This window comes from Helicobacter pylori (assembly GCF_006440215.1).
Lineage (GTDB): Bacteria > Campylobacterota > Campylobacteria > Campylobacterales > Helicobacteraceae > Helicobacter > Helicobacter pylori_CS.
The window spans coordinates 56,833-100,584 of the sequence record NZ_VEZH01000006.1 but is presented as its reverse complement, the minus strand read 5'-3'; the positions used below and the strand labels follow the sequence as shown (position 1 = coordinate 100,584).

Sequence of the window (43,752 nt, the reverse complement as noted above, 5' to 3'; positions counted from 1 at the left end):
CTGTTCTTTAACCAAATCTTTCTGTTCTTTAACCAAATCTTTCTGTTCTTTAACCAAATCTTTCTGTTCTTTAACCAAATCTTTCTGTTCTTTAACCAAATCTTTCTGTTCTTTAATGGTCTTTTGCTTTTCTTGTTCTACTTTTATTTGATTACTAGTCTCTATATTGCTTGTCTTTTGTTTTTCTTGTCCTAGTTCTATCCCACTCTTGTTCGCTCTATCCCTAGCGTTTTCTGCTTCCTTTTGAGTTTCAGCCACTTCTTTTTTGGATTGGTCATCAGCAAAACACACATTCATAAGCATGGTTGTTATCGTTGCTACACCTATTGCTGAATTAAACCATGAGTTAGGATGCGTTTTTAAATAATCATCCGCAGTCTTAACATTCCCGCATATCCAATCGCTTTTTTTAATTTGTTTTTTTATTGAATCTTTTATCGCTTCCCAAAAAGCAATCCCCATTACAGACACTCCCACATTCTTAAAAACTTTCTTTTCTTTTGCCGTTTTTACTAATTTCATCATCATTGTTGCAAGCATTACTAAAACTCTTATAACAGGCATTTAAATCCTTTCAAAAACAATTTCAGCCATCAAAATCTTATTATTGTAGTGTATATAGTCATATTCAATCGTTATTAAACGATTGGTTTGAAAAATTGTAAGGGTCAATCCAATCAGATTTTTCTAATCCATTTCAATAAAACTTGATACAAGTTTTCCTTGATACCCAAATTCACACCCTTTTAAATGGAGCAAGCTAATAAGCGATTTTTCTATGGCAAGAAACTGACTGATGTCTCCTAGAAGCTAAAAACGATTTTATGGTGTTTTCTTATGCCTACATCCTTTTACTATAACCATAACCCGCTTTTTCTGCTTTTTTCTCGGTATTAGCAACTACTTTGTATTTCTTTATTAATATCAGCAACGATGTTTTGAATGATTGAAAGGCTTTGAGAGGTTGAAAGGTGGGCTTGTGGATCTGATTTTAAATTCCTCATTTCAAGCATTTTAGCTTGAGCTTTAGAGCGTATTTTCAGGTTTTCGTTTTGCCATTCTTCTGTAACCTTAAAATCTCTAGGGTCTAGTTCTAAATAAGCGATAGAACTTGGTTTATAAAAATCCACTTGTTTAGCGATAGCTTTTTGCGAATAGGGCAGAGATTCTAATTCTTTTTGCAAATAAGCTATAAGCTCTTGCGTTTTTGATCCTCTTTGAGAGTGGGGTTGTTTAGAGTTTGGAAAGTGTTTTGGCTGGATAGGGGTTTGATTGGTTTTTGCAGGTTTAGGGGTTTTGCATTCAGCTTCTATTTCTATAGCAATACCGGTAGTAATACCGGTCTTAATTCTTGCTCTTTTAATAAATAATTGACCATGTTTTTCTTGGCAATTTTGTTCTGTTTCTTTAATGAAATCTTTCTGTTCTTTAATTAAATCTCTTTGTGTATTAATTGTCTTTTGTTTTTGCTGTTCTAACTCTATCTCACTCTTATTTGCTTTTTGTTTTTCTTGTTCTGTCTTTTGTCTTTCTTGTTCTGCTTTTATTTGACTATTAGCGAGTTCTATCCCACTCTTGTTTGTTTTCTGTCTTTCTTGTTCTAACTCTATCTCACTCTTATTTGTCTTTTGTCTTTCTTGTTCTGTCTTCTGTCTTTGCTGTTCTAACTCTATCCCACTCTTATTTGCCTCCTGTTTTTCTTGTTCTAACTCTATTTGTTTATCAATATCACCAACGCTACAAGCTGCTAATAATAAACTTGTCGCTATTGTTAATCCTGAATATTTCCACCAATTGATTTGATTTTCTTTTTCAGCTTGTTTGGATTTATCTTGGACTTTATCGTCTAATTCTTTTGCCCTCTTGCAAGCAGCATGGGTTAATACTACTAACGCCACATTGCTTTTCTTGGGGTGTTTTTTGAAAAGCTCTCTGACTTTCTTTACAATTTTTGTAAAAAACCCACCAATTGATCGGAGCGTATTTATAATGGCACTCGCTTGTTTAAAATGAGTCTCTTTATTTGCCTTTGTGTTAGCCATCTCTGTGTTTTTGCCAACTTTATTTGTTTTTCCTATTTTTACTGATTCCATTACCAACCTCTTTTCAAAAAACAATCCCACCCATCAAAATCTCTAAATTATATCATGGAAACTAATACGAAAAACCCACTCAAGTTAGATCAACCCCTTTATTATCAATGTGCAGTTAAGCCATGTTCTTTCAACTCTTTTTCTAACTTGGCTACAGCGTTCCAAGTGGGGATCACGCTATCGGGGTTTAAAGAAATGGAAGTGATGCCCTCTTTGACTAAAAACTCTGTTACTTCAGGGTAATCGCTTGGGGCTTGCCCGCAAATCCCGCAATATTTGTTGTGCCTTTTACAAGCTTCAATCGCTTTTTTAAACATTTTTAGCATCGCTTCATTCCTTTCATCAAAGACATGGCTGACCAATTCGCTGTCTCTATCCACGCCTAAAGTGAGCTGGGTTAAATCGTTTGATCCAATAGAAAAGCCATCAAACAAGCTTAAGAAATCATCAGCCAAAATGACATTCACCGGTAATTCGCACATGATATAAATTTCAAGCCCGTTTTTACCGGATTCTAAATTGTTTTTTCTTAAGATTTCTAGGACTTTTTTACTCTCTTCAATAGTTCGCAAAAAGGGGATCATCACTTTCATGTTCGTTAATCCCATTTCTTCCCTCACTAACGCTAAGGCTTCACACTCCCACGAAAACGCTTCATTATAGCTCTCTGAATAATACCGACTAGCCCCCCTATAGCCAAGCATGGGATTTTCTTCATTAGGCTCATAGCTAGAGCCGCCAAGCATGCGCATGTATTCATTGGATTTGAAATCGCTCGTTCTCACAATCACAGGTTTAGGGTAAAACGCCGCACTGATCATGCCAATGCCTTCAGCGATTTTTTTCACAAAAAAATCTTTAGGGTTAGCATAACCTGCCATGAGATTTTCAATTTCATTTTTTTCTTTCACGTTTTTTTTGTGGTGCAAATCCACTAAGGCTAAGGGGTGGGCTTTGATTTGATTTAAAATAATCATTTCCATTCTAGCTAACCCTACGCCGTGATTAGGAAGCTGAGAAAAGCTGAAAGCTTTTTCAGGGTTTCCAATATTGATATAAATTTTTGTTTGAGTTTCTTGCATGTTAGAAAGCTCCACCCTTTCAATTTCATGCTCATAAATGCCCGCATACACATAACCCTCTTCGCCCTCAGCGCAAGAAACCGTGATTTCCATGCCGGTATAAAGGCTATCAGTCGCCCCGCTCACCCCAACAATGGCTGGCACGCCAATTTCTCTAGCCACAATAGCGGCATGGCAAGTGCGCCCCCCACGATTAGTGATAACCGCGCTCGCTTTTTTCATGCAAGGCTCCCAATCTGGGTCGGTGTTATCCGTAACTAAAATTTCACCCTCTTTAAAAGAATTCATGTGCTCCAAATCATTGATGATACGCACTTTCCCTGAGCCAATTTTACTCCCAATCGCTCTGCCTTGTAAGATAATTTCTTTCTTTTCGTTAGGGTTTTTGAATTTGAATTTTTCAAAGACTTGACTTTCTTCTTTGGTTTTTTGGCTTTGAACGGTTTCTGGGCGCGCTTGAACGATAAAGATTTCCCCGCTCTCGCCATCTTTAGCCCATTCTATATCCATGGGGCGGTATTGTTTGGCTTCTTTAGAGTAATGTTTTTCAATTTCAATGGCGTATTTGGCTAAAATCAGCACATCCTCATCGCTCAATGAAAAGGATTGCCATTCTTTTTTGGTGGTTTTAATGTTTCTGGTGGGGTGTTCGCTACCCCTTGGGGCATAGACCATTTTTTGCGTTTTATTGCCGAGCTGGCGTTTGATAATGGGGCGTTTGTTTTGCTCTAAAGTGGGCTTAAACACATAAAATTCATCAGGGTTTATCGTGCCGCCCACCACATTTTCGCCTAACCCCCACGCTGAAGTGATAAACACCGCGTCTTTAAAACCGGTTTCGGTGTCAATAGAAAACATCACGCCCGCGCTGCCTTTATCCGCTCGCACCATTTTTTGCACCCCCACACTCAGCGCGACTTTTAAATGATCAAACCCACGACTCGCTCTATAGCTAATCGCTCTATCGGTAAAAAGCGACGCTAAACAGGATTTGATATAGTGGATCAATTCTGTTTTGCCCTTAATGTTTAAATAAGTGTCTTGCTGTCCGGCAAAAGAAGCGTCCGGCAAATCTTCTGCAGTAGCGGAACTCCTTACAGCCACATCGGCTTCTTTCATGTGGTATTGCTGGCTTAAGATTTCATAAGCTTGAAAAATCTCATCTCTTAAATCGCTAGGAAAAGGCGTGCCAAAAATAAGCTCTCTGATTTGTTTGGAGCGGATTTTTAACACATCAATTTCCGTGGCATCAACATTTTCTAAAAGCTCTATGATCTTTTGTTTAGCCCCCCCTTGCTCTAAAAGATACCAATACGCTTCGCTGGTGATCGCAAAGCCATCAGGCACTTTAATCCCAATTGGCACTAATTCTTGAAACATTTCACCAATGCTAGCGTTCTTGCCCCCAACCAGATTCACATTCTTATTGTTCAACTCTTTGAAAAACTTGATATATCGCACAAAACTCCCTTAAAATGATCATTAAGTCTCTTAAAACAAAAATATAATAATGATAGCATGATAGAGCTTTAGTTTTAGCCAGTTTGTATTCTAAGCTTTGTTAATAAGGGGTGTATTCTTTTTGGTTTATGATTTTATTGTATAATGGGCGGTTAGTTAGGTATTTTTGAATAGAAAGGGTGGTTTTGTATAGGCGGTTATTGTTGAATTTGTTTTGTATGGTATTTTTACAAGCGTGTTTAAAGCCTATGAGCGACCCTAAAGCTGAGAAAGTGGATTCGCAAGTGCAATGCGGGTTTGGCTCAAAGGATTGCTAAAAGCATTGAAAAAATATTGAAAAAGTATTCAAAGAAAGGAAACATAAGTTTTAAAGAATGAGTGCGGAACTGATTGCTGTTTATAAAGACGAGCAAATAATAGATTTAGAGAGCGCAAAAGTCTTAGGGCTGAGCGATGGGATTAAAGCGTTAAAAGGGACAGAGCCGATATATTTTGATGATTCGCCTTTGGCTTTGGAAGTGATCAGGCATTCATGCGCGCATTTGCTCGCACAAAGCTTGAAAGCCCTTTATCCGGACGCGAAATTTTTTGTAGGCCCTGTGGTAGAAGAGGGGTTTTATTACGATTTCAAGACCGCTTCAAAAATCAGCGAAGAGGATTTGCCTAAAATTGAAGCGAAAATGAAAGAATTTGCGAAGTCAAAGCTCGCTATCACTAAAGAGGTTTTAACCAGAGAGCAAGCCTTGGAGCGTTTTAAGGGCGATGAATTAAAACATGCGGTCATGAGTAAAATCAGTGGCGATAAATTTGGCGTGTATCAACAAGGCGAGTTTGAAGATTTGTGTAAGGGGCCGCACCTCCCAAACACCCGTTTTTTAAACCATTTCAAGCTCACTAAACTGGCTGGGGCTTATTTGGGCGGCGATGAAAACAATGAAATGCTCATTAGAATCTATGGCATTGCTTTTGCCACCAAAGAGGGCTTAAAAGACTATCTTTTCCAAATAGAAGAAGCGAAAAAACGAGATCACAGAAAGCTAGGCGTGGAGCTAGGGCTTTTCAGTTTTGATGATGAGATAGGGGCGGGCTTACCTTTATGGTTGCCTAAAGGGGCAAGACTCAGAAAGCGCATTGAAGATTTATTGAGTAAAGCGTTACTTTTAAGAGGCTATGAGCCGGTTAAAGGCCCTGAGATTTTAAAGAGCGATGTGTGGAAAATCAGCGGGCATTATGACAACTATAGAGAAAACATGTATTTCACCACGATCGATGAGCAAGAATACGGCATAAAGCCTATGAACTGCGTGGGGCATATTAAAGTCTATCAAAGCGCTTTGCACAGCTATAGGGATTTGCCTTTAAGGTTTTATGAATACGGTGTGGTGCATCGGCATGAAAAAAGCGGCGTGTTGCATGGGCTTTTAAGGGTTAGGGAATTTACCCAAGACGATGCACATATTTTTTGCTCTTTTGAACAGATCCAAAGCGAAGTGAGCGCGATTTTAGATTTTACGCATAAAATCATGCAAGCGTTTGGTTTTAGCTATGAAATGGAATTATCCACAAGGCCGGCTAAATCCATAGGCGGTGATAAAGTGTGGGAAAAGGCCACTGACGCTTTAAAAGAAGCCCTAAAAGAACACCGCATTGATTATAAGATTGATGAAGGGGGAGGGGCTTTCTATGGGCCTAAGATTGACATTAAAATCACTGACGCTTTAAAGCGTAAATGGCAGTGCGGCACGATTCAAGTGGATATGAATTTGCCTGAACGCTTCAAGCTCGCTTTCACTAATGAGCATAATCACGCTGAACAGCCGGTGATGATCCACAGAGCGATTTTAGGATCGTTTGAAAGGTTTATTGCGATTTTGAGCGAACATTTTGGGGGGAATTTCCCTTTCTTTGTCGCACCCACTCAAATCGCTCTCATTCCTATTAATAAAGAGCATCATGTTTTTGCTTTGAAATTAAAAGAGGAACTAAAAAAGCGCGATATTTTTGTAGAAGTGCTGGATAAAAACGACAGCTTGAATAAAAAGGTGTGCTTAGCCGAAAAGCAAAAAATCCCTATGATTTTAGTGTTAGGGAATGAAGAAGTGGAGAGCGAAATTTTATCCATTAGAGACAGAGAAAAACAAGCTCAATATAAAATACCCTTAAAGGAGTTTTTAAACATGGTTGAATCTAAGATGCAAGAGGTTAGTTTTTGAGTAGGAACGAAGTGTTGTTAAACGGAGACATTAATTTTAAAGAAGTGCGTTGCGTGGGCGATAATGGTGAAGTGTATGGGATTATTTCCTCCAAAGAAGCGCTCAATATCGCTCAAAATTTAGGTTTGGATTTGGTTTTGATTTCAGCGAGCGCGAAACCTCCCGTGTGTAAGGTGATGGATTATAATAAATTCCGCTACCAAAATGAAAAGAAAATCAAGGAAGCCAAGAAAAAGCAAAAGCAAATTGAAATCAAAGAGATCAAGCTTTCCACTCAAATCGCGCAAAACGATATTAACTACAAAGTCAAGCATGCGAGAGAATTTATTGAAGCCAATAAGCATGTCAAATTCAAAGTGGTTTTAAAGGGTAGGGAGAGTCAAAACTCAAAAGCCGGGCTTGATGTGCTTTTGAGAGTCCAAACCATGATGGAAGATTTAGCCAACCCTGAAAAAGAGCCAAAAACCGAGGGGCGTTTTGTTTCGTGGATGTTTGTGCCTAAGGCTAAAGAAGCCCCCAAAAACGAAAAGAAAACCAAAGAAAATAACCCGCCTTTTAATCGTATTAACCTTATGAAAGGAGAAAATCATGCCAAAAATGAAGACTAATCGCGGCGCGTCTAAGCGTTTCAAAGTTAAAAAAAACTTGATTAAGCGTGGCAGCGCTTTTAAAAGCCATATTTTGACTAAAAAAAGCCCTAAGCGTAAAGCCAATTTAAACGCACCAAAACATGTGCATCACACTAACGCGCATTCTGTCATGTCGTTGCTTTGCAGGGCTTAAGAATGCTGATTAGAAAGTGGAGTTAATCCCCTTATTTAAGGGAAAGTCGTTTTAAAAACGCACCTAAAAATATTTTAAAAAGAAAGGTAAAGAAATGAGAGTTAAAACAGGCGTTGTGCGCAGAAGACGCCATAAAAAAGTCTTAAAACTCGCTAGAGGGTTTTATAGTGGCAGAAGAAAGCATTTTAGAAAGGCTAAAGAACAGCTTGAAAGAAGCATGTATTACGCCTTTAGGGATCGCAAACAAAAGAAAAGAGAATTCAGGAGTTTGTGGGTGGTAAGGATCAATGCGGCTTGCAGAATGCACAACACAAGCTATTCGCGCTTCATGCATGCCTTGAAAGTGGCTAACATTGAATTAGACCGCAAGGTTTTAGCAGACATGGCGATGAATGACGTGCAAGCTTTTAAGAGCGTGTTAGAGAGCGTGAAAGAGCATCTTTAATCTCTATTGGCTGTTAGGTTTTAGTTTTAGCCTAAAAAAGGTGAGAGGATTTAGGACTTTTTACTAAAAAGTTCCTAAAATTGATTTTTGTTTCAATTTATTCTCATTCAATCGCTATATTTAATCAAAAAGAAAGCAATTTTATAGTAGAATGTAGCATTTAGAACTCAAGTAGAGAAAATGTAGAAGGAAGGAATACATGAAGAAATCTGTTATAGTAGGCGCTATCTCCCTAGCAATGACAAGCTTGTTGTCAGCAGAGACCCCTAAGCAAGAAAAAGCTATTAAGACTAGCCCTACCAAAAAAGGTGAAAGAAATGCTGCTTTTATAGGGATTGATTACCAGTTGGGTATGCTCAGCACTACCGCTCAAAATTGTTCCCATGGGAATTGTAATGGTAATCAAAGTGGGGCTTACGGCTCTAATACGCCTAACATGCCTACAGCGTCAAACCCAACAGGAGGCCTTACCCACGGTGCTCTAGGGACTCGTGGGTATAAAGGCTTAAGCAACCAGCAATACGCTATCAATGGTTTTGGGTTTGTTGTAGGGTATAAGCATTTTTTTAAGAAATCCCCGCAATTTGGAATGCGTTATTACGGGTTCTTTGATTTTGCAAGCTCTTATTATAAGTATTACACTTATAATGATTATGGCATGAGAGACGCTCGCAAGGGTTCTCAAAGTTTCATGTTTGGCTATGGGGCTGGCACAGATGTGTTGTTTAACCCGGCTATTTTCAATCGTGAGAATTTGCATTTTGGGTTTTTCTTGGGCGTTGCGATTGGTGGCACCTCTTGGGGTCCAACAAACTATTATTTTAAGGATTTAGCTGATGAATACAGAGGGAGTTTCCACCCATCAAATTTCCAGGTCTTAGTTAATGGTGGGATTCGCTTAGGCACTAAACACCAAGGTTTTGAAATTGGCTTGAAAATCCAAACTATCCGCAACAATTACTACACCGCTAGTGCGGATAATGTGCCTGAAGGGACTACTTATAGATTCACCTTCCACCGCCCCTATGCCTTTTATTGGCGTTACATTGTAAGCTTTTAAGGTGTTTTAGGGTTAATCTTATGGGGGCATAGAAAAGGGCTTTTGCTCTTTATGGTCTTTTATGATTTTCTTGTATCAAAGGCTTTAAAAAATCAATGTGGCTACTTGGCAAAAATTAAAGCACAATCCTTACAAGCAATTGAACTTACTAGCAACAGCACACAAACAAGTCTTTTGAAAAATCAAAAATGAATTAATTATTTTTGAAAATAATAATAGGGGATATAGGTTAGCTGTTTTAATGGAGCGCTGATCATAAGATCTAAAAATCAATTTGCTATTAAAACGCTATAAGTTATCTTTAATCAATCAAATGATAGAATTTGTCTTTTATTTTTGAATTGGGAGCATTTGATGAAAAAATTGGCGTTTTCTTTATTATTTACAGGGACTTTTTTGGGGCTTTTTTTGAATGCGAGTGATTTTAAGAGCATGGATGATAAGCAACTATTAGAGCAAGCAGGGAAAGTTGCTCCTAGCGAAGTTCCAGAGTTTCGCACAGAAATCAATAAGCGATTAGCAGTGATGAAAGAAGAAGAGCGTAAAAAATATAAAGCGGATTTTAAGAAAGCGATGGATAAAAATTTAGCTTCTTTAAGCCAAGAAGATCGCAACAAGCGTAAAAAAGAAATTCTTGAAGCGATTGCTAACAAAAAGAAAACAATGACCATGAAAGAATATCGTGAAGAGGGGCTGGATTTGCATGATTGTGCATGTGAAGGCCCTTTTCATGATCATGAGAAAAAAGGAAAAAAAGGGAAAAGACCAAGCCATCATGAGCATTAACGCTTAAGGTGCGCTAACTTTTTTTGATTTTTGTAAAACCACGCTGTAAATTTCTAGCTTTTGGCTGTGGGGATATAAGGCGTTTTTTGTTATAATTCTGTCATAGCGTTTGGGCGCTTAAAATAGAGGCTACCTGCTTGGTGGGTGGGCTTTGTTGATTCTAAAATCCTTTAGCTGTGAAGGGCATGTCAGTTTTTTAGAGTTAAAGTTTTTGGAGTGTTTGTATTTTTTGGATATTTATAGTATCATACCCAATAATAAAGACCCTTTGAAAGTCTGTATTTTAAGATGACTAAAACAGCTTGAATTCTAGGTGGTTTTTTATCAATAGAAGAAATTTTAAAAGAGAGCTTATGAAGAACGGTATCTATTTTTGTTGCGGTTATATAAATTAGGAGTTTTGGTGTGAAACGGATTTTATTTTTTTTGGTAGCTACGACTTTTTTGTTGAGAGCAGAAACGGATTCTGCCACTATTAACACTACAATTGATCCCAATGTTATGTTTTCTGAAAGCTCCACAGGGAATGTGAAAAAAGACCGTAAGAGGGTTTTAAAGAATATGGTTAATTTGGAAAAAGAGCGCGTGAAGAATTTTAACCAGTATTCTGAAACCAAGATGAGTAAGGGCGACTTATCCGCTTTTGGAGCTTTCTTTAAGGGGAGTTTGGAAAGTTGTGTGGATCAAAAGATTTGTTATTATGAGCATAGAAATGGCAAGGTTTCTTTTGTGGTGAATGACAGGGAGAAGTTTTATAAACATGTGCTTAAAGACTTAGGGACAGAGCTTTCACTCCCTTTGTTTAACTGGCTTTACAAAGGCTCGGATTTTGGGGCTTTGCATGAGCAGTTTGGGGATATGTATGATGGGTATATCAAATATTTGATCAGCATGGTTAGGATAAGCCAAAAAGAAAAGACTAAAAAACTGGATGCAGTCACTCTTAAGAGAATGGAAGATCAAGCTGAGAAAGACACTAAGGCAGCGTTTCAAAAGAGAGGCAGTGGGGAGATTCAAAACCATACTGATAGCCCTGAATTTATAAGCTCTTCTAAAAAAACACAGAACGCCTCTAATTCGGATCTAGAGCCTACGACTGACGCTAACACGCTCAAAGAAACAGCTTCAAAAGAGCCGGAGACTTCTTCAAAAAAAGAGAAAAAACCTAAGAAAAAACGCCGCCTTTCAAAGCAAGAAAAGCAGCAACAAGCCTTGCAACAAGAGTTTGAAAGGCAAATTAGCGACTCTAGTAAGTCTGAAAAATAGTAAAATATTTAGCTTACCTTTGAGTAGGGGGCTTTAAATAAGTTTCTTAAACACTCCTTTTTAGGCTTTATATTTGGGCTTTTAGCTCCCTATCACTCTATCCTAGTGTTTAAGGCTATCTTTTTAAAAACCACCGCTTTTTTTAAAATCTTTAGACTTTAAGCTTTTTGGTTTTTTGCGGTAAGCTTAAGGTTTTGTTACGCAAAAATCTTTGAAATATAGCGATTGATAGAGTTAAACATAACCTCAAAGACATTCCAACGCATTTTATAGAGCGTGTAAAAAGTTTTTAATGGAGTGTTGGTAATCAAATTGATGCCTTTGAGTGTTTTTCACAATCAAAATAAAAAAGCTTGCGTAAGCAAGTGAATAGTTTCTCATAACGCGCTCTTAGGGGGTCATGGGGAATTTTGGGGTTGTAGGGGTATTTCAAAATGCCTCCTATCCTTTTATGAGTTTTAAACAAACTTTTTACTATAAAATGAAATCCAGAACAATAAAATAACGCTTTAGAACTCTATTTTTAAAAATTTTTGAAGAATATTAAAGTTGGATAGGGCTTATTTGTGTTTGTTAAAAACAAAGCCTTTTTATTTTGAATTTAAAGCCCCTAAAGTTGAGGGCTATCCCTTAGCATTTTAAGGTTTTGGCTAACCCCCCTAACGAAGTCTCTTTGTATTTTTCATTCATGTCTTTTCCGGTCGCATACATCGTAGCAATCACTTCATCTAGGCTCACTTTAGGCTTGTATTCATCTTCTAAAGCCAGTTTAGAAGCGCTGATCGCTTTAATCGCTCCTAAAACATTGCGTTCAATGCAAGGGATTTGCACCAAGCCCCCCACCGGATCGCATGTCAATCCTAAATGGTGTTCCATAGCGATTTCACTAGCGATTAAAACCTGTTGCGTGGTCGCTTGGCACAAATGAGCTAACCCCCCCGCAGCCATAGAGCTTGCCACGCCAATTTCAGCCTGACACCCCGCTTCTGCGCCGCTCAAGGAAGCGTTTTTCTTGTAAAGATAGCCAATCGCCGCGCTAGTGAGTAAAAAATCATTGATGGCCTTTTGCGATAAATTTTCAAACAAATGGTTTTTAGCGTATAAAAGCACGCTTGGCACTACCGCGCACGCTCCATTAGTGGGGGCGGTTACCACCTTTCCTCCACTAGCGTTTTCTTCAGCAATGGCACGAGCGTAAAGCGAAATGTAATCAATCAACGCTAAGGGGTCTTTCCCGCTTGTGGGGTGTTTTTCTAAACGCGTTTTAATGCTTGGGGCTAATCGTGTTACTCTCAAAGAACCGGGCAGATACTTTTCTTTAGAATTAGCCCCATTATCATAACACTCAAGCATCGCATGATAGATTTTAGCCATCGTTGCATCAGGGCGGTTTTTCAGGGCGTCTTCTCTCAAACGCACGATTTCAGCGATGTTTTTTTGGTGTTTTTGGCATAATTCTAGCAATTCCTTAGCGCTTGAAAAATCATAGGCAATACTTCCATTCCCGCTCTCTTCAGACAAGTTGTCTAATTCTTTTTCAGTATAGATAAACCCTCCACCAACAGAATAGTAAGTCTCTTCTTTTAAAACCTCATTTTTAGCGTTAAAAGCTTTTAGAATGAGAGCGTTTTGGTGTCTGGCTAAAGGCTTATTGTCAAAAATCAAATCTTTAGAATAATCAAAATGAATGCGATGCTGGTTAGCGAGTTTTAAAACTTTGTTTTCAAGCGCTTCATGCAATAAGGCTTTTTTGGTTGTTACCTCCAATTCGTTAGCGTAAATGCCATGCAAGCCAATTAAAACCGCCTCATCGCTCAAATGCCCTTTACCGGTTAAAGCTAATGAGCCATGCAGGGTGATTTGAACGCGCACAACCTGCTCTAAAACGCCTTTTAACGACTCGCAAAATCTCGCTCCCGCTTCCATAGGCCCTATGGTGTGTGAAGAGCTAGGCCCCACGCCGATTTTAAAAATGGATAAAATAGAAAAACTAGCCATTAAAATAGCCCTAAAAACACGCTCAAAGCCGTCAAGCTCCCAAAGACAAACACAAAAATATCCACTTTGAAATTTCTAAAACGCTTCAAACTAGAAACGCTATAAAAAGCTATCATGGGCATCACAAACAGAATGAGCGCAATAATGGGGCCGCCTAAATTTTCAATAAAATCCAAGATATTAGGGTTAATATAAGCCACAAGCGTGATAGTCAGCCATAAAAAAATCGTTACGCTAACGCTCAAGGGTTTAGAAGCTTTTTTCAATTTTAAACTTTGAATAATAATGCCTTCTAAACCCTCCTTAGCCCCATAATAATGCCCAAAAAAAGATGAAAAAATCGCTAAAAAAGCCACCACAGGCCCCGCATAGTTGATTAAAGGGTTGTTTAAAGTGTTAGCAAAATAGCTTAAAATGGGGATATTTTGTTCCCTTGCTTTCGCAAAATCATCAGCATTCAAGCACATGACGCACGAAAACACAAAAAACATCACAAACCCTAAAAGCATCAGCGATGTCCCTAATTCAATTTGGTTGAGTTTATACTCTTTGAAAGCACCGTATTCTTTTTCCACATTTTGAGTGAAGGTTGAAATGATGGGGCTATGGTTGAATGAAAACACAAGCACCGGTAAGGTTAGCCAAATCGCTAACACAAATTCTTTAAAACTCGGCATTACAAAAAGATTAGCGCCTTGCCAATAAGGGATGAGATACAAAGAAAAAAGCAATAAAATCAAGCATAAAGGATACACTAAAGCGTTACAAATGCGCGTAACAATCGTAGCGTTAAAAACCATCACCAACATCATTAAAGAGACTAACACTACAGCCAATAAGCCCCGATGAAAAGGCGCTAAATGCAACTGGTGAGTGAAAAAATGATCAAACACATTAGTGATACCCACCCCATAAGCCAAACAAATAGGATAAATCGCCAAGAAATAAAGCAAAGTGATAAGAAAACCCCATTGAGCGCCAAAATGAGAGCGAACGACCATGGTGATGTCTTCTTTATCTTTAGATCCTATGAAATAAGCTAAAGCTCTATGCCCTAGATAAGTTAAAGGGAATATAATCGCGCTCATCACCACAATAGCCCATACCCCATGCCCACCGGCTCTAATAGGCAAAAATAAAATCCCAGCCCCCACCGCCGTGCCAAATAAGGACGCCATCCAACGCAAATCAAACGCGTTGAGTTTTTTAGGATCTCTTATAAGCGCTTTTTCTTGTGCCATGCTATTAAACCGCCCTTTTATCGTGTTAAAGAGCTTTCATTGTAGCATAAAGCTTTTTATGATTGGGGTTTTTTGAGATTAAGGGGTGGTTTTGGGCACGCATTTATTTTCTAAAATCCACGATTTAATCCGCACAAGCTATAATAACGCTTAAAAAAAGATTAATAAAGGATTGTAGAAATGTCAAACACAACTTGGTCGCCCGCTTCATGGCATTCTTTTAAGATAGAGCAACACCCCACTTATAAAGATAAGCAAGAATTAGAAAGGGTCAAAAAAGAATTGCGCTCTTACCCTCCCTTAGTGTTTGCTGGCGAAGCGAGGAACTTGCAAGAGCGTTTAGCCCAAGTCATTGACAATAAGGCGTTTTTGTTGCAAGGGGGCGATTGTGCAGAGTCGTTTTCTCAATTTAGTGCTAACAGGATTAAAGACATGTTTAAAGTGGTGATGCAAATGGCGATTGTCTTAACTTTTGCTGGCTCTATACCGATCGTGAAAGTGGGGCGCATTGCCGGGCAATTTGCCAAGCCTCGCTCTAATGCGACTGAAATGCTGGATGATGAAGAAGTGCTAAGCTATAGGGGGGATATTATCAATGGGATTTCCAAAAAAGAAAGAGAGCCAAATCCTGAAAGAATGCTTAAAGCCTACCATCAAAGCGTAGCGACTTTAAACCTTATCAGAGCCTTTGCCCAAGGCGGGTTAGCCAATTTAGAGCAAGTGCATCGTTTCAATTTGGATTTTGTTAAAAACAACGATTTTGGGCAAAAATACCAGCAAATCGCTGACCGGATCACGCAAGCTTTAGGGTTTATGCAAGCATGCGGGGTGGAGATAGAAAAAACGCCCATTCTTAGGGAGGTGGAATTTTACACGAGCCACGAAGCGTTACTGCTCCATTATGAAGAGCCTTTGGTGCGTAAGGATAGTTTGACTAACCAGTTTTATGATTGCTCCGCGCACATGCTGTGGATTGGCGAAAGGACAAGGGATCCTAAGGGCGCGCATGTGGAGTTTTTAAGGGGGGTTTGTAACCCTATTGGCGTGAAAATCGGGCCTAATGCGAGTGTGAGCGAAGTGTTAGAATTGTGCGATGTTTTAAACCCGCATAACATTAAAGGGCGTTTGAATTTGATCGTGCGCATGGGTTCTAAGACGATTAAAGAGCGTTTGCCTAAACTTTTACAAGGGGTGTTGAAAGAAAAACGCCATATTTTATGGAGCGTTGATCCCATGCATGGCAACACGGTTAAAACCAGCTTGGGGGTTAAAACAAGGGCTTTTGATAGCGTGTTAGATGAAGTGAAAAGCTTTTTTGAAATCCATAGGGCTGAAGGGAGTTTGGCTTCAGGGGTTCATTTGGAAATGACAGGTGAGAATGTTACAGAATGTATTGGTGGCTCGCAAGCGATCACCGAAGAGGGTTTGAGCTGCCATTACTATACGCAATGCGATCCAAGACTAAACGCCACCCAAGCCCTAGAACTCGCTTTCTTAATCGCTGACATGCTCAAAAAACAGCGCGCTTAGCTGAAAAGAGATTAATCTTTTTTTAACTCTTTTACTTTATAATTATCGTAAGCATTTTAATATTCAAAGGAGCTTGAAATGAGAATTTCTCTTTTAGCTGTAATTTTAGCGTTATTGTTTGTGGCTTGCCATGAAACTAAAAAACAAATCTTACAAAACGAAGCCGATAGCACCCCTTCAGAAAAAACCATCTGGCAACCTGAACAAAAATAAAAAATTGTAAAAATACTCAAAGGCATTTTTTAAAATAAACACAATCAAAAAGCTAGTGGGTGATAGTTTTTTGTAAAGCGATCTTAGGGCTATTAAGGGGGAATTGTTTCAAAAACACCCCCTATCCCTTATGAAGTTTATTACCAAACTAAAATAAAATTTAAAACAACAAGTTTTTAAAAGTGAGAGAATGGCTAAAAAGCCTAAAATTAAAAAATCTCAAATTAAAATGGGCGAAAGCTTGAGAGCTAAACTACAAACTCTCTAAAACCTTTTGAGCATGCCCTTTCGCTTTGACATTGTAGAAGCATTTTTCTAAAACGCCTTGCGTGTTGATAATGAAAGTGGAGCGGATAATCCCCAAATGCTCCTTCCCATAAAGCATGCGTTTGCCATAAGCTTTGTAAAGATTGGCGGCTTTTTTATATTCATCGCAGAGCAAAATCACATTCAAAGAGCATTGGCTGATAAATTTTTGATGCGATTGCGCGTTATCAGGGCTTATGCCTACGACAACAGCGTTTTTCTTTTCAAATTCACTAAACAGAGCGCTAAAGTCTTTGGCTTCTAGAGTGCATCCGGGGGTGTTGTCTTTAGGGTAGAAATACAGCACCACTTTTTTATGGAGCAAATCTTTTAAAGAAATTTCTACGCCATCGCTGTTTTTCAATCTGAAATCAGGGGCTAATTGCCCTACTTCTAATTTTTCCATTCTTATCCTTTAGTAGAGAATGATAGCGACTTTTTGAGGCCCATGCACCCCAAAAACGGTTTTTAATTCAATGTCGGCTGTCCGGCTAGGCCCGCCAATAAGGAGCATGTTCGTGGGTAATGCGCCGTTTTGGCTTTGGTTTTTTAAAGCTTGCACGCCCTCGCTTAAATTGCGCACAATGGATTCTTTTTTCAATAAAATGATGCAATTAAGGGTGATGAGCGAAAGCAATCGTGGGCTTGCATGCGAAGAAACCGCCCCGATCATGCCCAAGCTTGAAATCCCACAAACCCCATGCAATAAAGCCGTATCAATCTCAAACAACTCTTCACGCATCGCTTCAATTTCTTTGTCATAAGGTTGTAAAGTAAAATCCTTAAACGCTTCAAAATTCAAATTCAAATCCGTAGAGTGTAAGACTTTTTTGCTTTGAAAATTTTCTAAAGCCTTTAAAACCGCTTGCTCTAAAATTCCTTCAGCGCTTTCAATGACTTCAGCTTTATTCAACACTTGGAAATGCTTGTATTCTTCCACTAAGTCTTCAAACTCCACTTTAATGATATTCCTGTAAATAGGGTTTGCTCCCTGAATGGCATGCTTGGCTCTGGCTTCTTTAATGCACTTTAAAATAAGCTCTTTACTCATAAACCACCCCTTCTAAGTGTTGGACTTTTGCATGCAAGCTTGTGTCCATATTGGGTAAGGTTCTCACGCTCGCCCACTCTTTGACTAGAGGCAGTATGGGAGCTAAAAGCTTGCCTAAAGGCGAGAAAAATTGAGCCATTTTCAATTGGAAACGCCACTTAGCCCCATCGCTTGCCATTTTGGCAAACATTTTCATAGAGAATTTTTCCATCCCGCTGTGCTGGGTGCTTTTAGCCCCCTTAACCACGCCCCTGCCCTCGCCCACTTTATCCGATCGTAAATCTCTAATGAGTTCGGCTAAAGGGATTTCTACAGGGCAAACTTCAGTGCAACGCCCGCAAAGACTGCACAAGTTAGGGATATGCCCGTAATTATTCAGGCCAAAGAGTTGGGGGGATACCACCACGCCTATAGGACCAGGATAAGTAGAAAGATAGGCATGCCCACCGATTTTATCATACACAGGGCAGTGGTTCAAACAAGTCCCACAACGAATGCACGAAAGAGCGCGGTAATACTTTTCATCAGCCAAAATATTAGAGCGGTTGTTGTCTAATAAAATGATGTGGGCTTCTTTAGGACCGTCTAAATCGCTCTCTTTTCTGGGGCCTGTGATAATGTTTTGATAACAAGTGATAGGCACACCCACAGCGCTTGGAGCGAGCAGATTGTTTAAAATCGCTGCATCATCAAAGCTTTCTACTAATTTTTCAATCCCACAAATTGCGACATGCACATCGCATGCGGTGGTGCTCATGCGGCCATTGCCTTCATTTTCCACTAACCAGATCGCTCCCTCATTAGCGATAGCGAAATTCACCCCACTGATCCCCATTTTAAAGCTTTCAAATTCTTTGCGCATGTGTTTTCTGGCGATCGCATTAAGCTTTTCAGGCTCTTCTTCGTAAGCGGCGTTGAGTTTTTCTTCAAAAATCTTACCGATTTGCTTGCGGTTTTTATGGATAGCCGGCACAACAATATGCACAGGGTGTTCATTAATGAGCTGGATAATCAATTCGCCCAAATCCGTTTCTTGCGCTTGAATGCCCTTTTCTTTGAGGTAATGGTTCAAGCCAATTTCTTCGCTCGCCATGGATTTTTGCTTTAAAATGCGCTTGATATTCTTTTCTTTAGCGAGGTTGTAAATGATTTCATTAGCTTCATCGCCGTCTTTAGCGTAATGGATTTTAAAGCCGTTTTGAGTGGCGTTTTTTTCAAACAATTCCAAATATTCATCAAGCCTGGATAAAATTTTAAGCTTGACTTCTTTGCCTAATTCCCTTAAATTTTCCCACTCGCTGTAACGATTTTTAATCAAATTCTTACGATTAGCCCTTAAGGTATCCATTGCAGAACGCAAATTTTCCCTTAATTGCATATCGCCTAATTGGTCGGTGATGATTTCTTCGTATTCTTGGTCGCTATGGTATTTTTCCATGATCATTCCTTAAAATAATTCTTTAATGTTAAAGCCCAAGCCTTGAGGCTAAAAAGTCGTAAAAATGCATGGGTTTTGTGGGAGAGCCCATTTTTTGCATAGCGGTGCTGATATTCATCAAACACCCAGCATCCGCTGAAACAATCGCATCCACTTGACGGCTTTCTATGTCTTTAATTTTTTCTTTGACCATAACCGCTGAAATTTCAGGCTCTTTGACGGAAAAAGTCCCCCCAAACCCGCAGCATTCTTCTTCTTTTTCCAGTTCAATGAGTTCCACATTTTTAAGCTGTCTGATGAGATTTTTTGCCGAGTCAATCACTTTAGCCACCCTTAAGGCATGGCAATTAGAATGCCATGTGATTTTAAGGGGTTCGCCTTTATCTTCATATTTGACTTGCAATTTTTTATCCAAAAATTCGCTCAATTCATACACCCTAGAGCAAAAATCTTTAACCATGTTAAATTCCGCATGCCCTTCAAACAATTCCAAATAATCATGCCGCATCATCCCTGTGCATGAACCGCTAGGCAAGATAATAGGGTAGTCGTTATTGGAATAAAGTTTGATATTGTATAAAACGACTTTTTTCGTCTCTTCATAATACCCTGAGTTATAGCTTGGCTGGCCGCAACATGTCTGGTCTTTTTTAAAAACCACTTCCAAATTTTCCTTACGGAGTAATTTGATAGCGTTAAGCGATGCGTTGCTGTATATGGCTGCTCCTAGACAAGTAGCAAAGAAATTGACTTTCAAAGAAGGCTCCTTAAAATTCCAAATTAAGAGTTTCAAACACAAACAATATAATACTCAAAATTTGGTAAGATTTGGTAAGATTGTAACCACGAGTTGATAAACCCACTCGCTCAAACATTGTTACTAAAATAAACCACAAACCCATTAAATTTGACTTAATATTAAATGCTACTTAAAATTAGTTTTTTCTTTTAAGTAAGATAAAAAAATACTTTTAATTATTAAAGGAAAATTTATGGAATTTTATCAAGTCTATGACCCATTAGGCCATATTTGGCTGAGCGCTTTAGTCGCACTTTCGCCTATTGCACTCTTTTTTATTTCTCTTATTGTCTTTAAACTTAAAGGGTATAGCGCTGGGTTTTTAAGCTTAGTGCTTTCAATCATTATTGCGTTATTTGTGTATAAAATGCCTGCTCAAATGGTGAGCGCGAGTTTTTTCTATGGCTTTCTTTATGGCTTGTGGCCGATCGCATGGATTGTGATCGCTGCGATTTTTCTCTACAACCTTTCAGTGAAATCCGGGTATTTTGAGATTTTAAAAGAAAGCATTTTAACCCTAACGCCGGATCACCGGATTTTGGTGATTTTGATTGGCTTTTGTTTTGGCTCGTTTTTAGAAGGAGCGATCGGTTTTGGAGGCCCGGTAGCGATCACAGCAGCGATTTTAGTCGGCCTTGGGCTAAACCCCTTATACGCTGCTGGATTGTGCCTGATCGCTAACACCGCTCCTGTAGCTTTTGGCGCGGTGGGCATTCCTATTACGGCAATGGCTAGCGTGGTGGGTATCCCTGAATTAGAGATTTCTCAAATGGTGGGCAGGGTGTTACCCATTTTTTCCATTGGCATTCCTTTTTTCATCGTGTTTTTAATGGATGGTTTTAGAGGGATTAGAGAGACTTTTCCTGCAGTGGCTGTTACCGGATTTAGTTTCGCTATCGCGCAATTTTTAAGCTCTAATTATCTAGGGCCGCAACTCCCGGATATTATTTCAGCTTTAGTGTCATTGATCGCTACCACTTTATTTTTAAAATTCTGGCAGCCCAAGCGCATTTTCACCAGCAATGGCAAAGAGCCCGCAATCAGCACAGAAAAACACCATATTTGTAAGGTGGTTGTGGCGTGGATGCCTTTTGTGTTGCTCACTCTTACGATTATCATATGGACGCAACCCTGGTTTAAAGCGCTCTTTAAAGAAGGCGGGGCTTTGGCGTTTTCTAGCTTTGCGTTTGAATTTAATTCTATCAGTCAAAAGGTTTTTAAAACCGTTCCCATTGTTACTGAAGCGACCAATTTTCCTGTCGTGTTCAAATTCCCCTTGATCCTAACGACAGGCACTTCCATTTTTTTAGCCGCTCTTTTAAGCGTGTTTTTGTTGCGCGTGAAAATCAGCGATGCGATAGGGGTGTTTGGGGCTACTTTAAAAGAAATGCGTTTGCCGATTTTAACCATTGGCGTGGTTTTAGCGTTTGCGTATGTGGCTAATTATAGCGGCATGAGCGCCACGCTCGCTTTAGCGTTAGCGGATACCGGGCATGTTTTCACTTTCTTTTCGCCTGTTGTAGGCTGGCTTGGGGTGTTTTTAACCGGAAGCGATACAAGCTCTAATCTTTTATTTGGCTCTTTGCAAATGCTCATCGCTACACAGCTTGGCTTGCCTGAAGTGCTTTTCTTAGCAGCAAACACTTCAGGGGGTGTTGTGGGTAAAATGATAAGCCCTCAAAGTATCGCTATCGCTTGCGCGGCGGTGGGGTTAGTGGGGAAAGAGAGCGAATTGTTCAGATTTACAGTAAAATACTCCATCGCTTTGGCGATCATTATGGGGATTGTCTTCACTCTTATTGCTTATGTCTTCCCCTTTATTATTCCAATTACTCCTACTTAATGGAGGGGGTTTAGGGGAGTAAGAGAATATTTTTTAAAGGGATTTTTAGTGTCAGAATTTCATCAAATTTATGACCCTTTGGGTAATATTTGGTTGAGCGCTCTTGTGGCCTTATTGCCGATTTTGTTATTTTTCTTATCTTTAATGGTCTTTAAACTCAAAGGTTATACAGCGGCCTTTTTGAGCGTGGCTCTGTCAGCCATTATTGCGGTTTTAGTGTATAAAATGCCTGTTAGCATGGTAGGTTCAAGCTTTCTTTATGGCTTCCTCTACGGCTTATGGCCGATCGCTTGGATCATCATTGCGGCGATTTTTTTATACAAACTCAGCGTTAAATCCGGCTATTTTGAAATTTTAAAAGAAAGCGTCCAGTCCATCACTTTAGATCACAGGATTTTAGTGATTTTGATTGGCTTTTGTTTTGGCTCATTTTTAGAAGGGGCGATCGGCTTTGGAGGGCCTATTGCCATTACCGCAGCGATTTTAGTGGGCTTAGGGTTAAGCCCCTTATATTCTGCCGGATTGTGCCTAATCGCTAACACCGCTCCTGTGGCTTTTGGCGCGGTGGGTATCCCTATAAGCGCTATGGCGAGCGCGGTAGGGGTGCCAGCGATTTTAATTTCAGCCATGACGGGTAAAATCCTCTTTTTTGTGAGCCTGTTAGTGCCGTTTTTCATTGTGTTTTTAATGGATGGCTTTAAGGGGATTAAAGAGACTTTTCCGGCTGTTTTTATCGCGGCTTTTTCTTTCGCTGGCGCGCAATTTTTAAGCTCTAATTATTTGGGGCCAGAATTGCCTGGTATTATTTCAGCCCTTGTTTCACTCGTTGCAACGGCGCTCTTTTTGAAATTTTGGCAGCCTAAAGTCATTTTTAGAAGCGATGGCAAAGCGGCTTCATTCACTAAGAGTAACCATCATATCTGTAAGGTTTATGTCGCTTGGTCTCCTTTTGTGATTTTGGTTTTAGTGATTGTGCTATGGATACAGCCTTTTTTTAAGGCTTTATTTGAAAAAGACGGCTTGTTAGCTTTTTCTAATTTTTATTTTGAATTCAATAACATCAGTAACCACATCTTTAAAAGCCCGCCTTTTGTAGAATCTAATCAAAGCGTGAGTTTTCCGGTAGTGTTTAAATTTTTCTTAATCAACACGGTTGGCACTTCCATTTTTCTAGCCGCTCTCATTAGCATGCTCGTTTTAAGGGTGCGAGTGAGCGATGCAGTGAGCGTCTTTGGCGAGACTTTAAAAGAAATGCGCTATCCCATTCTTACCATTGGTTTAGTCTTAAGCTTTGCCTATGTGTCTAATTACAGCGGGATTTCTTCCACTCTAGCCTTAGCGCTCACCCATACGGGATTAGCTTTCACCTTTTTCTCGCCTTTGATCGGGTGGGTAGGCGTGTTTTTAACGGGAAGCGATACGAGTTCTAATCTTTTATTTGGCTCTTTACAGCAACTCACCGCCCAACGATTGCACCTCCCTGAGGTTTTAACCCTAACGGCTAATACCGTGGGTGGCACTTTGGGCAAGATGATAAGCCCTCAAAGCATCGCTATCGCTTGCGCGGCGGTGGGGTTAGCCGGGAAAGAGAGCGATTTATTCAAATTCACGGTCAAATACTCCCTTATTTTTGTAGCGATCATGGGAGTCGTGATTAGCGCGATTGCGTATTTGATCCCTGAAGTGGTGCCTATGGTAAAGTAGAGCCATTTTAGATTTGGCAAACTTTAACCCCCAAATAAATTTTTTTGTTTTAAAAAATTCAAAATTTTAAGCGTCATAGAGCTTATGGGTAAGGTTTCTAAGTCTTTAAGGCTATAAAAACGAACAGGGTTTTTTAAATCTTTTATCGCAGCTGAATAGAGGTTTAAATTGAGCTTGAATTTAGTGTGGCTGTGTTTGATAGCGCCTAAAAAGGGGAGCTTGTATTCTAAATTTTCTTTTAAATTAGGGAAATGGTGCATCCCAAAATAGAGTTTTTGCTCTATTTTTTCTAAAGCGATTTGGTTATTTTGGATCACAACGCCCAAGTAACGCTCTTCTTGAATGGTTTCTTGTTTTTTCTTAAGCGTGTGTTTTTCTGGGTTGTTTTTACCTAAACAATAAGGATTTAAAGGGCAAATTACGCATTTGGGTTTAGGGGAACAGATTAAAGCCCCTAGATCAATTAGGGCTTGGTTATGATTAAAGCTTTCATTAAGATTGAGAAAGTCATTCGCTTTAATTTGTAAGTCTTTAGCTTGGATATTAGGATCCAAACCAAAAAGCCTTAAAAGCACTCGTTTGATATTGGCATCCACGCATGCGCTCTTTTCTCTAAAGCCAAAACATAAAATCGCATTAGCCGTGTATGCGCCAATCCCTGGGAGTTTCAACAGGCTTTGATAGTCATTAGGTAGCTGTGAGTGGTGTTCTTTAACGCAAATTTCAGCGCTTTTTTTTAAATTTTTAGCCCTTGAATAATAACCAAGCCCTCGCCAGAGCAATAAAACCTCTTCTAATTGAGCGTTCGCTAAGTCTTTTAAAGTGGGGAAAGCTTCTAAAAAAGGGGAATAAAAACGCTCAACCACCGTGTTGATTTGGGTTTGTTGGCTCATCACTTCGCTGATATAGACTTCATAAGGAGCGTTAATGCCCTTTAGATTCCTGAAAGGTAAATCCTTTCGCCCGAATTCTTCATACCATTTTAAAAGGGCGTTGTGTAAAGTTTCCAGCTACAACCACCTGTAAGCGATGAATTTGATCCAAGGTATGCACACGCTTAAAAACACGATCAAATACACCATACCAAAAATAAACCCCCATTTCCAAAAATCCTTGCTTGGAATATACCCGCTCCCGTAATAAATGGTGGATGGGCCTGTGCCATAGGGGGTTAAAATCCCCATAATCCCTAAAGAAAACATTAAAAACAAGCTCAATTCTTGCAAATTGATCCCTTGAAGGTGTGAACCAATCCCCACAAAAAGCGCGAATAACGCGCTCACATGAGCGGTGATGCTAGCGAAAAAATAATGCGACAGATAAAAGAGGGCTACAATAAACAATACCGCTATTAACGGATTTAAGTGCGCATGCTCTAAAAAATTTTGAGCCGCATTGCCGATAAAATTTAAAAAGCCTATATTTTTAAGCCCACCAGCCATCGTGAGTAGCGATCCCAGCAATAAAAAAATGTTGAACGCGCTCTTGTTTTTAATGATGTCTTCATAGCTTACAATCTTACAAAACGCCATTAAAACCATGACAATCAAAGCCGTCGCGCTCGCATGCAAGCCTAAAGGTTTGCCAAAAATCCAACCCAATAAAGCCAATAGAGTGAGGCTGAGCATTAAAATTTCTCTTAAAGAAAACCTCCCCATGCCCTCTAATTCCTTTTTAGCCCACAAACTCACTTCTTTTGAGCCTTTTAAGGTGGGTTTGCAGGTTTTATACGCTAATAAAGGCGCAAGCAAGATCAAAACCACCCCACAAGGTAAGAACGCTAAAAACCACGAAAACCATGAGATTTCATCCACGCCCATTTTGGTAGCGATTTCCATTGCTAGGGGGTTAGGAGCGAGCGCGGTTAAAAACATGGACGAAGTGATGCAAGTTGAAGCCAAAGCGACCCACATCAAATACGCGCCGATTTTGTTGGGGTTGTCGCTTGGAGTAGAGCCCATCAAGGGCGGGATAGAAGAAACGATTGGATAGAGTATGCCCCCACTTCTAGCGGAGTTGCTAGGGATAAAAGGGGCTAGACACAATTCGCTCAAACCAATCGCATAGCCTAAACCTAAAGGGGTTTGCCCTAAAAACCTAATGAGTAAAAGAGCGATCCGTTTCCCTAACAAGCTTTTTTCATACCCTAAACCCAAAATAAAAGCGACAAACACAAGCCACACCGTTTTGTTCGCATACCCGCTCAAGCCCCACGAAATAGCCTTATTAGCGTTCGCTACGCCATCACTCGCTCCAATTCTTAACGCCACGCACAACACTAACGCGCTTAACGCTACCAAGCCTGGTGGCACCGGCTCTAAAACTAGCCCTATAATCATGCCTATGAAAATACAAAAATAAAGCCATGCGTTAGGGTTTAACCCATCCGGTGCACCTAAAAAATACAATAGCGTTGCGATAAAAAAAGGGGCAAGGATTGAGAAAATTGGTTTAATCATGTTTAGCCTTTAGCCAAAGATAGTAGTGGTTTGGCTTAAAAATGTCATTCAAATTGGATTGAGTTATTACAATGTTACAGGAAAAGATTAAAAATTAAGCTTTTTGAAAAAGATAAAATTTTATAATTGTGTTTATCTTTGTTGAATTTACTACAAATAGGAGTATTGCATGCAAGAAAATGTGCCTTTGAGTTATGATTATTCCATTAGCAAATTGTTTCTTTATGCGATGATTGCCTTTGGGATAATAGGCATGTTAATAGGGATTGTGTTAGCCTTTGAATTGTCCTTCCCTAACTTGAATTACATTGCAGGGGAGTATGGTATTTTTGGCCGCTTACGCCCTTTACACACGAATGCGGTGATCTATGGTTTCACTCTTGGGGGGGTTTGGGCGAGTTGGTATTACATCGGTCAAAGGGTGCTTAAAATCACTTACCACCAACACCCCTTTTTGAAAATGGTAGGGTTATTGCATTTTTGGCTTTGGATTCTTCTTTTAATTCTAGGGGTTATTAGCTTGTTTGCTGGTGTTACTCAATCTAAAGAATACGCTGAATTGATGTGGCCTTTAGATATTATTGTGGTTGTGGCATGGGTGCTATGGGGGGTTAATATGTTTGGGAGCATGAGCGTTAGGAGAGAGAATACCATTTATGTGTCTTTATGGTATTACATCGCTACTTATGTGGGTATAGCGGTGATGTATATCTTCAATAACCTTTCTGTTCCCACCTATTTTGTCGCTGATATGGGGAGCGTTTGGCATTCTATTTCTATGTATTCAGGCAGTAATGATGCGCTCATTCAATGGTGGTGGGGGCATAATGCGGTCGCTTTTGTCTTTACGAGTGGGGTGATTGGCACGATTTATTATTTCTTGCCTAAAGAGAGCGGCCAGCCTATCTTTTCTTACAAACTCACTTTGTTTTCTTTCTGGAGCTTGATGTTTGTTTATATTTGGGCAGGCGGGCACCATTTGATTTATTCCACCGTGCCTGATTGGGTGCAAACCCTTTCTAGCGTGTTTTCCGTGGTGTTGATCTTGCCTTCGTGGGGGACAGCCATTAACATGCTTTTAACGATGCGAGGCCAGTGGCACCAGCTCAAAGAAAGCCCTTTGATTAAATTCTTAGTTTTAGCTTCAACTTTCTACATGCTTTCCACTTTAGAAGGCTCTATTCAAGCTATCAAAAGCGTGAACGCCTTAGCCCACTTCACCGATTGGATTATAGGGCATGTGCATGACGGCGTGCTTGGGTGGGTAGGCTTCACTTTAATCGCGAGCATGTATCACATGACGCCTAGGCTTTTCAAAAGAGAGATTTATTCAGGCAGGCTTGTGGATTTCCAATTCTGGATCATGACTTTAGGGATTGTGCTTTACTTTTCGTCCATGTGGATTGCAGGGATCACGCAAGGGATGATGTGGAGGGATGTGGATCAGTATGGGAATCTCACTTACCAGTTCATTGACACGGTTAAGGTGCTAATCCCTTATTACAATATTAGAGGCGTTGGGGGTCTTATGTATTTTACCGGATTTATTATTTTTGCTTACAATATTTTTATGACCATCACAGCAGGCAAAAAATTAGAGCGTGAGCCCAATTACGCCACGCCTATGGCCAGATAGGGGAGGTTGGAAATGTTTAGTTTTTTAGAGAAAAACCCATTCTTTTTCACTCTTGCGTTTATTTTTGTGTTTGCGATTGCGGGCTTGGTGGAGATTTTGCCCAACTTCTTTAAATCCGCTCGCCCGATTGAAGGCTTACGGCCTTATACGGTTTTAGAGACAGCGGGGAGGCAAATTTATATCCAAGAAGGTTGCTATCATTGCCATTCCCAACTCATCCGCCCTTTCCAAGCTGAGGTGGATCGATACGGTGCATATAGTTTGAGCGGGGAATATGCGTATGATAGGCCATTTTTGTGGGGATCTAAAAGGATTGGCCCTGATTTGCACAGGGTGGGGGATTATCGCACAACCGATTGGCATGAAAAGCACATGTTTGATCCTAAAAGCGTTGTGCCGCACAGCATCATGCCCGCCTATAAGCATTTATTCATAAAAAAGAGCGACTTTGACACCGCTTATGCAGAAGCTTTGACGCAAAAAAAGGTTTTTGGCGTGCCTTATGACACCGAAAACGGCGTGAAATTAGGGAGCGTAGAAGAAGCGAAAAAAGCCTATTTAGAAGAAGCTAAAAAAATCACAGCCGACATGAAAGACAAGAGGGTGCTAGAAGCGATTGAGAGAGGTGAAGTGTTAGAAATTGTGGCTTTGATCGCTTATCTCAACAGCTTGGGCAATTCCAGGATCAACGCTAATAAAAACGCTAAATAAGGGGTGAATGATGGATTTAGAAAGTTTGAGAGGTTTTGCGTATGCGTTTTTTACTATTCTTTTCACGCTCTTTTTGTATGCCTATATTTTTAGCATGTATAGAAAGCAAAAAAAGGGCGTCGTGGATTATGAGCGGTATGGATACTTAGCGTTAAATGACGCTTTAGAAGATGAGTTGATTGAACCACGCCATAAAAAAGTTCATGATAATGGCATAAAGGAAAGTTGAAATGGATTTTTTAAACGACCATATAAATGTTTTTGGCTTGATTGCAGCGCTTGTGATTTTAGTTTTAACCATCTATGAATCCAGCTCGCTCATTAAAGAAATGCGCGACAGCAAATCTCAAGGTGAGCTTATAGGAAACGGGCATTTGATTGATGGGATAGGGGAGTTCGCCAATAATGTGCCTGTAGGCTGGATCGCAAGCTTTATGTGCACGATTGTGTGGGCTTTTTGGTATTTTTTCTTTGGGTATCCGCTGAATAGCTTTTCTCAAATCGGGCAATACAATGAAGAGGTTAAAGTGCACAACCAAAAATTTGAAGCCAAATGGAAGCATTTGGGTCAAAAGGAATTGGTGGATATGGGTCAAGGCATCTTTTTAGTCCATTGTTCGCAATGCCATGGCATCACCGCTGAGGGCTTGCATGGGAGCGCTCAAAATCTGGTGCGTTGGGGTAAAGAAGAGGGCATTATGGACACCATTAAGCATGGCTCTAAAGGCATGGATTATCTCGCTGGGGAAATGCCCGCTATGGAATTGGACGAAAAAGACGCTAAAGCGATTGCGAGCTATGTGATGGCAGAAATTTCTAGCGTTAAAAAAACCAAAAACCCTCAACTCATTGATAAAGGCAAGGAGCTGTTTGAAAGCATGGGTTGCACAGGCTGTCATGGCAATGATGGTAAGGGCTTGCAAGAAAATCAAGTGTTTGCGGCCGATTTGACCGCTTACGGCACAGAGAATTTTTTGAGAAATATCTTAACGCATGGCAAAAAGGGCAATATAGGGCATATGCCATCGTTCAATTATAAAAACTTTAGCGATTTGCAAGTTAAAGCGTTAGCCGAATTTATCCAATCGCTAAAACCCTTAGAGGATTAAAGGAAAAGAGATGAAATTTTTAAACGGATTAGCAGGGAATTTACTGATTGTGGTTATTTTGTTGTGTGTGGCCGTTTTTTTTACGCTCAAAGCGATCCATATCCAAAAAGAGCAAGCCACCAATTATTACCGTTATAAGGATATTAACGCTTTAGAGACAAAAAACACCCAAAACCGGGCCAATTATGAATTAGTCAATCAAGGGAGTAAAAAATGAAATTCACGACTTTAGAAAAAATCTTAGCCTTAATGGTAGTAGCGACCATTTTAATGACAATTGTTATTTCTTTTGTGCCTAACTTGTTTTTGTTTAGCACATGAGGATCTTATGGCTTGTAATAGCCTTTGTTTGTTGTTTGGGGGCTAATGATTATGTTTTTAATAATTCTAAAGGGCGTTTGGTAGAAAAAAGCGTTGTGTTTGTAGAGGGCGTTTCTAAAGAGCTTTATCTTAAAACAGGCGTGTGTTTTGTGATTGATATGACGGATTTTGAAAAAAATCCTATCGCTTTGGCGGCTAAAAAGGAACGCCAAAAGTATCAAGAGGGCTTTTTAAAACAGCTCAAACCCCCTTTTGTGGTATTCTTTTTTTACCATGACGCTCAAAAAATAGAATTAGTGGCTAACCCTAAAGATTTGCTAGACACTGATAAAATCTTTTTTGAAAAAATCGCTCCCTTACTCCCCACAAACGCTAAAGAATACACGCCCCAAAGGATTTCAGCCATGCTCATTAACGGCTATTCGGTCGCAGTAGATGCTTTAGCACAAAAATATCGTGTGAATATCACGAAAAATTTTAACGCTCCTGAGGGAGTAACTTTTGTAAAGGTGGTTATTTATATTTTGTTATTGACGCTTTTAGGCGCGTTTTTGGGGCTTTATTTTTTTAAAAAATCTTAAGAGAGAAAATTAATGAAAGAAAAAAACTTTTGGCCTTTAGGGATCATGAGCGTGCTCATTCTTGGGCTTGGGATTGTGGTGTTTTTGGTGGTGTTTGCCCTAAAAAATTCGCCTAAAAACGATTTAGTGTATTTTAAGGGTCATAACGAAGTGGATTTAAACTTTAACGCTATGCTTAAAACCTATGAAAACTTTAAATCCAATTATCGTTTTTTGGTGGGTTTAAAGCCTCTCACAGAAAGCTCTAAAACCCCCATTTTGCCCTATTTTTCTAAAGGCACGCATGGGGATAAAAAACTCCAAGAAAACCTTTTAAACAACGCTTTGATTTTGGAAAAATCCAACACGCTTTATGCGCAATTGCAACCGCTCAAACCCGCTTTAGATCCGCCAAATATTCAAGTGTATTTAGCGTTTTATCCCAGCAAATCACAGCCCAGATGGTTAGGAGTGCTTGATTGTAGAAGCGCATGCGAGCCTTTAAAATTTGATTTGTTAGAGAGCGACAAAATGGGGCGTTATAAGATCCTTTTTAAATTTGTTTTTAAAAATAAAGAAGAATTGATTTTGGAGCAACTGGCTTTTTTCAAGTAGCGCATTTAAAAAATGCCTTTAGCGTTTTTATTAACACTTGATGATAAAAAGCCTGAATTTTCTATCCAAACGGGTATAATAAGGCTATGGGTTTTTTAAAAGTTTTTAAACATGACGCCTTGGGGCAAGTAGGGAATGTTGTTGTGGGGAATTTTTTAATAACGCTCACTGTTTTAGCGGTTTGTTTTTTCTCTCAAAGCGCTGAAGAAACGACCATACTCACCCTAAGCTACACGCTCTTCTTTGTCTTGGGGGCGTTTTTACTAGTCGCAATCAGTGTGGGAGCGATCAAAAATCTCAACGCGCTTTTTTCTAAAAGAGGGGTTTTAAGCTTTTCTTTACCCGTTAGTTTAGAGTCTTTATTGCTCCCTAAAATCTTGCTCCCTATGGTGTTTTTTATCTTCAGTTTGTTCTGGTTTGTGGCGAGCGTGCGTTTGGGCTATTATCTTTTTAACGCGCAATCCAGCGTGCTGTTTATCTTGCACACCGCTTTAAAAACCTTTGTGTTAAAACCCACTAAAACCCTAGGTATCGCGCTGTTTTTAGGGCTTGTTTTAATGAAATTTTTATTTGTTTTGAGCGTTTTAAACGCTGCTAGGATCAAAAAAGCGCGTTTTTTACTAGGGGGGCTGTTATTCATTCTGGTGGGGGTTGTTTTGGAATTAGCGTTTAATTCGCTGCTGCCCTTAATGAGTTCTAATTTAAGCATCAATGAGGGGTTTTATTATTTCTTGCAACAACAAGAATTACAAGAAAATAAATACTACCTTTTATGGGGGGTGGATTTTTTAAAAATCCTTTTATTGTATGGAATGATCCGTTACTTGCTCACGCATAAATTAGAACTAGATTAAGAAAAGCGGTATTGCAAATATTCATCAGTGAGCAAGCAATCTTTAGTCTTTAACAAACTGGCATAAAACCCATGCTGATAGCCCAATTCAAAAAGCTTGTCTATGGCGAGAATTTGAATCTCACTTAAGTGCGTTGAAGTTTCATTCGCATACAAGCTTAAATAAGTTCGTAAGCGCTCTTTATTGACACGAATGAGCGAGCGCTCTAACAGCATTTCAGAGAGCAAATTTTGGTGTTTTAGTGCGACTTCAACCGCTTTAATCAAAGCCTTTTTAATCAAAATCGCGCGATACAAAGGGATAGAGCGCCTAATCGCCATGCCCCCTAAAGGCAAAGGTAAATCCACTTTAATGAGTTCTTTCCAAACATCCCACAATTCTTTTTCCACTTCTAATTCATCATGGAAATCCAAAATATTTTCATGGATCAATACGCCTGCATGCACTTTTTCTTCCAAAACCGCTTTTTCAATGTCTAAAAAATTCATGTAAGCGATGCGCGCGTGTTTGTAATAGATCTTAAACAAGAGGGCGTTTGTGGTGTGCTCCCCGCTTAATGCGACTCTAAAATCTTTTTTCAATTTCACGCCCTTTTTTTTCACTAATTTAGGCCCATAGCCATTCCCAAAGCTTGTCGCTGTAGGGAGTAGGGCGTAGTCGTTCGCAATTTTAGGGTATAGCCCAAAGCTTATCGCGCTCACATCATAAGTGTTTTTTAGGGCTTCTTGGTTTAGGGTTTCAATATCCAAAGCAATGTTATGGAATGTTTTGTTTTTAATGGGGCAATCTATCCAGCCAAACTTAATCGCATAATACATGAAAATATCATCAGCATCAGGGCTATGAGCGACACTAATCAAAGTAAAATCCTTTTGTGATAGGGTAAGTCCTTTTATTATAATAGATTTTAGGCTAGGATTTGATAGAATAAACAAATCAAATTCAATAAGGTGATTTAATGGCAATAGATGAAGACAAACAAAAAGCGATTTCTTTAGCGATCAAACAAATTGATAAGGTTTTTGGTAAGGGGGCGTTGGTGCGCCTTGGGGATAAGCAAGTAGAAAAGATTGACGCTATTTCTACAGGCTCGTTAGGATTGGATCTGGCTTTAGGGATTGGGGGCGTTCCAAAGGGCAGGATCATTGAAATTTATGGGCCAGAGTCAAGCGGGAAGACCACTTTAAGCTTGCACATTATCGCAGAATGCCAAAAAAATGGCGGCGTGTGCGCGTTCATTGACGCTGAGCATGCCCTAGATGTGCATTATGCTAAGAGGCTGGGCGTGGATACGGAAAATTTACTCGTTTCACAACCTGATACAGGTGAGCAAGCTTTAGAGATTTTAGAAACGATCACCAGAAGCGGAGGGATTGATTTAGTGGTGGTGGATTCGGTGGCGGCTCTTACGCCTAAAGCAGAGATTGATGGGGATATGGGCGATCAACATGTGGGCTTGCAAGCAAGGCTTATGAGCCATGCGTTAAGAAAAATCACCGGTGTTTTGCACAAGATGAATACCACTTTAATCTTTATCAATCAAATCAGGATGAAGATTGGCATGATGGGCTATGGGAGTCCAGAGACCACAACCGGAGGTAACGCTTTAAAATTCTATGCGAGCGTTAGGATTGATATTAGAAGAATCGCGGCTTTAAAACAAAACGAACAGCATATCGGTAACAGGGCTAAAGCTAAAGTGGTTAAAAATAAAGTCGCTCCGCCCTTTAGAGAAGCGGAATTTGACATCATGTTTGGGGAAGGGATTTCTAAAGAGGGCGAAATCATTGACTATGGCGTGAAATTAGACATTGTGGATAAGAGTGGGGCATGGCTTAGCTACCAGGATAAAAAGCTAGGGCAAGGCAGAGAAAACGCTAAAGCCTTGCTGAAAGAAGATAAAGCCCTAGCGAATGAAATCACTCTTAAGATTAAAGAGAGCATTGGCTCTAATGAAGAGATCATGCCCTTACCGGATGAGCCTTTAGAAGAAATGGAATAAAAAAGGATTTTGATGCTAACCATTAAAGACATTCATGCTTTAGAAGTGATGGATAGTAGGGGCAATCCTACCATTCAAGCCAGCGTGATTTTAAGCGATAACACTAAGGCGAGTGCGATTGTGCCTAGCGGGGCGAGCACCGGTAAAAGAGAAGCGTTAGAATTAAGGGATAATGACAAAACCCGTTTTTTGGGTAAAGGGGTTTTAAGGGCATGCGAAAATGTCAATAGCGTGATCAAACACCATTTAATAGGGCTTGAAGCGATCAATCAAGCCTTTGTAGATGAGAGGTTAAGGGCTTTAGACGGAACGCCTAATTACGCTAATTTAGGGGCGAACGCTGTTTTGGGCGTTTCTATGGCGTTAGCAAGGGCTAGCGCGAAGGCTTTAAATCTGCCATTATACCGCTATTTAGGGGGGGCTAACGCTCTGACTTTGCCTGTGCCGATGCTCAATATCATCAACGGCGGGACGCATGCGAATAATTCCATAGACTTTCAAGAATACATGATCATGCCTTTAGGGTTTGAAAGTTTTAAAGAAGCCTTAAGAGCGAGCGCGGAAGTCTATCACACGCTTAAAAAACTCCTAGATGAAAAGAATCAGCTCACAAGCGTGGGCGATGAGGGGGGTTTTGCGCCTAATTTTAACAACAATGTAGAACCCCTTGAAGTCATTTCTCAAGCCATTGAAAAAGCCGGCTATAAATTAGGCGAAGAAATCGCGCTCGCTTTAGATGTAGCGAGCAGCGAATTGGTGGATGAACATTTCAATTACCATTTAAAGGGTGAAAATAAGATTTTAGATTCGCATGAATTAGTGGCTTATTATAAAGAGTTGGTGGCAAAATACCCGATCGTGTCCATTGAAGATGGTTTGAGCGAAGACGATTGGGAGGGTTGGGCGTTTTTGAGCAAGGAATTAGGGCGTCAAATCCAGTTAGTGGGCGATGATTTGTTTGTAACGAACGCAAGCATCTTGCAAAAAGGCATTGAAAAAAACATTGCGAACGCCATTTTAATCAAACCCAATCAAATCGGCACCATTAGTGAGACTTTAGAGACCATAAGATTAGCCAAACACCATGCCTATCAATGCGTGATGAGCCATAGAAGCGGGGAGAGCGAGGACAGCTTTATCGCTGATTTTGCTGTCGCATTGAATACGGGAGAAATTAAAACCGGATCCACCGCAAGGAGTGAAAGGATCGCTAAATACAACCGCCTTTTAGAGATTGAGCATGAATTAAAAGGGGGGATTTATATCGGCAAAGAGTTGTTTAAGCATGGCTAGTGGCCTTTTTGAAAACGATGAAATCAAAGACAACAAGGTGCGAGATTTTTTCTATAGCCATAGCTCCCTTATTGTCTTTTTCCTTTTACTGCTTGGGTTTGGGTATTATTTAGGGAAGTTGCTTTTTGGGGGTTCTTCTTTAGAGGTTTATTTGGATTTAAGAGACAAGCATGAACGATTGCAGCAAGAAATCACCGAATTGCAAAGCAAGAACATGCGCTTGCAAAAGCGTTTGTTTGAGTTGAGGGAATTACGGCCTAGAGATTAGATTTAAGGAAAATGGTAGTGTTAAAAAAGATGATAGGTTTGGTGGTGGTTTTAAGCGTTTTATTGGCTAGAGACAACCCTTTTGAGTCTGAAATCAATTCCAAGAATTTGCAAGGGGGCTTTAATGGGATCTACGATAGTTATTTTAAAGAAATCCATGTGGATTTGCCCACGAGTGCTAGGATTTTAAAACAAATCACGCTCACTTACCAGGATATTGATGGCTCTATCCATTCTAAAGTCGTGGGCATTGATAAAAGCATTGATTGGCATTACCCCTTAAAGCTCTCCCAACACACCCTTGATCAAGCCGCCTTTGAAAAACGCTACCAGATCCAAGATTTTGATTTTTTAATGGCAAACAACACGATGATCTTGCGTTCCCCTTATAAAGTTTTGCGCTCTTTTGTGCTAGTCAATCCTTATAGAATCGTGTTAGACACGCAAAAAGGCCCTTTGGATATTTATCAAAACATGGATTTAAACCAGAAGTTTTTTTCTCACATTAAAGTCGGCACGCACAAAGATTATTACCGCATCACGCTCATTTTAGACGGGAAATACCGCTATCTTTTGGAAGAAAAAAACGGAGCGTATGAATTGAAATTGAAATAAAAGCATGCAGCATTTAGTCTTAATCGGTTTTATGGGGAGCGGTAAAAGCTCTTTAGCACAAGAATTGGGTCTGGCTTTGAAATTAGAAGTGTTGGATACGGATATGATCATTAGCGAGAGGGTAGGCTTGAGCGTGAGGGAGATTTTTGAAGAGCTTGGCGAAGACAATTTCAGGATGTTTGAAAAAAATTTGATTGATGAATTAAAAACGCTCAAAACCCCCCATGTTATTTCTACCGGTGGGGGCATTGTGATGCATGATAACCTTAAGGGTTTAGGCACAACTTTTTACCTCAAGATTGATTTTGAGACCTTGATTAAGCGTTTGAATCAAAAAGAAAGGGAAAAACGCCCCCTTTTAAATAATCTCACTCAAGCTAAAGAGCTTTTTGAAAAACGCCAAGCCCTCTATGAAAAAAACGCCTCCTTTATCATTGATGCAAGGGGCGGTTTAAATAATTCTTTAAAACAAGTGCTACAATTCATCGCATAAATTTTTTTTAAAGGCCTTTTGATGTTAAGTAGAGACATTGTCCAATATTCCAAGATCCGCACCGAGTTATACGCTTATCTTACCTATTTGTTTTCGCACAATATCCGCAACCACCTCCCTGAAATCACTTTGGATTATTTAAACAAACAGATCAGAAAAATGCACGCTGAAATCAAAATGGCAAAAAGTTTTTTTGTGTTAGACGCTAAAGGCATGCTAATTCTTAAGCCAAGCCAACTTAAAGAGCAGGGGCATAAGGAGGGGATATTAGAGCATGATTTAACAGAAGGGATTGAATTAGAATCGCATGCCAGTTTTAGCGATAAATATTATTTTTATCAAGCTGTGAATGAAAAGCGTTGCATTTTAACCGACCCTTACCCTTCTAAAAAAGGAAACCATTTGGTAGTGAGCGCATCTTACCCGGTGTATGATCAAAATAACGATTTGGCGTTTGTGGTGTGCTTGCAAATCCCTTTGAGGGTGGCGATTGAAATCAGCTCGCCTTCAAAGTATTTCAGGACCTTTAGCGAAGGGAGCATGGTCATGTATTTTATGATTTCTATCATGCTCACTTTAGTGTCGTTGCTTTTATTTGTGAAATGCATTTCTAGCTTTTGGACAGCGATTGTCAATTTTAGCAGTTTTGACATTAAAGAAGTGTTCCACCCCATTGTGCTTTTAACCCTAGCCTTAGCCACCTTTGATCTAGTCAAGGCGATTTTTGAAGAGGAAGTTTTGGGTAAAAATAGCGGGGATAACCACCATGCGATCCACCGCACGATGATTAGGTTTTTAGGCTCTATCATTATCGCATTAGCCATTGAGGCGTTAATGTTAGTGTTTAAATTCAGCGTGAGCGAACCGGATAAAATCACTTATGCGGTGTATTTGGCTGTTGGTGTGGCGGTGCTTTTGATCAGTTTGGCGATTTATGTTAAATTCGCTTATAGCGTGTTGCCCAAACGAGAACGCTAAGAGTTAAAAAATTTTTCTTTTAAGCGTTTGAAAATCCTATTCAATCTGAAAAAGACATATTCTAAAAGGGTTTTTGGGTTGAGTAGGGGGGCAAGAAATTCAAAGGTTTTTTGTTTGTCTTTAAGGCTTAAAAATTCTGTCATTTGTTTAAGGAATTTCACGGAATATTCGGCATAAAAAGGGGTCTTTAAAAGAGTCTCATGCCATTCTTTAGAATATAAAGCAGTGGGTGAAACCCAAGGTTTCCCTATAAAATAAAAATGCAGCATGACGATTTCTTTTTTGTCAGGGATGAAGCGTTTTTGATTGGCCATGAAAGGGTGGGTGTTATAAATATAAGGCAAGATTAAAACTTTTGGGTAGCATGCGAGCGTTAAAAGATCCTGTTCAGGGTAAAACACGCATTGGCCTTTTTGACGGGTTAAATTGAGTAAGCGCTCTTCTAAATGATCAGCACGCCACAGCTTTAAATTCACGATCAAAAACCCGGCGTTATAATTGCTTTCATGAATGATTTTCATGTCTTTTTCTTTAAGGTAATGCTCATAAAGGGAAAAGGCTTTGCGAGGCTCTCTTTCTCTTTCCTTTTGAAAGTGTTTAGGGCTTTTAGGAGAAGAAAAATCTTTAGCCGCTCCAAAATAATAACCATCTAGCGGGATAAAAAAACTTTCGCTCACATCGTTTAAAAATAAAGTGTCCGCATCAAACATGATAATTTTGTCGTATTGCGGGAATAAAGAAGCCAAAAACAAGCGGCACATGACCATTTTAGAAAAGCGAGTCTTAGCGTAAATATTGAGTTGCAAAAAAGCTTTATTGATCTTATCAACCACAGAGGGTTCTATTGAAGTGGTGTAAAGATTAGGGGTTGAAATGTCTAAAAAATCCACGCTCATAAAAGCGCTAAAGGGGGCTAGAGTCTCTTTTAATTTGCGCTGGTTTTCAAGGCTTAAGTTATCCACCAGGCAGTGGATTTTATAAAAAAGTTTTTCACTATCATTTTGCGATTGGGGATTTTTTAATTTAGTGCAAGCCAGCATGGAATACAAGCTCACGCCAGCTGGAATGGCATAATGATTGTCAAAAGCGATGACAATAGGAATAATAATACTCATTTTAAATGGTTTTCCTAAAATAGGTTTTTAATTAAATTTAATCCAAAGTTGAATTTATTTTTTGACAATATTATACTATAATAACCAATTAGATTGGGGTTTTACTGATTTTCTTTGTGTGAGCTTTGGCTTAGTTTTGTAAGGAATGAGATGATAAAGAGTTGGACTAAAAAGTGGTTTTTGATTTTATTTTTAATGGCAAGTTGTTTCAGTTATTTGGTGGCTACAACCGGTGAGAAATATTTTAAGATGGCTAATCAAGCCCTTAAGAGAGGGGATTACCATAAAGCGGTGGCTTTTTATAAGAGGAGCTGTAATTTGAGGGTGGGGATTGGTTGCACGAGTTTAGGCTCTATGTATGAAGATGGCGATAGCGTGGATCAGAACATTCCAAAAGCCGTTTTTTATTACAGAAGAGGGTGTAATTTAAGGAATCATCTCGCTTGCACGAGTCTAGGCTCTATGTATGAAGATGGCGATAGCGTGCAAAAAGATCTTCCAAAGGCTGTCTATTATTACAGAAGAGGGTGCCACTTAGAGGGTGGGGTGAGTTGCGGGAGTTTAGGTTTTATGTATTTTAATGGCACGGGCGTTAAGCAAAATTATGCCAAAGCCCTTTCTCTTTTTCAATACGCTTGCAGTTTGAATTATGGCATTAGTTGTAACTTTGCAGGGTATATGTATAGGAACGCAAAAGGCGTACAGAAGGATTTGAAAAAAGCCCTTACAAATTTTAAAAGAGGGTGCCATTTAAAAGACGGAGCGAGCTGTGTGAGCTTGGGATACATGTATGAAGCCGGTATGAATGTCAAGCAAAATGAAGAGCAAGCCTTGAATCTTTATAAAAAGGGTTGTTCTTTAAAAGAAGGGAGCGGTTGTCATAATGTGGCGGTGATGTATTACACGGGTAAGGGCACTCCAAAGGATTTGGATAGAGCCACTTCATATTATAAGAAAGGGTGCGCTTTAGGCTTTAGCGGTAGTTGTAAAGTGTTAGAAGAAGTGATTGGCAAGAAGTCTGATGATTTGCAAGATGACGCGCAAAACGACACGCAAGATGATACGCAATAAGATTAGAGTTTAGGGGCTAATCATTAAAACCCATCTTATAGAAATCTTTCTGCTCTCTTGCTATCAAATAGGGATTAAGCGTCTCTATTGATGGGTATTGAGACTAAAAATCTACAAATCTAGGGTTTGGATTCGCTCTCATATTGAAAAACACTCAAAGGCGTTTTAAAATAAAAATATAAAAGAGCTTACACAGAGACCAAGCGATAATTTTTAAAGTGCTTCTTATGGGGATTTAATGGGGTTAAAGGGGGTGTTATTTCAAAATCCCCTATCCGCTTTAAAAAATAACTTTACCACAAAATAAAAATTAACTATAAAAAAGCTTAAAAACAAGTTTTTTAAAAAAGAATATTGAATAAAGCTTCCTATTTGACAAAAACAAAAACTGATCAAAATAAAATTAAAAATCCAATAAAAACGGAGTTTTTATAACTCTTTATAGGATTTTACAAGCTTATAGCAACAAAACTTTTTGTTGGTTTCCATGGTTAAAAATGCTTTGATCCTTTTTGCATTTCATTCAATATTCGTATAAAGCGCGACCACATCATCATCGTCTTCAATCCTATCCAATAATTTTTCGGTAAGCTCCATTTGTTCGTCATTCAATTCAATGGGCGTTGTGGCGATGCGTTGCAAACTCGCTTTTAAAATGGGTAATTTCAAGCTTTCAAACCCCTCATTTAAGAGTTTGAAGCTGTTATAATCCCCCCTAATAATAATCTTGTCTTCCACTTCTTCTAATTCTTCCAAACCATAATCAATGAGAGCGAATTCCAAATCTTCTAGGCTGAGTTTTAAATTTTTTACTTCATTTTTCAAGCATTCAAACACGCTTTTTCGGTTAAACATAAACTCTAAAGAGCCATTAGGCACGATGCTTGCCCCTGGCGTTTTATTGAAATAGCTTTTAAGGTTAGCAATGGTTCTGGTGGGGTTATCAGTCATGCATTCCATAATGATTAACACGCCAAAATTCGCCTTACCCTCATAAGTGATTTCACTCAAATTCCCCTCTTTACTGCTCGCTCTTTTAATCGCTGCGTCAATATTGTCTTTAGGCATGTTTTGCGCTTTAGCGTTTAAAATCGCTGTTCGTAGTTTGGCGTTCGTGTCCGGCTCGCTCCCGCCATCTTTTGCCGCTAGAGTGATCGCTTTGGCGAGCTTGGGGAAAACCTTACTCATCTTATCCCATCGTTTTTCTTTAGCCGCTCTTCTGTATTCAAACGCTCGTCCCATTCAATTCCTTTGTAATAAGTTAGCCACTTCTTTAGCATGATAGCTAATAATCATATCCGCTCCCGCTCTTTTAAAACAAGTCATCGTTTCTAATAAAACGCTTTCATAGTTGATCAGGTTGTGTTTTTGAGCGAGTTTGAGCATGGCGTATTCCCCGCTCACATTATAGAGCGCTAAAGGGAGCAAAGTGTGATCTCTAATTTCTTTAACAATATCCAAATACGCCAAAGCCGGTTTCACCATTAAAATATCCGCGCCCTGTTTTTCATCTTCTAAACTTTCTAAAAGCGCTTCTTTTTTATTAGCGTAATCCATTTGATAGCTTTTGCGATCGCCAAAACTCGGCACAGAGTTTGCTACATCTCTAAAAGGCCCATAGTAGCTGCTCGCAAATTTAGTGGAATAGCTCATGATGGGCGTGTGGGTATAGCCGGCGTTATCTAGCGTTTTTCTCAAGCTTAAAACATTCCCATCCATCATGTTGCTTGGGGCTAGAATATCCACACCGCTTTCAGCTAAAATAAGCCCTTGAAGATTTAAAATCTCTAGCGTTTTATCGTTAGACACCGAAGCGTTTTCTAAAATCCCGCAATGCCCATGGTCGGTGTATTCACAAAAACACAAATCCGCTATAACGATTAAATCCTTGAATCGTTTTTTAACCTCTCTAGTGGCTTTTGCGACAATGTGATTTTTATTTAACGCATGGCTTCCTGTAGCGTCCTTATGTTTAGGAATGCCAAACAATAAAACGGCTTTGATGCCTAAACCCACTAATTCTTCGCATTCTTTTAAAAGAGGCTCTATACTCATTTGATAAACGCCAGGCATGGAACTGATTTCATTTTTAATATAGCTATCGCTTTCTATGACAAATAAGGGAGCGATGAAATCATCAATATTTAAATGCGTTTCTCTTACCATCGCCCTTAAGTTTTCGCTGCTTCGTAATCTTCTCAATCGTTTGAACATGTTCTCTCTTTATTGTTTTTCTTTAACCCCACAATTGGCTTTTTCTGTTCCTTTCATCCCGCTCATTTCTCTCAAATTTTCGGGGGGGGGGGGGTAGCTCTTCATTATCCTCTTCTAAATCGTAAAAACTATTAAAAACGCAATCATGGATAGTGAAACAAATTCTTCCATTGCTATAATGATAGCTCAAATTCAATCCCATAGCCTCTAAAGCGTTTTTAATGATATACATGCCTAACCCAAAACCATGGGCTTGGCTGGGGTTAGAGGATTTAAAGTAGGGTTGCAAATATTTTTCAAAATCTTCTTTTAAAGGTTTGCTTTTATTGGACACCACTAAATTATTTCCTATGAAATCCAAAAACACCTGTTTGTCATCGCTGTATTTAATCGCATTATCTACCATGTTTTTTAACGCTATAGAAAACAATTCAAAATCCGCTTCAATAATGTAATTTGAAGAGGATACATGGATAGGGCTTTTTTTATCCTCATCAATTAAAAGCATTTTTTCAATCTTGTCTATCAAATCGCTCATTAAAAATTTTTCTTTATTGCTCCCGTAATTTTTGGAAGCGAGCTGCTCAATGCGGGCAAATTGCTCAATCAGCATGTTCAAGTGATCAAATATAGATGAAAAGCGTTTGTAAGAGAGCTCTTCTTTGAGCATAGAGCTTAGTATTTTGCCCTTAGTGATAGGGGTGCGTAATTCATGCATGATGGAGCGCAAAAATAAAACCCGAGATTCATTCATCGTATTGATTTTTTGGATGCAATTGTCAAATTCGTTAGCCAGATCCCCTATTTCATCTTTTTGCTTGCTTTTACAACTCACGCTTTTATCCCCTTGAGCGAAGCGTTTCACTTGAGATCTTAACTCTCTTAAGGGCAATAAACTCTGCAAAACAAACAAAAAGAGGAATAAAATCAACAATAAACCCACCGTAATCGCTAAGAAATAATTCCTGTAAGAAACCGAATGCAAATCTTTATAAAGCACAAAATGCTCATCCTTTTTTAAAAGGATAAAAACCATATCGCTGAATTTAAACACTTCCGCATACCCAATATTTCTGTGGTGCAACTGGTGGCGTCTTTTGGCTAAAACCTTTTCTAAATTTTCTATCGTGGTTTCTCTAAAACCGATTTTATAGAGGTAATCTTCTATGGCTCTGTAATCGGAGTAGTTATTTAAAATTTCATTGATAGTGGTAACAAACTGATAATGACGCATTTCGTTTTGATAGTTTTCGTGGTCGATTTGAGAAGACACGGAATAGTAAGCGAACGCTCCAAAACTAAAGAGCGTTATCATAAACAAAGCGACAACTTTAAAAAAGATAGAGAAACGCAAAACCCCTTAACTCCTTATTAGAATATCAGTATTCTAATTTATAACCAATCCCTCTAACAGAGATGATATATTGCGGTTGTTTAGGATTTTTTTCAATCTTAGATCGCAAACGGCCAATAATCACATCAATGCTTTTATTAGAGCTTTCAGGGTTGATGCTCTCGCTCTCAATCGCAATGCTTTCACGACTAAACACATAACCTTTTTTGCTAATGAGAAGCGAAAGGATTTCATATTCAGCCCTAGTTAAGTCTAGCTTTTTTTCATGCATATACACTTCTCGGCTATCCTTATCCACCCTAAAGATATTCGCATCGCCTGGCTCACTCACTTCTTCTTTTTTATGAGAACGCCTGAGTAACGATTGGATACGAGCTAACAATTCCTTAGGATCATAGGGTTTAGGGAGGTAGTCATCAGCCCCATAATCCAGTGCTTTAATCTTATCTTCCACATCGCTTCTTGCTGAAGAAATAATAATAGGGATATGTTTTTGTTTGGAGATGCGCCTACACACTTCAAGCCCATCTAAATTAGGCAAAGTTAAATCCAATAACAACAAATCATAATTTTGTGTGTTAGCCGCACTAATGCCGGTATATGGCTCATCGTAATTGGTTACATGAATGCCATGTTGGAGCAAAAACTCGCTCAAAAACTCGGCTAATTCTATATCATCTTCTATCATTAAAACTTCTATCATACTTCAATTAACTCCTTCAATGATTTTTGCAACTTTAAAAACGATTAACTTTGTTAATGTTTTAAAGGAC

General features: G+C 39.3%; 42 protein-coding genes and 2 pseudogenes. 26 read left to right on the top strand and 18 right to left on the bottom strand.

Annotation, left to right across the window (positions count from 1 at the left end):
- The 3 genes and pseudogenes from FIM44_RS04210 to ppsA form a co-directional block, all read right to left on the bottom strand.
- Nucleotides 1-564, bottom strand: a 564-nt coding sequence (locus FIM44_RS04210; RefSeq protein WP_140579191.1) for a DUF874 family protein, incomplete at its 3' end; no start/stop codon positions are given.
- 340 nt (nt 565-904) lie between these two features.
- Nucleotides 905-2,042, bottom strand: a pseudogene (locus tag FIM44_RS04205) (DUF874 family protein); the annotation flags it as partial.
- Between the two features lie 155 nt (nt 2,043-2,197).
- Entirely contained in the window at nt 2,198-4,636 is a 2,439-nt protein-coding gene (gene ppsA / locus FIM44_RS04200) for a pyruvate, water dikinase (RefSeq protein ID WP_140579190.1), read from the bottom strand.
- Nucleotides 4,637-5,010: 374 nt separating this feature from the next.
- Here ppsA and thrS point away from each other — a divergent pair, with 374 nt between their 5' ends.
- The 6 genes from thrS to FIM44_RS04160 all read left to right on the top strand — a co-directional run bounded on the left by thrS (nt 5,011) and on the right by FIM44_RS04160 (nt 9,923).
- Entirely contained in the window at nt 5,011-6,849 is a 1,839-nt protein-coding gene (gene thrS, locus FIM44_RS04190) for a threonine--tRNA ligase (RefSeq protein WP_140579189.1), read from the top strand.
- Complete coding sequence (gene infC / locus FIM44_RS04185; RefSeq protein WP_000089213.1) at nt 6,846-7,457, top strand: translation initiation factor IF-3; 612 nt, start codon at nt 6,846-6,848, stop codon at nt 7,455-7,457. Before thrS ends, infC begins: the two co-directional genes overlap by 4 nt.
- Nucleotides 7,438-7,632, top strand: a complete 195-nt coding sequence (gene rpmI, locus FIM44_RS04180; protein WP_001125542.1) for a 50S ribosomal protein L35 — start codon at nt 7,438-7,440, stop codon at nt 7,630-7,632. The genes infC and rpmI overlap by 20 nt, the downstream gene beginning before the upstream one ends.
- 94 nt (nt 7,633-7,726) lie before the next feature.
- The gene (gene rplT, locus FIM44_RS04175; protein WP_140579188.1) at nt 7,727-8,077 is read left to right on the top strand and encodes a 50S ribosomal protein L20; all 351 of its coding nucleotides are present in this window, start codon (nt 7,727-7,729) and stop codon (nt 8,075-8,077) included.
- A gap of 199 nt (nt 8,078-8,276) precedes the next feature.
- Nucleotides 8,277-9,137 carry an outer membrane protein gene (locus FIM44_RS04170; RefSeq protein WP_000750185.1) on the top strand — a complete coding sequence of 287 codons (861 nt, stop codon included), beginning with the start codon at nt 8,277-8,279 and terminating at the stop codon, nt 9,135-9,137.
- Between the two features lie 354 nt (nt 9,138-9,491).
- Nucleotides 9,492-9,923 carry a DUF1104 domain-containing protein gene (locus FIM44_RS04160; RefSeq protein WP_140579186.1) on the top strand — a complete coding sequence of 144 codons (432 nt, stop codon included), beginning with the start codon at nt 9,492-9,494 and terminating at the stop codon, nt 9,921-9,923.
- 292 nt (nt 9,924-10,215) lie between these two features.
- Here FIM44_RS04160 and FIM44_RS08820 read toward each other — a convergent pair.
- Nucleotides 10,216-10,405 (bottom strand): annotated as a pseudogene (locus FIM44_RS08820) (hypothetical protein).
- Between FIM44_RS08820 and FIM44_RS04150 the strand changes: the two are divergent.
- On the top strand, nt 10,329-11,189 hold the full coding sequence (locus FIM44_RS04150; protein ID WP_140579185.1) for a hypothetical protein: 861 nt from the start codon (nt 10,329-10,331) through the stop codon (nt 11,187-11,189). The pseudogene FIM44_RS08820 and the gene FIM44_RS04150 sit on opposite strands and share 77 nt — an antisense overlap.
- A 630-nt stretch (nt 11,190-11,819) precedes the next feature.
- Here the strand turns inward: FIM44_RS04150 and FIM44_RS04140 are convergent.
- Both FIM44_RS04140 and FIM44_RS04135 read right to left on the bottom strand, forming a co-directional pair.
- On the bottom strand, nt 11,820-13,187 hold the full coding sequence (locus tag FIM44_RS04140) for an L-serine ammonia-lyase (protein WP_140579184.1): 1,368 nt from the start codon (nt 13,185-13,187) through the stop codon (nt 11,820-11,822).
- Nucleotides 13,187-14,428, bottom strand: coding sequence for a serine/threonine transporter (locus FIM44_RS04135; RefSeq protein ID WP_140579183.1), 1,242 nt, complete (start codon nt 14,426-14,428; stop codon nt 13,187-13,189). The genes FIM44_RS04140 and FIM44_RS04135 overlap by 1 nt, the downstream gene beginning before the upstream one ends.
- Nucleotides 14,429-14,608: 180 nt before the next feature.
- Between FIM44_RS04135 and FIM44_RS04130 the strand changes: the two genes are divergently transcribed.
- The gene (locus FIM44_RS04130; protein WP_140579182.1) at nt 14,609-15,958 is read left to right on the top strand and encodes a class II 3-deoxy-7-phosphoheptulonate synthase; all 1,350 of its coding nucleotides are present in this window, start codon (nt 14,609-14,611) and stop codon (nt 15,956-15,958) included.
- Nucleotides 15,959-16,036: 78 nt separating this feature from the next.
- Nucleotides 16,037-16,171, top strand: a complete 135-nt coding sequence (locus FIM44_RS08750; protein WP_001222899.1) for an HP0135 family lipoprotein — start codon at nt 16,037-16,039, stop codon at nt 16,169-16,171.
- A 253-nt stretch (nt 16,172-16,424) separates the two neighbouring features.
- Here FIM44_RS08750 and FIM44_RS04115 read toward each other — a convergent pair whose 3' ends face one another.
- From FIM44_RS04115 to FIM44_RS04100, 4 genes are read right to left on the bottom strand one after another with little or no spacing between them, the layout of a single operon-like run.
- Complete coding sequence (locus FIM44_RS04115; protein WP_140579181.1) at nt 16,425-16,883, bottom strand: peroxiredoxin; 459 nt, start codon at nt 16,881-16,883, stop codon at nt 16,425-16,427.
- A gap of 9 nt (nt 16,884-16,892) precedes the next feature.
- Complete coding sequence (locus FIM44_RS04110; RefSeq protein ID WP_140579180.1) at nt 16,893-17,528, bottom strand: LutC/YkgG family protein; 636 nt, start codon at nt 17,526-17,528, stop codon at nt 16,893-16,895.
- The gene (locus tag FIM44_RS04105; protein WP_140579179.1) at nt 17,521-18,966 is read right to left on the bottom strand and encodes a LutB/LldF family L-lactate oxidation iron-sulfur protein; all 1,446 of its coding nucleotides are present in this window, start codon (nt 18,964-18,966) and stop codon (nt 17,521-17,523) included. Before FIM44_RS04105 ends, FIM44_RS04110 begins: the two co-directional genes overlap by 8 nt.
- A gap of 28 nt (nt 18,967-18,994) precedes the next feature.
- Entirely contained in the window at nt 18,995-19,723 is a 729-nt protein-coding gene (locus tag FIM44_RS04100; RefSeq protein WP_000867257.1) for a (Fe-S)-binding protein, read from the bottom strand.
- Nucleotides 19,724-19,958: 235 nt separating this feature from the next.
- On the opposite strand from FIM44_RS04100, the gene FIM44_RS04095 reads away from it, so the two are divergent.
- Both FIM44_RS04095 and FIM44_RS04090 read left to right on the top strand, forming a co-directional pair.
- Nucleotides 19,959-21,608 (top strand): L-lactate permease, encoded by a 1,650-nt coding sequence (locus FIM44_RS04095; RefSeq protein WP_048945753.1) that lies wholly within the window; start codon nt 19,959-19,961, stop codon nt 21,606-21,608.
- A gap of 48 nt (nt 21,609-21,656) precedes the next feature.
- Nucleotides 21,657-23,312: an L-lactate permease gene (locus FIM44_RS04090; RefSeq protein WP_140579178.1), complete on the top strand. Its 1,656-nt coding sequence runs from the start codon at nt 21,657-21,659 to the stop codon at nt 23,310-23,312.
- A gap of 23 nt (nt 23,313-23,335) precedes the next feature.
- On the opposite strand, the gene FIM44_RS04085 is transcribed toward FIM44_RS04090, so the two are convergent.
- Both FIM44_RS04085 and FIM44_RS04080 read right to left on the bottom strand, forming a co-directional pair.
- Nucleotides 23,336-24,322: an adenine-specific DNA glycosylase gene (locus FIM44_RS04085; RefSeq protein WP_140579177.1), complete on the bottom strand. Its 987-nt coding sequence runs from the start codon at nt 24,320-24,322 to the stop codon at nt 23,336-23,338.
- Nucleotides 24,323-25,771, bottom strand: coding sequence for a DASS family sodium-coupled anion symporter (locus FIM44_RS04080; protein WP_140579176.1), 1,449 nt, complete (start codon nt 25,769-25,771; stop codon nt 24,323-24,325).
- Between the two features lie 169 nt (nt 25,772-25,940).
- Between FIM44_RS04080 and ccoN the strand changes: the two genes are divergently transcribed.
- From ccoN to FIM44_RS04040, 8 genes are all read left to right on the top strand, one after another.
- Nucleotides 25,941-27,407, top strand: a complete 1,467-nt coding sequence (gene ccoN, locus FIM44_RS04075; RefSeq protein WP_140579175.1) for a cytochrome-c oxidase, cbb3-type subunit I — start codon at nt 25,941-25,943, stop codon at nt 27,405-27,407.
- A 12-nt stretch (nt 27,408-27,419) separates the two neighbouring features.
- Nucleotides 27,420-28,118, top strand: a complete 699-nt coding sequence (gene ccoO, locus FIM44_RS04070) for a cytochrome-c oxidase, cbb3-type subunit II (protein WP_140579174.1) — start codon at nt 27,420-27,422, stop codon at nt 28,116-28,118.
- 10 nt (nt 28,119-28,128) lie between these two features.
- Nucleotides 28,129-28,347 carry a cytochrome c oxidase, cbb3-type, CcoQ subunit gene (locus tag FIM44_RS04065; protein WP_001864632.1) on the top strand — a complete coding sequence of 73 codons (219 nt, stop codon included), beginning with the start codon at nt 28,129-28,131 and terminating at the stop codon, nt 28,345-28,347.
- A gap of 1 nt (nt 28,348) precedes the next feature.
- Complete coding sequence (gene ccoP / locus FIM44_RS04060) at nt 28,349-29,227, top strand: cytochrome-c oxidase, cbb3-type subunit III (protein ID WP_050834558.1); 879 nt, start codon at nt 28,349-28,351, stop codon at nt 29,225-29,227.
- A gap of 10 nt (nt 29,228-29,237) precedes the next feature.
- Nucleotides 29,238-29,444, top strand: a complete 207-nt coding sequence (locus FIM44_RS04055; RefSeq protein ID WP_000670506.1) for a DUF4006 family protein — start codon at nt 29,238-29,240, stop codon at nt 29,442-29,444.
- A gap of 100 nt (nt 29,445-29,544) precedes the next feature.
- A complete protein-coding gene (locus tag FIM44_RS04050; RefSeq protein WP_140579173.1) occupies nt 29,545-30,129 on the top strand; it encodes a hypothetical protein in 585 nt (194 codons plus the stop codon).
- A gap of 12 nt (nt 30,130-30,141) precedes the next feature.
- On the top strand, nt 30,142-30,723 hold the full coding sequence (locus FIM44_RS04045) for a hypothetical protein (protein WP_140579172.1): 582 nt from the start codon (nt 30,142-30,144) through the stop codon (nt 30,721-30,723).
- A gap of 86 nt (nt 30,724-30,809) precedes the next feature.
- Complete coding sequence (locus tag FIM44_RS04040; protein ID WP_140579171.1) at nt 30,810-31,577, top strand: hypothetical protein; 768 nt, start codon at nt 30,810-30,812, stop codon at nt 31,575-31,577.
- On the opposite strand, the gene FIM44_RS04035 is transcribed toward FIM44_RS04040, so the two are convergent.
- On the bottom strand, nt 31,574-32,437 hold the full coding sequence (locus FIM44_RS04035) for a menaquinone biosynthesis family protein (RefSeq protein ID WP_140579170.1): 864 nt from the start codon (nt 32,435-32,437) through the stop codon (nt 31,574-31,576). The two genes, FIM44_RS04040 and FIM44_RS04035, sit on opposite strands and share 4 nt — an antisense overlap.
- A 98-nt stretch (nt 32,438-32,535) precedes the next feature.
- Between FIM44_RS04035 and recA the strand changes: the two genes are divergently transcribed.
- From recA to FIM44_RS04005, 6 genes are read left to right on the top strand one after another with little or no spacing between them, the layout of a single operon-like run.
- Entirely contained in the window at nt 32,536-33,579 is a 1,044-nt protein-coding gene (recA, locus tag FIM44_RS04030; RefSeq protein ID WP_000952098.1) for a recombinase RecA, read from the top strand.
- 12 nt (nt 33,580-33,591) lie between these two features.
- Nucleotides 33,592-34,872: a phosphopyruvate hydratase gene (gene eno / locus FIM44_RS04025; RefSeq protein ID WP_100977330.1), complete on the top strand. Its 1,281-nt coding sequence runs from the start codon at nt 33,592-33,594 to the stop codon at nt 34,870-34,872.
- The gene (locus FIM44_RS04020; RefSeq protein WP_140579169.1) at nt 34,865-35,140 is read left to right on the top strand and encodes a hypothetical protein; all 276 of its coding nucleotides are present in this window, start codon (nt 34,865-34,867) and stop codon (nt 35,138-35,140) included. Before eno ends, FIM44_RS04020 begins: the two co-directional genes overlap by 8 nt.
- A gap of 17 nt (nt 35,141-35,157) precedes the next feature.
- The gene (locus FIM44_RS04015; RefSeq protein WP_194148694.1) at nt 35,158-35,754 is read left to right on the top strand and encodes an AMIN domain-containing protein; all 597 of its coding nucleotides are present in this window, start codon (nt 35,158-35,160) and stop codon (nt 35,752-35,754) included.
- Nucleotides 35,755-35,758: 4 nt separating this feature from the next.
- Entirely contained in the window at nt 35,759-36,247 is a 489-nt protein-coding gene (locus FIM44_RS04010; RefSeq protein ID WP_001164286.1) for a shikimate kinase, read from the top strand.
- A gap of 21 nt (nt 36,248-36,268) precedes the next feature.
- Nucleotides 36,269-37,225: a PDC sensor domain-containing protein gene (locus tag FIM44_RS04005; protein ID WP_000952278.1), complete on the top strand. Its 957-nt coding sequence runs from the start codon at nt 36,269-36,271 to the stop codon at nt 37,223-37,225.
- Here the strand turns inward: FIM44_RS04005 and rfaJ are convergent.
- Nucleotides 37,222-38,340, bottom strand: coding sequence for an HP0159 family lipopolysaccharide 1,6-glucosyltransferase (gene rfaJ, locus FIM44_RS04000; RefSeq protein WP_140579167.1), 1,119 nt, complete (start codon nt 38,338-38,340; stop codon nt 37,222-37,224). The genes FIM44_RS04005 and rfaJ overlap by 4 nt on opposite strands.
- Before the next feature lie 150 nt (nt 38,341-38,490).
- Between rfaJ and FIM44_RS03995 the strand changes: the two genes are divergently transcribed.
- The gene (locus FIM44_RS03995) at nt 38,491-39,411 is read left to right on the top strand and encodes a tetratricopeptide repeat protein (protein WP_140579166.1); all 921 of its coding nucleotides are present in this window, start codon (nt 38,491-38,493) and stop codon (nt 39,409-39,411) included.
- Nucleotides 39,412-39,930: 519 nt separating this feature from the next.
- Here FIM44_RS03995 and FIM44_RS03985 read toward each other — a convergent pair.
- Genes FIM44_RS03985 through arsR form a run of 4 tightly spaced genes read right to left on the bottom strand, consistent with a single transcriptional unit; the run spans nt 39,931 to nt 43,682 of the window.
- On the bottom strand, nt 39,931-40,653 hold the full coding sequence (locus FIM44_RS03985) for a YebC/PmpR family DNA-binding transcriptional regulator (protein ID WP_140489758.1): 723 nt from the start codon (nt 40,651-40,653) through the stop codon (nt 39,931-39,933).
- A complete protein-coding gene (gene hemB / locus FIM44_RS03980; protein ID WP_140579165.1) occupies nt 40,654-41,625 on the bottom strand; it encodes a porphobilinogen synthase in 972 nt (323 codons plus the stop codon).
- Nucleotides 41,626-41,647: 22 nt separating this feature from the next.
- On the bottom strand, nt 41,648-42,979 hold the full coding sequence (arsS, locus tag FIM44_RS03975) for an acid-sensing histidine kinase ArsS (RefSeq protein ID WP_140579164.1): 1,332 nt from the start codon (nt 42,977-42,979) through the stop codon (nt 41,648-41,650).
- A 25-nt stretch (nt 42,980-43,004) separates the two neighbouring features.
- Nucleotides 43,005-43,682 carry an acid response regulator transcription factor ArsR gene (gene arsR, locus FIM44_RS03970; protein WP_000573710.1) on the bottom strand — a complete coding sequence of 226 codons (678 nt, stop codon included), beginning with the start codon at nt 43,680-43,682 and terminating at the stop codon, nt 43,005-43,007.
- Between the last annotated feature and the right edge of the window lie 70 nt (nt 43,683-43,752).

Coding starts and splice junctions, on each gene's coding strand:
- thrS (WP_140579189.1), top strand. CDS start 5,011: ATGAGTGCGGAACTGATTGCTGTTTATAAAGACGAGCAAATAATAGAT.
- rpmI (WP_001125542.1), top strand. CDS start 7,438: ATGCCAAAAATGAAGACTAATCGCGGCGCGTCTAAGCGTTTCAAAGTT.
- rplT (WP_140579188.1), top strand. CDS start 7,727: ATGAGAGTTAAAACAGGCGTTGTGCGCAGAAGACGCCATAAAAAAGTC.
- FIM44_RS04170 (WP_000750185.1), top strand. CDS start 8,277: ATGAAGAAATCTGTTATAGTAGGCGCTATCTCCCTAGCAATGACAAGC.
- FIM44_RS04160 (WP_140579186.1), top strand. CDS start 9,492: ATGAAAAAATTGGCGTTTTCTTTATTATTTACAGGGACTTTTTTGGGG.
- FIM44_RS04140 (WP_140579184.1), bottom strand. CDS start 13,187: ATGGCTAGTTTTTCTATTTTATCCATTTTTAAAATCGGCGTGGGGCCT.
- FIM44_RS04135 (WP_140579183.1), bottom strand. CDS start 14,428: ATGGCACAAGAAAAAGCGCTTATAAGAGATCCTAAAAAACTCAACGCG.
- FIM44_RS04130 (WP_140579182.1), top strand. CDS start 14,609: ATGTCAAACACAACTTGGTCGCCCGCTTCATGGCATTCTTTTAAGATA.
- FIM44_RS08750 (WP_001222899.1), top strand. CDS start 16,037: ATGAGAATTTCTCTTTTAGCTGTAATTTTAGCGTTATTGTTTGTGGCT.
- FIM44_RS04115 (WP_140579181.1), bottom strand. CDS start 16,883: ATGGAAAAATTAGAAGTAGGGCAATTAGCCCCTGATTTCAGATTGAAA.
- FIM44_RS04110 (WP_140579180.1), bottom strand. CDS start 17,528: ATGAGTAAAGAGCTTATTTTAAAGTGCATTAAAGAAGCCAGAGCCAAG.
- FIM44_RS04105 (WP_140579179.1), bottom strand. CDS start 18,966: ATGGAAAAATACCATAGCGACCAAGAATACGAAGAAATCATCACCGAC.
- FIM44_RS04095 (WP_048945753.1), top strand. CDS start 19,959: ATGGAATTTTATCAAGTCTATGACCCATTAGGCCATATTTGGCTGAGC.
- FIM44_RS04080 (WP_140579176.1), bottom strand. CDS start 25,771: ATGATTAAACCAATTTTCTCAATCCTTGCCCCTTTTTTTATCGCAACG.
- ccoN (WP_140579175.1), top strand. CDS start 25,941: ATGCAAGAAAATGTGCCTTTGAGTTATGATTATTCCATTAGCAAATTG.
- ccoO (WP_140579174.1), top strand. CDS start 27,420: ATGTTTAGTTTTTTAGAGAAAAACCCATTCTTTTTCACTCTTGCGTTT.
- FIM44_RS04065 (WP_001864632.1), top strand. CDS start 28,129: ATGGATTTAGAAAGTTTGAGAGGTTTTGCGTATGCGTTTTTTACTATT.
- ccoP (WP_050834558.1), top strand. CDS start 28,349: ATGGATTTTTTAAACGACCATATAAATGTTTTTGGCTTGATTGCAGCG.
- FIM44_RS04055 (WP_000670506.1), top strand. CDS start 29,238: ATGAAATTTTTAAACGGATTAGCAGGGAATTTACTGATTGTGGTTATT.
- FIM44_RS04050 (WP_140579173.1), top strand. CDS start 29,545: ATGAGGATCTTATGGCTTGTAATAGCCTTTGTTTGTTGTTTGGGGGCT.
- FIM44_RS04045 (WP_140579172.1), top strand. CDS start 30,142: ATGAAAGAAAAAAACTTTTGGCCTTTAGGGATCATGAGCGTGCTCATT.
- FIM44_RS04040 (WP_140579171.1), top strand. CDS start 30,810: ATGGGTTTTTTAAAAGTTTTTAAACATGACGCCTTGGGGCAAGTAGGG.
- recA (WP_000952098.1), top strand. CDS start 32,536: ATGGCAATAGATGAAGACAAACAAAAAGCGATTTCTTTAGCGATCAAA.
- eno (WP_100977330.1), top strand. CDS start 33,592: ATGCTAACCATTAAAGACATTCATGCTTTAGAAGTGATGGATAGTAGG.
- FIM44_RS04020 (WP_140579169.1), top strand. CDS start 34,865: ATGGCTAGTGGCCTTTTTGAAAACGATGAAATCAAAGACAACAAGGTG.
- FIM44_RS04010 (WP_001164286.1), top strand. CDS start 35,759: ATGCAGCATTTAGTCTTAATCGGTTTTATGGGGAGCGGTAAAAGCTCT.
- FIM44_RS04005 (WP_000952278.1), top strand. CDS start 36,269: ATGTTAAGTAGAGACATTGTCCAATATTCCAAGATCCGCACCGAGTTA.
- rfaJ (WP_140579167.1), bottom strand. CDS start 38,340: ATGAGTATTATTATTCCTATTGTCATCGCTTTTGACAATCATTATGCC.
- FIM44_RS03995 (WP_140579166.1), top strand. CDS start 38,491: ATGATAAAGAGTTGGACTAAAAAGTGGTTTTTGATTTTATTTTTAATG.
- FIM44_RS03985 (WP_140489758.1), bottom strand. CDS start 40,653: ATGGGACGAGCGTTTGAATACAGAAGAGCGGCTAAAGAAAAACGATGG.
- hemB (WP_140579165.1), bottom strand. CDS start 41,625: ATGTTCAAACGATTGAGAAGATTACGAAGCAGCGAAAACTTAAGGGCG.
- arsR (WP_000573710.1), bottom strand. CDS start 43,682: ATGATAGAAGTTTTAATGATAGAAGATGATATAGAATTAGCCGAGTTT.